This window comes from Embleya sp. L77 (assembly GCF_055557415.1).
Genome location: NZ_CM145709.1, coordinates 4,794,242 through 4,851,912, shown reverse-complemented (window position 1 = coordinate 4,851,912; position 57,671 = coordinate 4,794,242). Strand labels below are relative to the sequence as shown.

Sequence of the window (57,671 nt, the reverse complement as noted above, 5' to 3'; positions counted from 1 at the left end):
GTCTTCGGTGGTGCTTTCCGGTGTCTCGGCGTCGGGAGTCCCTACCACTCACGACCCGTCCGACGCTACCTCAACTCCCGCCCCCAGGCTCAGGAACCCTGCGGCTTCTTGGCATCGACGGTACTCAACTGCGGCCCTCGCGAGACCAGTTCGGACCACGCCCGCGGCAACGGCCGCACGTCCACGCCCTTGTACCCCAGGCGCTGCTTCGCCTCGCTGTCCCGGTTCGGGCCGGCCGGCGCGCCGCCGGCCTGCGCGTCCTCCGGCACGCTGTAGCGCAGTCCCGAGTCGGCCACCAGATACGTCGGGCCACCCTCGTCGGGCGTGCCGGTCACCTCGCGGTACAGCGCCCCCGCACCGGGCTTGACCCACACGCCGCCCATGCCGTCGACGAGTTGCTCCGGCGGCCGGGTCCCGGCGGACTGCGTGGTCACCGGCTGGATGCCGCGCCAATCGCCGGAGAACGTGTTGCACACCACGTTGCGCGGCAGTTCCAGGTCGTTGCGCGTCATCCGGTTCATCGGCGCCGGCGGGATCTCCGGCCAGCCCTTGTCCGCGGCGAACGTGCGGTCCTGCACCACGGCGCCGCCGAGCGTGCCGATGTTGACCGGGAACGCGGTGGGCGTGGTGTTCCCGTACGCCTCCCTCGCCCTGGGGTTAGTGGTCAGCAGCACGGCGGTCAGCTCGCTGACCGGCACCACGCCCTCCTTGGTGACCACATAGTTCTGCCGCTGGGCACTGCCCTCCGCGCGCAGCACGATGCCGACCCTGTTGTGGTCCCCGTCCAGGGGCAGCTGGGTCGGCTTGCCGTAGTCGGCCGGCAGCGGATGGTCGATGGTGCCCCCGTCGACCAGCGTCGCCAACCACGCGTCGCTGACCGGTTGCGCGGGTATGCCGACCAGGTTCAGCGCGCCGAGCACGGTGGGCGCCTCCACCATGAAGCGCTTGCCCTGGTAGACGAGGTACTTGTGCCGGTTGCGGTCCTGCACGAACAACGCCTCGCCCGGCCGCAGCGCGCCGTCCGCCGGAGCCGCGCCGATGAACACGCTGCGCTGCGGCTCGCCGGCCGGGTCGGGCTTGCCGTCCTTGCCCACGGCCGGACGCTCGCACACGGTCCAGGACTTGCGCTCCCTGACCTCCTTGGCCGTCGGCAGCCGGTCCGGTGCGTTCGGGATGCCCAGCGGCGCACCGTGGCTCACGCTGTTGAGCTGCTTCTCCGGGACCATGTTGACCTTGAAGTTGCCCGGGTCGAGCAGCAGTCGGCCGGAGGCGATGTTGAGCACCGGGTGCAACTTGCCGTCGAGATAGACGTATCGGCTCGCCGAGTCGCGGCCCACGATCAGGCTGCTCTTGTTCTTCCATCCGGGCGGCGTTCCCGGCTTGATCAGCCCGACCACCCCGAACCCGACCAGCACGAGCATCGCCACCACGATGCTCGGGGTGACCATGCGCATCGGCTTGGGCGCGTTCTCCTCGGTGCCACCGCCCGGAGCCGGTTGCAGGAACGCGGCCACCATGCGGCGGCGCGCGAAGATGTACGCCTCAAGTTGCTCGCGGCGCGATGCCATCGTTCTCCCCGTGATCGACCATGCGCTCCGGCTGAAGGTTCTATCACCGACGCGGCCACAGGGTCGCGGGCAAACCCCCGGCCCCGTACCGTACGGTGTGCCGCACTCGCCGTGACAGTCGGGCGACGGCAAACGGGGACAAGTCGTGAGCATGGGGGATCTACAAACGTGGCCGCACCCGCGCCGGTAGGCACGCATCGGCAGACCCGCCCGCCCACACCCGACGGGACGTCACCACCGGTACCGCAGCGCGCCGTTCTGCGCGTACACCCGCGCGCCGGCCGGATCGGCGGCGTCCTGGTGCAGCAGATCGTGCTCATCCAGCTCGGGGTCCTGCTGGTCGCGATCGGACTGGCCACGAATCCGGCGGTGTCGATCGGCCTCGGCGTCCTCGCGCTGCTGCTCGTGGTGCCCGCGCTGGTGCGGCTGCGCGGCCGCTGGCTGGTGCAGTGGTTGCCGATCCTGTTCGACTTTCGTCGCCGGCACCGGATGCCGGCCGTCCCGGACGACGCGGATCCGGTCCTGGTGCCGGTCCTGGAGTGTGCGCCGCATCTGGCGACGAGTTCGGTCACCGACCGCGATCGCCGCTCCATCGGGCTGATCGGCGACGGCACCTTCCTCACCGCCGTGCTGTTGGTCACCTCGCGCGACGAGCCGCTGCGCCCCTCGCGGGCGCAACGACCGTTGCCGCTGCCCACGATCGTGAGCACGCTGGAGGTCGACGACGTCACGCTGGCCTCGGTCCAGGTGGTCCAGCACACCCAGCCCGCGCCGGCCACCCACCTGCCCGAGGAGGCGTTGGCCACCCGGTCCTACCGCGAACTCGTCGAGCAGGGGCTGCACGACGTACCGGCGCTGCGGCTGACCTGGATCGCGCTGCGCTTCGAGCCGGAACTGTGCGCGGGCGCGGTCGCCGCCCGCGGCGGCGGCGAGGAGGGTGCCCAGCGGGCACTGCTGCGCGCGGTCAACCAGCTGGCCGGCAACCTGACCGGCGCCGGCTTCGAGGCCCGTGCGCTCGAGGAGGCCGAGCTGATCCAGGCGCTCGCCACCTCGTGCAGTGTGAACCGCACCACCCGCCAGTACGGGCGCGGCGGCCGGCGCACCACCGAGTCCAAGCGCGCCTGGCGCTGCGACGACCGGTGGCACACCACGTACTGGGCCAACCGCTGGCCGCAGCTGACCCAGGGCCGCACCTCCGACCTGGTGGGCGCGCTGACCGCGACGCCGGCCATCGCCACCACCTTCGCGCTGACCGCGACGCACGGCGTGGGTGGCACCACCGCGCTCACCACGCACGTCCGGATCGCCGCTCGTTCCGGTAGTGAACTCGCAGACGTGACAAGGCAATTGGAGCGCCGGGCCCGCGCCGAGAAGATCGGTCTGACCCGGCTCGACTGGGAGCAGCAGCCGGCCCTGCTGGCCACACTGCCGCTCGGCGGCCTGTCGTGACGAACCGTCACAGGTGCACACGTACGGGGAGGATCGACCAGTGAGCACGACCAACGCCGGCCGGGGCCGACGCCGGGCCTCGAACGGGCGTGGCAACACCCGCAATCCGAACCCGCCGCCCGCCCCCACGCCGAACCCCACGCCCGGCTCGGGGACTCCCGTGCCGCGGCCCTCGCGGCGCAGGGGCCTGGCCCGTCTGGTCGGCCCCAGGCACGAACGGCACGTACTGACCACCGCCCAGCTGCCCGCCCTCGGTCTGCCGGTGGGCGACGACGGCGTGGTGATCGGGGTCGACGCCGAGCGCAACCCGGCGGTGCTCGGCCTGTTCCGGCCCGAGCCGTTGGACGTGGCGTTCGTCGGCGGCGCCTATGTGGTGCAGATCATCGCGCTGCGGGCCGCGGCGATCGGCGCGCGGGTCGCGATCGAGTCCGGTCGTCCGCAGCTGTGGTCCGCGATGGCCCAGGCCGCGGGCGGCGCGCAGCCGTGCGTGACGGTGCATCAGGTGGGTCGGCTCGGCCCGCAGGGTCCCTCCGCCGGCAGCCCGGTCCTGGTCATTCGCGACTGCGGCGCCCGTCCTCCGCGCAATCGGCTCGCGCCGGCCGCGTGGCAGACCACCCTGACCCTGCTGCCGTTCCTGGACCCGGCGCAGGCCCGGCAGCGGATCGGGGTGGGGGCGGGACTGGTCGGCATCCAGCGGGTCTCCCCGATCGAGGCACAGGCCGCCTCGTCGGTACTGTCCCTACCCGGCGAGGACGAGGCCGCGCTGCCCATGCTCGCCGACGAACTGACCCTGTGGAGCACCAGGAAGTCGCGCAAGTACGTGCTGCTGACGCCCACTCGGGCCGAGGCCGGTCTGCTCGGGCCGCCGCGCCGGGTGGACTGACCGACAGCGGCTCTGCGCGAACAGGTGGACGGACCGGCGACGGGTGCCGACACCGCTGACTACGCTGTGAGGCTCGTGTAGGGGGCAGCCTCGACCCTGGGGTCGGGGTACGGCGGACGGCGCGGCGCCGTGTGATCCGAGCCGAGCCGCCTCCGGACGATCGGAAGGACCACACCGTGAGCAGCGAGCAGGACGGCGCACACATCGAGCCGGGGGCCGACGAGGAAGAGGAGTGGTCGGGACCCGACTTCACCATGCCCTCGTGGTACACGCACCAGGACGGCGGCGCGCCTGCGCCGCCACCGTCCGGAGTCGGTGCGCCCGCGCCCCCTCGGCAGGTGCCGGAGGCGCCCCGATACGGCAGCGAGGACGCGACGCTGGTGCCGCCCGCGCGAACGCCCGACCCGCACGCACCGCTGCCGTACGGGACCGGCCCGGGCCCGGACGGGCCGACCGGTGCCGCCCCGGGTGGGTACGGATCCGGCGCGGGCACGCCCGAACCGGCGTCCGCGCCGCCCGCGCGCCCGGCGGATGCGCCCGGCTACGACGGCGCCCCGGCGACCGAGCCGCCCGCCGGTCCCGGCGCGCCCCATGGCGTCGATCACGCCGCATCGCACCGGCCCGACCCGCGGCCTCCGTACGGCACCGGCGCCCCCGGGCAACCGAGCACCCCGCCCGCCGACGAGCCGCGCGGATTCGGCGCGCCCGCGGGCGACGCGACCACCGTCGTGCCGCCGCGGTACACCGCGCCCGAGCCCCCGGCCCCGCTCCCCTACGGCACGCCCTCGGCCGAACAACCCCCCACCGGGCCGCCGACCACGCCGGGCCCGACGTACACCCCCGGCGACCCGACCATGGTCATGCCGCTGTCCGTCGACCAGGACCGACCCACCGAGAGCCCGACCGGTCCGCCGCCCTTCGCCCCCGGCGAGCCGACCGTGGCCATGCCACCTGCGGCCCACCAGGACCGACCCGACACCCCCGCACCACCCTTCACCCCCGGCGACCCGACCGTGGTCGTGCCGCCGTCCGGCGACCAGGGCCGATCCGTCGCCGATCCGCGCGAGGTCGGTGCCGCCGACGCACCCACCGCGCCGACCGCCGAGTCGGACCACCGGGGCCCGGACCGGGCCGAGCAGGCCGATCAGGCTCCGCCCGCCTCCCGGCCGGACGACGCCGCGCCCGCCGAGCAGCCGCCGGCCGCTCCCGTGCCGCCGAACGACGCCGGCCCGACGCTCGACCCCGAGCCGACCGAGCCCACCGATCCTGCCGGTCCCACCGACCCTGGCGAGCCCGGCAATCCCGGCGACCCCGTCGATTCCACCGAGCCCGACTCCACCGAGCCCGATCCGGCCGACCGGCCGTCCGATCCGGTGCCCACGCCCGAGCGGGTCGACCGCGCGCACACGGACGCGCCGTTCGATCCGACCGACGTGCCCACCACACCCGCCGGCGGCACGCCGATCCCCGGCCTGTCCCCCGCCGGACCGGCCACCGAGGCGCCGCGTACGCAGCCCGCCGAAGCGTCCGCCGGCCCCGCGCCGCAGCACGCTCCCGAGCCGCCGCGCTACGACAACCACCCGCCGTACCCGCCGGCCGCCGACGCGCAGCCGACGCCCGAGCCGTACGACCCGGCCCACCGCCCGACCGGCGACCCGGCCGACCCGTCCGCCCGGCAGCCCGAGAGCCACACCGCCGAGCCGCAGCCGGCCGCCCAGGCCCCGTCGGCCGCTGCCCCGCAACCGCCCACCGACGCCCCGCAGCCGCCGCAGGGCCCGCCCGCCGCGGACCGGCAGCCGCCGCCCGCCGGCGGCTATCCGCCCTACGGGCAGCAGCCCGCCCCACCGCAGGGCGGCCCGGCACCGTACCCGCCGCAGCAGCCGGGCGGTACGCCCCCCGGCCCGGGGCAGCACCAACAGCAGCAGTACCCGGGCCCGATCCAGGGTGCTCCGCTGCCCGACCCGGCGACCCGGCTGATGGCGCCGATCACCGACGACATGGCCCCGCCACCGGGCATCCCGCAGCAGGCTCCGCCGCCCGGCGCCGGGCACCCCTCGGCGCCGACCGGTGCCCCGCCGCGTCCGACGACCCCGCCGCAGGGCTCGCCCATGCCGCCTCCGGGTTGGTCCGGCACGGCCCCCGGTCACGGCGAGGCATGGGGCACCGGCGCCCCGCCGCCGACCGGACAACCGCTGCCGCCGCCCGCCGGCGAGCCGGTCGCGCCCCCGCACCAGCCGCAACCGCCGCAGCAGCGCGACGAACGCTCCTGGATGCGGCGCGCGTTCGGCGGCAACAACGAACCGGCCAGCCCGCCGGAACAGCACGGCGGCCAGCCGCCGTACGCCCAGGCCCCCGGCCCGTACCAGCAGGCCCCGGACCCGTACCGGCAGGGCACCCCGCCGCACGGCGCCCCCGGCCCGCAGGCCCCCGCGCCCTACCCACAGCCCGACCCCCACCAGGCGCAGCATCCCTACGCTCAGGCCGCGCCTGCCGAGGGCCACCCGGGTCAGGCGCCGTACGGTCACGCCGGCCCGCAGGGCCAGGAGCCGCCGTACGGCCAGGGCGCCCCCTACGGACAGCCCGAAACCGGCCGTCCGCCGTACGCCCAGGGCACCCCGCCGCAGGGCGCACCGGCCCCGCAGCACAACCCGTACGGCCAACCGCCCGCCGGCCCCGAGCCGCAGTCGCCGTCGCCGTACCACCCGGGCACGCCCCCGCACGGCGCGCCCGGCCCGCACGCGCAGCCGGCCCCGCACCAGCAGACCCCGCCACACCAGGCCGCGCAGCATCAACCCGGGCAGCCCGCACCGGCGGAGCGCGGACCCGAGCCGCCCAACCCGTACGACCGCACGCCCGACGCCGCACAGCCCTACCCGCCAGGCGCCCCGGCACAGGGCGGCCCACCACCGCAGTCCTGGTCCCCCGACGGCGGCGGCGCCCCCGCCCGGACCGTCGGCGGCGCGCCGCTCGGCTACACCGCGGCCGTCGAACTGACCAGCGACCGACTGCTGCGCAAGCAACCGCAACCGCGCCGGCAGACCCCGCGCTTCCGGCTCGGCGGCAAGTCCGCCGACGCCCGCCGGGCCGAACGCCTGGAGCGGATCCGCACGCCCGTCCTGGGTTGCTACCGGATCGCGGTGATCAGCCTCAAGGGCGGCGTCGGCAAGACCACGACCACCACCGCGCTCGGCTCGACGCTGGCCACCGAGCGGCAGGACCGGGTGATCGCGATCGACGCCAACCCGGACGCCGGCACGCTCGGCCGCCGGGTCCGCCGGGAGACCGGCGCGACCATCCGCGACCTGGTCAACTCGATGGCGCACGTGCACAGTTACATGGACATCCGGCGGTTCACGTCGCAGTCCTCCAGCGGCCTGGAGATCCTGGCCAACGACGTGGACCCGGCGGTGTCGACCACGTTCAACGACGAGGACTACCGCTCGGTGATCGACCTGCTGGGCAAGCAGTATCCGATCATCCTGACCGACTCGGGCACCGGCCTGCTCTACAGCGCGATGCGCGGTGTGCTCGATCTGGCCCACCAGTTGATCGTGATCAGCACGCCCAGCGTGGACGGCGCGACCAGTGCGAGCACCACGCTCGACTGGCTGGTCGCGCACGGCTACGCCGATCTGGTCGCGAACAGCATCACGGTGATCTCGGGCGTCCGGGAGACCGGCAAGATGGTCAAGACCGAGGACATCGTGGCCCACTTCGAGACCCGCTGCCGCGCGGTCGTGGTCGTTCCGTTCGACGAACACCTGTCGGCGGGCGCGGAGTTGGACCTGGACATGATGCGGCCCAAGACCCGCGAGGCGTACTTCGAGCTGGCCGCGCTGGTCGCCGAGGACTTCCACCGCACCCAGCCGCCGGCCGATCAGCAGCAGTGGCAGCCGCAATACCGGCAACCACAGCAGCAACAGCCCTACTACGGTCAGCCGCAGCAGGCGCAGCCGTACCCGCAACAGCAGCCGTATCCCCAGCAACAACCGCAGCCGCAGCCGCAGCCGCACCCCCACCAACAGCCGCACCCACAGCAGCCGCAGCACCAGCCGCAGCAGCCGCAGTCGCAGCCGCAGCCGCAGCCGCAACAGCCGTACTACCAGCAACCCCCGCCCGGCGACTGGCAACCACCGCGTCAGGGCTGACATGCCGAAGGGCCGCCCCGGAAAAGATTCCGGGGCGGCCCTCGGCACATCCGTCGCGAAGCGACGGGCCGGGCGACAGCGAGGCGACGCCGCGAAGCGGTGCGGCGGCGGCGCCGGTTCAGCCCGTCGGGCCCAGGTCCGCCGCGTCGATCAGCTCACGTGCGCGCTTGACGTCGCGCGCCATGTGTTCCAGCAGGTCGTCGATCGAGTCGAAGCGCTCGGTCCCGCGCAGGTACTCCAGGAAGTCCACCGCGACGTGCATGCCGTACAGATCGAGGTCGGTCCGGTCCAGCGCGTACGCCTCGACCCGCCGCTCGGTGCCGTCGAAGGTCGGGTTGGTGCCGATCGAGATCGCCGCGGGCAGCCGCTCGCCCTCGATCACCAGCCAGCCCGCGTACACCCCGTCGGCCGGGATCGCCGTGTACGGGAGCACCTCCAGGTTGGCCGTCGGGTAGCCGAGCTCGCGCCCGCGCTGGTCGCCGCGCACCACCACGCCCTCGACCCGATGCGGCCGGCCGAGCAGCTCGGCCGCACCCGCGACGTCGCCCTCGGCGACCCGGGCCCGCACCACGGTGGAGGAGAAGGTCACCTCGCCCGAGACGAACAGCTCCGGCTCGACGACGGTGAAGTCGTTCGCCACGCCCAACTCCTCCAAGAGCGCGACGTTGCCCGTCGCCTTGTGGCCGAATCGGAAATTGCGCCCCTCGACCACCACGGCCGCGTGCAGCGTGTCCACCAGGACCTGCCGCACGAAGTCGGCCGCGCTCTGCCGAGAGAATTCGAGCGTGAACGGGAGCACCAGCACCGCGTCCACGCCCAGGTCCGCCATCAGCTGAGCGCGCCGGTGGTGCGGAGTGAGCAGCGGCGGGTGGCTTCCCGGGCGGACCACTTCGCTGGGGTGCGGGTCGAACGTGACCACGACCACCGGCAGTCCGCGCTCGCGACCGATCTCGACCGCCCGGCCGATCGTGCGCTGGTGCCCGCGATGCACACCGTCATAGGACCCGATCGTGACGACGGAGCGTCCCCAATCGCTGGGGACGTCCTCCAAGCCCCGCCAACGCTGCACCGTAACCGCTCCTCGTTCTTCGTGACGTGTCGCGGGTCCAGCTTCCCATGCAGGCGCCGTCCCTCGGTCCCGCCCCCGCCGTGGCAACCATCACCCCGAGCCCGGCCTCAGCCCACGAACACCGCGAGCGGTCGGGCCACACCCTCCCGGTTCTCCACCAGCGCGAGGAAGGTGCCGTCGGGGCCGAACACGCCCACCGGCCCCTCGCTCTCGTCGGCCGGCAGCCGGCCGCCGTGCGAGACGGCGCGCGCTTGGTCCTCGGTGACCTCCCGGCGCGGAAAGGCCGCCGTGGCCGCCTCGGCGATCGGCAGCACGCCGAACGACTCCTCCAGCTCCTCCAACGTGTGCGCCCGGTCCAGCGCGTACGGCCCCACCCGGGTGCGGCGCAGCGCGGTCAGATGGCCGCCGACCCCGAGCCCGGCGCCCAGGTCGCGGGCCAGCGCCCGGATGTAGGTGCCGGACGAGCAGGTCACCCGCACGTCCAGGTCGATCGTGACGCCCTCGCGCCGGGTGGCGAGCACCTCGAACGCGGACACGGTTATCGGGCGGGCGGCGAGTTCGAACTCCTCGCCGTCGCGCACCCGCGAGTACGAGCGCTTGCCGTCGATCTTGATCGCCGACACCTTGGAGGGCACCTGCAGGATCGGGCCGGTCAGCTCGGCGATGCCCGCCGCGATCGAGGCGTCGTCCACGTGCGCGGCCGGAATGGTCGCGGTGACCTCGCCCTCGGCATCGTCGGTGACCGTGCTCTGACCGAGCCGGATGGTCCCGACGTACTCCTTCTCGGTGAGCGCGAGGTGGCCGAGCAGGCGGGTGGCCTTCTCGATGCCGATCACCAGGACACCGGTGGCCATCGGGTCCAGCGTGCCCGCGTGCCCCACCCGGCGGGTGCCGGCGATCCGGCGCAGCCGGCCCACCACGTCGTGCGAGGTGAGCCCGGCCGGCTTGTCCACGATCACCAGACCGTCGGGCGGCGGGGGTCCTGCGTTGCGGCGCTTCACGCGTCGTCTCCCGGGGTTGCGTGCGCCGGAGCGACCGGCAGTAGTGCGTCGGCCAGGAGGTCCCGGAATCGGGCCACCACCTCGGCCGGTGGGTCGTATGCGGTGAACCCGGCGGCGAACGCGTGCCCGCCGCCGCCGAAGGCTCCGCAGACGCGTCCGAGGTCCACCGCGCCCTTGGAGCGCGCGGACGCGCGCAGCGCACCGTCGTCGTCCTCCTTGAGCACCAGCGCGACCTCGGCCTCGCCGCTCTTGCGGACCACGTCGATCACGCCTTCGATCTCGTCCAGGCGGACCCCGTGCGCGGCCCGTTCGGCGCGGGTGATCACGGTGGACACCAGGCCCAGACCGCCCGCCGCGCCCACGTCCAGCTCGGCCCCCGCGAGGGCGCCGGCGAGCACCTTGAGGTAGCCGAACCGGCAGGTGTCCCAGATCGCCCGCTGGATCAGGTCGTGCCGTATCCCGGTGGCCATCAACCGGGCCGCGAAGGTGTGCGTGTCGGGGGTGGTCCCCACGTACTTGAACGAGCCGGTGTCGGTGACCAGGCCGGTGTACAGCGCGGTGGCGATGTCGGCGGTCAGCGTCGCGCCGAGCCGGGTGATCAACTCGTCGGCGAGCACCGCGGTCGCGGGTGCCTGGATGTCGATCAGGTGATGCGTGCCGAAGCGTGTGTTGGAGGCGTGGTGGTCGACCACCAGCAGGGTGCCCGCCGCCTTGGCCTTGGCCTCCAGCAGGCCCAGCCGGGCCGAGCCCGCCGCGTCGAAGACGGCCACCAGCTCCGGCTCCTCGGGCACCTCGGTGTGCGGCACGAGCAGGTCCTGGCCGGGCAGGAACTCCAGCGAGGACGGCACCACGAGCGGGTCGTCACCGTAGGAGACCCGGACCGTGCGGCCCAGCTCGCGCAGCGCCAGCCCGACGGCGAGCGCCGAACCGAGCGCGTCGCCGTCGGGGCTGACGTGTGCCAGCAGGGTGATGTCGCGAGCCGTCAGGAGCAGGCGTACCGCCTCGTCCCATTCGGCCGCACCCGGCGCGGTCGGCGGCGCCGTCCTCGCGCCGGAGTCGTCGGTCCGCGGCCTCGCTCCCGCGGTCGGGCCGGGCTCCCGGTCCGCCGCCACGCCTGGTGTCAAGGTCGGTCGCCCTCCTGTGTATCCGCCTTGGTCTCCGCCTCCGACTCGTCGTCGGAGTCCTCGGAGTCGCCCACGGCCGGGGTCCGATAGGGATCCGCGTCACCGGCATAGCCGGCGCCCGCGGCGGTTGAGCGTACCGCCGCATCGGCCTGCTGTGCCCGGGCGAGGAGATCGTCGATGAGTTTGGCGTTGTCCGGAAGGGCGTCGGCGATGAACGTCAGCGACGGCGTGTGTCGTACGCCGGTCTGGCGGCCCACCTCACTGCGAAGCACGCCCTTGGCGCTCTCCAGTGCGGCGGCGGTCGCCGCGCGCTCGGTCTCGTCGCCGTAGACCGTGTAGAACACGGTCGCCTCACGGAGGTCACCGGTCACTCGTGCGGCGGTGATCGTCACGAACCCCAGACGCGGGTCCTTGATCCGGCGCTCCAAGGTCTCCGCGACCACAACCTGGATACGGTCCGCGAGTTTGCGCGCCCGCGCGGTGTCGGCCACTGATCCTCCTGCGATTGCTCGGCATTTCGGCGGGATCCCCGCGCCCGGGATCACCGGACGCGGGGGCCGCTCTCGTTGCTTGTTCTCTTCGGCTGCTCGCCCGACCGCGCGTTCGACGGCGGTCGGACGATGGTCAGTCGTCCTCTCCGTACACCCTGCGGCGTGTGGAGAGCAGTTCCAACTCGGGCCGGCCGGCGACCAGCCGCTCACAGCTGTCCAACACCTCGGCACATCGTTCGACACTCGCGGAGACCACCGCGATGCCGATCACGCTGCGCCGATGCAAATCCTGATGCTCCACCTCGGCGGCGGCAACGGCATTCTTGCGCTGAAGGTCCGCCAGGATGGGGCGGATCAGAGATCGTTTTTCCTTCAACGAGTGCACATCGCCGAACAGCAGATCGAGGCTGATGGTTCCCACAAACATAGGCGACGGGCCTGGCCGGCCCGGGAGGCCTCGGGTCGGGGCCGCTGGGGCCACCGACGAAAGAACCGGGCTCACACGTCGCGGCCCGGGTGTCACTGGTCACGCTGGTCTGCTCGTACTGCGACACGCCGGATCCGCCCGGTGCGTACCGGGCGGATCCGTCGTGTCGATCAGCGGTTCGATCGGTTCGACCTACCGGGTCAGCCTCGCGGCTTCTCCCGCATCTCGAACGTCTCGATGATGTCCTCGACCTTGATGTCGTTGAACGAACCGAGGTTGATACCGCACTCGAAGCCCTCGCGGACCTCGGTGACATCGTCCTTCTCGCGGCGCAGGCCCTCGACGTTGAGGTTGTCGGCGACGACCGCCCCCTGCCGGATGATCCGCGCCTTGGTGTTGCGCTTGATCGTCCCGCCGGTGACCATGCAGCCCGCGATGTTGCCGAGCTTGGAGGAGCGGAACACCGCGCGGATCTGCGCCGTGCCCAGCTGGACCTCTTCGTACTCGGGCTTGAGCATGCCCTTGAGCGCTGCTTCGATCTCCTCGATGGCCTGGTAGATCACCGAGTAGAAGCGAATGTCGACGCCCTCGCGGTCCGCCATCGTCCGCGCCCGGCCCTCCGGCCGGACGTTGAAGCCGATGATGATCGCGTCCGAGGCCATCGCCAGGTTGACGTTGGACTCGGTGATCGCACCGACACCCCGGTCGATGATCCGCAGCTCGACCTCGTCGCCGACATCCAGGTTGAGCAGCGCGTCTTCCAACGCCTCCACCGAACCGGAGCCGTCACCCTTGAGGATGAGGTTGAGCTGCTGCATCTCGCCGGCCTTGAGGGCCTTGTCCAGGTCCTCGAGCGAGACGCGCTTGGAGCGACGGGCCAGGGTCGCGTTGCGCTCCCGGGCCGCCCGCTTCTCGGCGATCTGACGCGCGGTGCGCTCTTCCTCGACCACGAGGAAGTTGTCACCGGCGCCCGGCACCGAGGTCAGACCCAGCACCATGACCGGACGGGACGGCGCGGCCTCGGTGAGGTTGTTGCCGTTCTCGTCGATCATCGCGCGGACCCGGCCGTACGCCTCGCCGACCACGATCGCGTCGCCGATGCGCAGCGTGCCGCGCTGGACCAGGACGGTCGCGACGGGGCCGCGGCCCTTGTCGAGGTGACCCTCGATCGCGATGCCCTGGGCTTCCTGGTGCGGGTTGGCGGTGAGCTCCAGAGCCGCGTCCGCGGTCAGCACGACCGCTTCCAGCAGCTCGTCGATGCCCAGGCCCTGCTTCGCCGAGATGTCGACGAACATCGTGTCGCCGCCGTACTCCTCGGCCACGAGCCCGTATTCGGTGAGCTGGCCACGAACCTTGGTCGGGTCCGCGCCTTCCTTGTCGATCTTGTTGACCGCGACGACGATCGGCACGCCGGCCGCCTGCGCGTGGTTGAGCGCCTCGATCGTCTGCGGCTTCACGCCGTCGTCCGCCGCGACCACGAGGATCGCGATGTCCGTCGACTTGGCACCGCGGGCACGCATGGCGGTGAACGCCTCGTGACCGGGGGTGTCGATCAGGGTGATCTTGCGGTCGACCTCGTTGACCGTGGTCGCGACCTGGTAGGCACCGATGTGCTGGGTGATGCCACCGGCCTCGCCCGCGATCACGTTCGTCTTGCGGATCGCGTCGAGCAGACGGGTCTTGCCGTGGTCGACGTGGCCCATGACGGTGACGACCGGCGGACGCGCCTCCAGGTCTTCCTCGTCGCCCTCGTCCTCGCCCCATTCGAGGTCGAAGGACTCGAGCAGCTCGCGGTCCTCCTCCTCCGGGGAGACGATCTGGATCACGAAGTCGAGCTCGGCCCCGAGGGTCTGCAGCTCGTCGTCGCTCACCGACTGTGTCGCGGTCAGCATCGAGCCCAGGTTGAACATGATCTGGACGAGTGCTGCCGGGTTCGCGTTGATCTTCTCCGCGAAGTCGGTGAGCGAGGCACCGCGCGACATCCGGACGACTCGCCCGTTGCCGCGAGGAGCCATCACGCCACCGGCGGACGGAGCCTGCATGTTGTCGAACTCTTGACGACGCTGACGCTTCGACTTGCGCGCGCGGCCCGGACGCCCACCGGGACGACCGAACGCACCCTGCGTGCCGCCACGGCCACCGGGGCCGCCACGACCGCCGCCGCCGGGACGACCGGCGAAGCCGCCGCCGCCACCGGGACGACCCGGAGCGCCGCCGCCACCACCGGGACGGGGACCGCCGAAGCCGCCACCGCCGCCGCCGGGACGACCGCCACCGCCGCCGGCACCGGGACCGCCGGGACGACCGCCGCCGCCACCGGGACCGCCGGGACGACCGGGCGCACCGCCGGGACGACCGGGACCACCCGGGCCACGAGCGGGCGCCGGACGGTTGGGCATCATGCCCGGGTTGGGACGCGGACCACCGGGACCTGCGCTACCACCGGGACGCGGACCCGCGGGGCCACCCGAGCCACCCGGACGCGGGCCACCGGCCGCAGGACCCTGCGGACGCGGCGGCATGCCACCGGGAGTGGGCCGACCGGCGCCGCCCGCGGCCTGCGGCCGCGGCATGCCGGTGCTGCCCGAGGTGAACGGGTTGTTGCCCGGACGCGGGCCGGCGGGGCGGGTGCCACCCGGACGGGGTGCACCACCCTGACCGGGACCCGACGGACGCGCGCCACCGGCGGACGGAGCGCCACCGGTACGCGGACCGGAGGGACGCTCGCCGCGCTCGGGACGATCGCCGCGCTCGGGACGGCCACCGGGGCCGCCCTGACCGGCACCGGCCGGACGCGGGCCCGGACGGTTGCCCGCACCGGGACCCGAGGAGGCCGCCGCCGGACGGTCCGAACGCGGACCGCGCTCGGCCGGACCGCGGTCGCTCTGGCCACGCTCGGCCGGACCACGATCGGCGGGACGCGCTGCCGGGCGCGGGCCCGGAGCCGGCGCGCCGGCCGGACGCGAACCCGACTGGGCCGCGGGACGCTCCGCCTGACGCGGGGCGGCCGGAGCCGCCTCGGCGGCCGGTACGGCCGGCACCACGGGCGGAGCGGTGCTGCCCTGGGGGGCCGGGCGCGGCGCCGGGCGCGGGCCCGGAGTCGGCGCACCCGCCGGGCGCGGGCCCGGAGCGGGGGCAGGACGCGCCGTGGCGCCCTGCGGGGAACTGGGGGTGGCGCCCTGCGGCGCGCCCGAGGGGGCGGGACGCTGGGGCCGGCGGGAGGGCCCGCCTTCCGTCTTGAGTGCTTCCGTCAGTTTGCGAACAACCGGCGCCTCGATCGTCGAGGACGCCGAACGAACGAACTCACCGAGTTCTTGGAGCTTGGCCATGACGACCTTGCTCTCGACTCCGAACTCCTTGGCGAGTTCGTATACCCGGACCTTTGCCACGTCGCTCCTTCTGGTCCGGGGTTGGTCGTCCGCCGGACCGTCACTACCGCATGTCTGTACTCATCGCGTACTCATCGAGTGCTCATCGCAATCTCGACCTACTTCCGACTCGCGAGGTACTGCTTCGCTGGACCTGTCCGACCGACCTCTGACAACCCATCACCGCTCAAATAAGCACGCAGTGGTGCCGAGTCCAGCGGCCCCGGCACGCGCAAAGCCCGAACGAACGCCTTGCGACGCTCCGCCTGGGCCAGGCACTCCGGATCGGGGTGCAGATGCGCGCCCCGTCCGAGCATTCGGCCGCGGGGGTCGGGGACACAACTGCCCTCCACCGCCACGACCCGCAATAGGTCGGCCTTGGCCGCACGCTGCCGACAACCTACGCACGTTCGGCACGGAGAGGCAGTGATTTCCTGCTTTTCCGACCTCGTACGAGGGCATGCTCGGGCACGCCTGCGACCAGACATGTTCAAGTCTACCGCTCCTCACCGCGACCTGGTTCGGTCGACCGTCCCCGGTCGTCCGATTCACCGGTCTCGGTGTCCGGCCGGATGTCGATGCGCCATCCGGTCAATCGCGCGGCAAGTCGGGCATTCTGCCCCTCCTTGCCGATCGCCAGCGAGAGCTGGTAGTCGGGCACGGTCACCCGGGCGGAACGCGCGGCGAGGTCCACGACCTCGACCTTGCTCACCCGCGCCGGGGACAGCGCATTGGCCACCATCCGGGCGGGGTCGTCCGACCAGTCGACGATGTCGATCTTCTCGCCGTTCAACTCGGCCATGACGGCACGCACGCGCGCCCCCATCGGCCCGATGCACGCGCCCTTGGGGTTGAGCCCGGCCCGCGTGGAGTAGACGGCGATCTTGGAGCGGTGGCCGGCCTCGCGGGCGATCGCGGCGATCTCGACGCTGCCGTCGGCGATCTCCGGGACCTCCAGCGCGAACAGCTTCCGCACCAGGTTGGGGTGGGTGCGCGAGAGCGTGATGGACGGCCCCTTGGGCCCACGCCGCACCTGTACGACATAGCAACGCAGGCGCATGCCGTGCGCGTACCGCTCGCCCGGTACCTGCTCCTGGGGCGGCAGGATCGCCTCGATGCGACCCAGGTCCACCAGGACGTTGCGATTGTCCTTGCCCTGCTGGACCACGCCCGCGACGATCTCGCCCTCACGGCCGGCGAACTCGCCGAACGTGATCTCCTCCTCGGCGTCGCGCAGCCGCTGCAGGATCACCTGCTTGGCGGTGGTCGCCGCGATCCGGCCGAAGTCGTCCGGGGTGTCGTCGAACTCGCGAACGCGCTGCCCGGCCTCGTCGGTCTCGGTCGCCCACACGGTGACGTGACCGGTGGAGCGGTCCAGCTCCACCCGCGCCTTGGGCAGGCTGCCCTCGGTGCGGTGGTACGCGATCAACAGGGCCGATTCGATGGCCTCGACCAGGAGGTCGAACTTGATCTCTTTTTCGCGCTCAAGCCCGCGCAGGGCGCTCATGTCGATGTCCACGTCCTACGCCTCCTCGTCCATGGTGTCGTCGTTGTCGGGGTCGATGTCCTCGACCTCGGTGTCCTCGTCGTCCTCGGCGGTGGCCGCCGGGTCCGCGCTCCTGCGGTTGAACTCGACCTGCACGACCGCCCTGGCCACCTCGTCGTACGCCAGCCGGCGCGGCTTGCCCTCGACGTCCAGCTCCACGCCCTCGGCGTCGCTCGCGCCGATCCGGCCGGTCACGGTGGCGCCGTCGTGCAGCTGGACCTGGACCAGCCGACCCGCCGCGCGGCGCCAGTGGCGCTCCAGCGTCAGCGGGCGGTCCACGCCCGGGGTGGTGACTTCCAACTGATAGGGCAGGCTGCCCAGTACGTCGCTCGGGTCCAGCACGTCCGAGACGGCCCGACTGACCTCGGCCACCTTGTCCAGGTCGACGCCGTCGTCGGCGGCCACCATCACGCGCAACACCCGGCGCTTGCCGGCGGGGGTGAGGGAGAGATCCTCCAGATCCACGCCCACCGCCGATACCACCGGCTCCAGCAACTCCCGCAGCCGGTCCAATGTGGTGGTGCTCATCCGGGTGACTCCTCGGCTGCGTGTGCTGTTGTCTCAGGTGCGTCGACCGCCGGGGCGGGTCGTGGAAGGACAACAGTATCCGGTCCGGAGCCCATCTCGCGCACGTCCGCCCGGCGTACGCCCGATGTGCGCAGCGGTTCGCACGCCCGCACATGCGGTAGCGTCCGACACGGCCAGGGGCCGGCAACGGACATCACGGACGAGGGTCAGGAGCGGGACGCATGCGCGACGCGGGGCCGACGCGACGGGCCGTCCTCGGCACCGTGGCCGCGGCGACGATCGCCGCCACGATCGCCGGTTGCGACGACGGCGGAGGAGGCTCGGACCAGGGACGGCGCAAAGCGGACGACGCGGCGCGCCAGCGGGCCCACGCGGCGACCGGGGCGCTGCTCGCGCGCTACGACGCGGTCGCCGCCCGACACGCCCCGCTGGCCGAACGCATCCGGCCGCTGTCGGTGGAGCTGCGCCAGCACCTGACCGCCTTCGCCGGGGGCGCCTCGCACTCCGCGCCGCCCGCCGGCAGCGCGCCGGAGGACCTCGCCGCCGCGAGCGCCGGGCTCGCCGACGGGGCGCAGCAGGCCTCCGACGAGCGGCTGACCGGACTGGACGCGGTCTCCCCCGAACTCGCCCGCACGCTGGCCGCCACCGCCGCGTGCCTGGCGGGTCAAGCCCAACTGCTTCGGAGCGCATCGTGAGCACGCCGCGGCCGACCCCGTCCGGGTCCGCCACCCCCGAGGTCAAGGCACTGCGCGACGCGCTGGACGCGGAGCACGCGGCCGTCTACGGCTACGGCGTGGCCGGCGGCCGATTGACCGGTGCCGCGCGCACCCAGGCCCGCACCGCGCTGGACGCGCACCGGGCCCGCCGGGACACGATCGCGCGGCTGATCGCCGACCGGGGCGCGGTGGCGCAACCGGCGGCGCCCGCGTACACAATCCCGTTCGCGGTGGCCACGCCCGCCGACGCGACTCGGCTGGCGGTGTACCTGGAGGACGGAGTCGCGCTGCATCTGGGCGAGTTGGTGGCCGCGGCCGGGGCCCCGTTGCGCGCCGAGGCGGCGGGCTGGTTGCGCGAGAGCGCCGTGTGGGCGGTGCGCTGGCGGGGCGCGAGCACCGCGTTCCCGGGGCTGCCCGTGCCCGCCGACCCGGCGGCGCCGACGACCGGGAGCCGCACGTGAGCGATCGGGTCGAGGTCCCGGAGCGCTTGACCCGAACCGCTCTGCGGTGGTGCGGCGAGGAGGTGGCCCGCCCGTGGCTGGCGGGGCTGCCGGACGCGGTCGCCGAGTACGCGCGGCGCTGGGACCTGACCGTGGAACGAGCCGTCATTCCCGGCGGCGCACTCAGCCTGACCCTCCTGGTCCGACGCCCGGACGGCACGCCGGCCACCCTCAAGCTCGGCCTGATCGACCGCTACACCGCGCACGAGGCGAGCGCGCTCGCGCTGTGGAACGGCGTCGGGGCGGTTCGCCTGCTCGACGCGGATCCCGAGCACGGCGCGCTGTTGCTGGAGCGGCTCCAGCCGGACGTGTCGCTGCGTTCGCTGGCCGAGGACCGGGCCATGCTGGAGGCCGCCGAGGTGATCCGCAGGTTGTGGGTGAGCCCGCCTGCGGACTGCGCGATCGAGCCGGTCGCCGATCGGGCCGAACACTGGGGCGAATCGATCCCGCGCCGGTACGCGGACCTGGCCGGCCCGTGTCCCGCGGCGCTGGTCGAGGAGGCGGTGACGCTGTGCCGCGAGTTGACCGCGTCGCAGCCCGAGGTCGTGGTCCTGCACACCGACCTCCACCACGGCAACGTGCTGGCCGCCGAGCGGGCGAAGTGGCTGGCCATCGACCCGCGGCCGATGCTCGGCGAACGGGCCTTCGATCTGGGTGCGCTGGTGCGGGACCGGATGGCCACGGTGGTCGCCGAGCCGCGCCCGCAGGCGCTGGTCCGGCGGCGGGTGACCTGGCTGGCGAACGCCTTGGACCTGGACGCCGAGCGGGTGCGCGGTTGGGCGCTGGTGCAGGCGCTGGCACTGGGCCTGTGGTGCATGTCAGTCGAGGATCCGGTGGGCGAGGACCTGCTGTCCGTCGCGGAGTGGCTGTCCTGATCCGCGACCGGGGTGGGTGGTCGGCGGGTCACTTGAACGGCAGGACCGCGCCCATCACCGCGTAGGGACGGGCATTGCCCGGGAACAGCACCGGGCGGGCCAGGTCCCGAAAGCCCAGGCCGTGGTACAGCCGGCGGGCCGGCGTCGGTTCGTCGATCGCGGACAGCAGGATGTGCGAGCGGTCCTGGCCCCGGCACAGCAGCGTGATCAGGGTGCGTCCGATGCCGTGCCCCTGCCAGCGCGGCAGCACGTGCAGTTCGCCGACCACGAACGACTCGTCCAGCCAGGCCCGGTGTCCGGCCCGGGCCAGGTGCGGTTCGATCACCAGGCTCCACCACTGATCGGTGAGGTTGGGATAGCCGTAACCGAATCCCACCAGCCGACCGGCGGCGTCGAACGCGCCCAGGGAGCGCACTCCGGCGAAGGTCGCATGTCGCCGCATTATCCGCTGCCGCACCGCGATCTCGTCGTCGGCCAGACCGAACGCGCCGGCCTGGACGTCGACCGCCTCGTCCGCGTACTCGGCGAGATCGACGACCCGGCACGTCCACTCCATCAGCACACGCACTCCCTGGGGTCGGATCGTCGCCGCTGTCCGGACAGCACGGACCGGATCAGAACAGCACGCTCATGAAGGCCCCGGTCTCGGCGAAGCCGACCCGCCGGTAGGCCGCGCGCGCGGGGCCGTTGTAGCTGTTCACATACAGGCTGGCGATCGGGGCCACCTCGCCGAGCGCGTGGCGCAGTACGGCCGCCATGCCGATCTCGGACAGGCCCTCGCCGCGCCGCTCGGGGGCCACCCACACACCCTGGATCTGGCACGCATGCCGGGTGACCGCGCCGATCTCCGCCTTGAACACCACCTTGCCGTCCTCGATCCGGGCGAACGCCCGCCCGCCCGCGATGAGTTCGGCCACCCGGGCGCGGTAGAGGGTACCGCCGTCGCCGATCAGCGGCGAGACGCCGACCTCCTCGGTGAACATCGCCACGCACGCGGGCATCACCAGATCCAGCTCGTCCGGGCGCACCCGGCGCACCAGCGGATCCGGGGCCACCTCGCGCGAGGGTTCCTCGGCGACCATGAGCGGCTGCACCGGCCGGACCTCGCGGGCGGGTCCCCACACGGGTTCGAGCAGGCGCCACAGGCCGGCGGCCGCCTCGGCCGGGCCGACGATCGACGAGCAGCGCCGGCCCTGGCGGCGGGCCCGCTCGGCGAACGAGCGTATGGCGTCCGGTCCGGCCTCGACCGGGACCAGGTTCGCGCCCGCGTAGCACAGCGACGTCAGCCGCCCGCCCTCGTAGTAGCCCCACAGTTCGCCGCCGAGCCGCCACGGGTCGACGCCGGCGAGTCGGACCCGGGACGCGACGAAGACGTTCGTGACGGGGTCACGGTCGAGCAGCGCCTGGACGGCGGACAGGTCGGTCCCGTCCAGGACTTTGGTGGAAACCGAGCTCAGCACGTGCCTCACCATGCCATCAGGCGGACCTTGGGGAAATGCCAGTCTTGCGGCACCACCCTATGCAGGTCCGGGCCGCCTGTGCCGCCCGGGAGGCGGCGGATTCGGCGGCCGGGGCCGGCGGGCCCCCGACGGGCGGGTCAGCGGTGCGGGTGCACGACCGCCGATCGGCGCGGGTCGGGGTCGCTCGGAGCCGGGTCGGCGCACTCGACGTCGGTCGCGGGCAGGGCGCCGTCGACCAGGTAGGCGGTGCCCCGGTCGTCGACGCACGGACCGTCGACGAGGTAGTGCCCGTGGTTGCCGTTGCCGCGCACGGTGAGCAGCCGCGACGAGGGCAGCGCCGCGTGCATGCGCAGGGCCCCGTCGTAGGGCGTCGCCGGGTCGCCGACGGATTGCACGAGCAGCACACCGGGCAGGCCGGCGCCGTCGATCCGGGTCGGCGGCGCGGTGTTGCTCTGGATGTACAGGCACGCGCCGGGGGAGGCGATGGCGGCGCCCAGCGCGCCGTGCCGGGCCCGGAGCACGGCCATGTCGCGTTCGAACACCGACTCGTCGGCCGGGGCGGGCGCGTCCGCGCAGGTGACCGTCTGCATGACCGACTCGAAGTTGACCTCGTCCCGGGTCGCCGGTTTGCGCCCGGCGATCAGCGCGGCCGGATCGCCCGACGCGTAGTCCGCGAGTGCACCGGACATACTCGCCCAGTCCCGGTCGGTGTACAGCTTGCCGAGCGTGTACTGGTCGAGTTCGACGCCACCGAACACGCCGCCCGCCGGGTGTGCGGCGAGTTCGCCGCGCAGCCGGTCCCAGGTCGCCAGCACCGCCGTGGTGGTGTCGCCCAGGTGGAAGCGGTCCGCTCGGGCGGCGGTCCACGCGGCCCAGTCGTGCCGGCGCGCGTCGAACCCGCGGGCCTGCAGGAAACCGGTCCCGTACCAGACCTCGGTGGGGTCGACCAGGCTGTCGAGCAGCATCCGGTACACCCGGTTCGGGAAGAGTTGCCCGTAGACCGCGCCCAGGTAGCTGCCGTAGGAGTAGCCCAGGATCGAGAGCCGTTCGGCGCCGAACGCGGCCCGGACCAGGTCGAGGTCGCGGGCGATGTCCCGGGTGGTCAGGTGCGGCAGCAGGTCGCCGGCGGACCTGCGGCAACCGTCGGCGAACGCGCGGGTCGCGGCCAGGTGCGCCGCCCGGCTGCCGGGCATCGCCGGGTCGGGCCGGGGCGCACGACCGAAGGTCTCCGGGTCGGTGCACTCCACGCGCGTACTGGTGCCGCGCCCGCGCAGATCGAAGCCGATCAGGTCGTAGGCCCGGCGCAGCCGCTCGGGCAGGCCGCCGGCGAGCGCCGCCATCGAGCCGACGGCGGCGGCGCCCGGACCGCCGAAGTTGACCGCCAGCATGCCCCGGTATTCCGCCTTCGTCCCGGTGGCCGCGACCTTCGAGACGCCGACCCGGATCCGCGGGCCGGCCGGTCGTGCGTGGTCCAGCGGCGCGCCGATGGTGCCGCAGCGCTCCCCCGTCGCGGTGCCCGGCGGGCAGTCGCCCCACACGATCGGCTCGGTGTCCGCCCGGGCCGGGCCGGCGGCGCTGAGCACGGCGGCGGTCAACGCGCCCGCCACCAGGACGCGGACGGGGCGGGTCACGATGCCTCACAGGTGGTGTCGCGGCCCGGCGGGAGCGTGCCGTCGGTCAGATAGGCCGAGGCGGCCCGCAGGACGCAGGGATCGGGTTGGAACGCGAGGATCCCGTGGTCGCCCTCGTCGAGCACGGTGATCAGGTGCGAGGAGGGCAGCGCCCGGTGCAGCGCGGTCGCCCCGGCGGGTGGGGTGGCCGGATCGCGGGTGCCCTGGACGAGCAACACCGGCGGCAGGTCGTGCCCGTCGATCGTCGGCGGCGTGCGGGCAGGCACCGGCCAGAACGCGCAGGGTGCGTTCAGCCACGTGTTGGACCAGGTCACCAGGGGTGCGGTCCGGTCCACGGCGCGGGCGTCGCGGTCCCACACCGACCAGTCCCGGGGCCACGGGCCGTCGTGGCATTCGACCGCGGTGTAGATCGCGGTGCCGTTGGCGTCCTGCGCCGTGGGCGGGGCGTACAGCGCGGCCAGCGGCGCCGGGTCGCCCCGGTCGTGGGCGCGCAGCGCCTTGGCGAAATCCGGCCAGGCCTGCGAGTTGTACAGGACCCGGGTGGCGATGTCGCGCAGTTCGGCGGGGCCCACGGTGCCGCCCGCGGGCTCGGCCCGGACGACGGCGAGGGTGCGGGCGAGCACGTCGTCCAGGTCGGCGCCCTCGGCCGCGACGAGGTCGCGCCAGCGGCCCTGGAAGGCGACGTCCTGACGCAGGTTGGACCCGTACCAGACCTGGTCCGGGCGGGGGTCTACGACGCTGTCCAGAATCATCCGGTCGACCCGCTCGGGGAACAGGTGTCCGTAGACCGCGCCGAGGTAGGTGCCGTAGGACCAGCCGATGAAGGAGATCCGGGGTTCGCCGAGCGCGGCGCGGAGCAGGTCGAGGTCGCGCGCGTTCTCCAGGGTGCCCAGGTGCGGCAGCAGGTCGCCGGCCCGCTCGGCGCAGCCGCGCGCGTAGCTGCGGGCGCGCTCGATCAGCCGCTGCTCGTCCTGCGGTGTGGCGGGCACCGGATCCGGCTTCGGGGCCCGGTCGAAGCTCGCGTCGACACAGGAGATCGGGTCGCTGTGGTGGTTGCCGCGCGGGTCGACGCCGACGATGTCGTAGCTCTGCCGCACCCGTTCCGGCAGCGCGTGCCGCACCAGGTCGGCCAGCCACATGCCGCCGCCGCCCGGGCCGCCGGGGTTGACCACGATCGTGCCGCGCCGGGGCCGGCCGCCCGTGGCCGGTGCGAGCGAGACGCCCAGCGTGGTGGTGGGCCCGTCGGCGCGCGCGTGGTCGACCGGCACGGCCAGCGTTCCGCAGCGCAGTCCGGGTGCGGCGACGTCGGCCGGGCAGCCGCCCCAGGCGATGCCGGGCGCCGACCGGGCGGCCGGCCGATCGCCGGGATCGGGCCCGCTCGCGGGCACCGCCGCGGTGCCCATGATCATGCCGGCGACGGCCAGTCCGGTCGCGATGATGCGTCCCACGCACGACGCCCCTCCCCCGGGGGCGGCGCCCCGATCATGTGTCTCGATGATCGGGGGCGATTACCGAAGGTAGGGGCGCATCAACGATATGTCACTCGGGTGGGCGAGTGGATTGATCCGGTCGGGCGGCGGTCCGGGCACGTCGGCGGGGATCACGCGGGGTGGATCGGCCGAGTCGGCCCGGACCGAGGGGGCCGGGAGAGCGGGCCGGACCGAGCGGGCCGGCCGGGGCTCGGCTCAGGCGATGTCGACGATCGGTTCGCCGCTGATCACGCCGTCCGCCTGCATCTGCTCGGCGAGCTTGAGCGCCTCGTCGATCAGGGTCTCCACGATCTTCGACTCGGGCACGGTCTTGATCACCTCGCCCTTGACGAAGATCTGGCCCTTGCCGTTGCCGGACGCCACGCCCAGGTCCGCCTCGCGGGCCTCGCCGGGGCCGTTGACGACGCAGCCCATCACGGCCACCCGCAGCGGCACCTTGAGCCCGTCCAGGCCCGCGGTGACCTCCTCGGCGAGCTTGTACACGTCGACCTGGGCGCGGCCACAGGACGGGCAGGAGACGATCTCCAGGCCGCGCTGCCGCAGCCCCAGCGACTCCAGGATCTGGTTGCCGACCTTGATCTCCTCGACCGGAGGAGCGGAGAGAGAGACCCGGATGGTGTCGCCGATGCCCTGCGCGAGCAGCGCGCCGAACGCGACCGCGGACTTGATCGTGCCCTGGAACGCGGGGCCGGCCTCGGTGACGCCCAGGTGCAGCGGATAGTCGCAGCGCTCGGCGAGCAGCCGGTATGCCTCGATCATCACGACCGGGTCGTTGTGCTTGACCGAGATCTTGATGTCCCGGAAGTCGTGCTCCTCGAACAGCGAGCACTCCCACAGCGCGGATTCGACCAGCGCCTCCGGGGTGGCCTTGCCGTGCTTGGCCAGCAGCCGCTTGTCCAGCGACCCGGCGTTGACGCCGATCCGGATCGGGGTGCCGGCGGCGGACGCGGCCTTGGCGATCTCGGCGATCTTGTCGTCGAACTGCTTGATGTTGCCCGGGTTCACCCGCACCGCGGCGCAGCCGGCGTCGATCGCGGCGAACACGTACTTCGGCTGGAAGTGGATGTCCGCGATCACCGGGATCTGCGACTTGCGGGCGATCGCGGGCAGCGCGTCGGCGTCGTCCTGCGAGGGCACCGCGACCCGGACGATCTGGCAGCCGGAGGCGGTCAGCTCGGCGATCTGCTGAAGCGTGGCGTTGACGTCGGAGGTCAGGGTGGTCGTCATGGACTGCACCGACACCGGGGCGTCTCCGCCGACGGCCACGTTGCCGACCATGATCTGCCGTGACTTGCGGCGCGGCGTGAGGGGCCGGGCAGGTACGGACGGCATTCCGAGCTGGATCGCGGTCATCTTCGCTTTAGTCCCGTGGGTTCGGCGGCGTGGGTCGACTCAACGCTACGCCACCGCACACCGGTGCGGAGGCGCCCGTACCCCCGTGCCGACCCACCTGTTGCCTGATCGACACAAGGGGGGCCGGCGGGACGTCCTGTCGGGTGCTCTCCCGAGCGCTACGTCACCTTCACCGGGTTGATCAGGTCGGCGATCAACACCAGCACGGTGAAGGCGATGAAGATCGAGGCCACGACGTAGGCGACCGGCATCAGCCTGGCCACGTCGAACGGGCCCGGGTCCGGCCGCTTGCGCAGGCTCGCGATCCGGCGACGGATCGACTCCCACCACGCGCCGACCACGTGACCGCCGTCGAGCGGGAGCAGCGGCAGCATGTTGAACAGGAACAACGACACGTTGAAGCCCGCGATGATGAAGATCATCAGGCCGACGCGCTGGGACGCGGGCACGTCCAACGCGGCCACCTCGCCGCCCACCCGGGCCGCGCCGACCACGCCGACCGGGGAGTCCTGGTCACGTTCGTCGCCCTGGAAGGCCGCGCCCCACAGCGCGGGCACCTTCTGTGGGATGCGCAGCAGGCTGTGGAACGCGCTCTTGACCAGATCGCCCGTGTACTCGACGGACTCGGCGGCGCTCTGGCGCTGGATCCCTCGCGCCGGACTGATGCCCAGGAAGCCGGTGGTGACGTACTGGTCGGCCACCGGGCGTCCGTCGCCGTCGAGCTTGATCATCTTGTTCTGTTCGAGCACGGGCTTGAGGGTGAGGAGTTCGCCCTTGCGGTCGACCACGAGGGTGACCTCGCCGGACGACTTGCGGATCAGGCCCTGGAGCTTGTCGTAGTCGCCGATCTTTTGACCGTTGAACGACACGATGCGGTCGCCCGGCAGCAGACCGGCCGCCTTGCCGGGAGCCGCCTTGGCGCCCTCGGGGCACTTGTCGGTCTTCGCGTCGGCGCTGACCACGCACTCCGAGACGGTGCTGACCGTCGAGGTGGTCTCGGGGATCCCGAAGCCCATCAGGTACACCGCGAGCAGCCCGATGGCCAGGATCAGGTTCATGAACGGCCCGGCCAGCATGATGATCGTGCGCTGCCACGGCTTGCGCTGATAGAACATCCGGTCCTCGTCGCCGGGACCGACCTCCTCGTAGGACGCCTCGCGGGCCTCCTCGATCATGCTGCGCCACGGTGAGGTGCTGCGGGCCTGCACCTTGCCCGACGCGTCGGGCGGGAACATGCCGATCAGCCGGCAGTAGCCGCCCGCCGGGATCGCCTTGAGCCCGTACTCGGTCTCACCGATCTTCTTCGACCACAACGTCTTGCCGAAGCCGACCATGTACTGCGGCACCCGCACACCGAACATCTTGCCGGTGATCAGGTGGCCCGCCTCGTGCCAGGCGATGGAGAACAGCAGGCCCACGACAAAGACGACGATGCCGAGGATCGTCATGAACAGGGTCAACGGGGTTCTCCTCCGTGGGCGATGATCTCGCGTGCCCGTCGGCGCGCCCAGTCCTCCGCGTCGAGGACGTCCTCCAGCGTCAGCCGGTTGCCGTCCCCACGTACATCATGCTCGCTCACGACGGCGGCGACCGTGTCGGTGATGCCGTTGAACTTCAGGTGTCCCGCGATGAACGCGTCCACGCACTCCTCGTTGGCCGCGTTGAACACGGCCGGCGCGGTGCCGCCGGCGCGCCCCGCGGCGCACGCCAGCTCGACCGCCGGGAACGCCTCGTGGTCGAGCGGGAAGAACTCCCACGTGGCCGCCTTGGTCCAGTCGCAGCCCGCCGCGACGTTCGGCACCCGGTCGGGCCAGGACAGGCCGAGCGCGATCGGCAGCCGCATGTCCGGCGGCGACGCCTGCGCCAGGGTCGAGCCGTCCACGAACTCGACCATCGAGTGCACGATCGACTGCGGGTGCACGACGACGTCGATCCGGTCGAACGGGATGTCGTAGAGAAGGTGCGCCTCGATCACTTCGAGCCCCTTGTTGACCAGGGTCGCCGAGTTGATCGTGATCACCGGGCCCATGTCCCAGGTGGGGTGGGCCGCGGCCTCCTCGGGCGTGACGTCGACCAGGTCGGCGCGGCTGCGACCGCGGAACGGGCCGCCGCTGGCGGTCACCACGAGCCGCTTGACCTGGTCGGCGCGACCGCCGCGCAGGGCCTGGATCAGCGCCGAGTGCTCCGAGTCGACCGGGACGATCTGGCCGGGCTTGGCGATCGCCTTGACCAGCGGGCCGCCGACGATCAGCGACTCCTTGTTGGCCAGTGCGAGGGTGCGGCCCGCGGTCAGCGCGGCGAGGGTGGGGGCCAGGCCGATCGAACCGGTGATCCCGTTCAGGACCACGTCGCACGGGTGCGCGGCGAGCTCGGTGGCGGCGGTGGGGCCGGCCAGGATGCGCGGCAGCTTGTACCGCCCCTTGGCGTAGCCGCGGCGCTGCGCCTCGGCGTAGAAGGCCAGCTGCAGGTCCTGCGCGGCGGACGCCTTGGCCACCGCGACCACCTCAACCTCCAGTTCGAGCGCCTGTCGGGCCAGCTCGTCCACCCGGCCGCCGCCGGCGGACAGGCCGACGATCCGGAACAACTCGGGGTGGGCGCGCACCACGTCGATCGTCTGGGTCCCGATCGACCCGGTGGAGCCGAGCAGGACGATGTCCCGCCGGGTGGTCGACTGGTCGGGGGCGGCGAAGGGCGCGTAGGGATCGGCCAGGGAGTCCATCCGACCATTGTGGCCCGCGCCGGCCCGGCGCCGAGCGCAGGTCGGTCGATTGCCCGCGTGGGCCGGTTCGCGAACGGTGCGGGTCGGCGCATGCGGCCGGCGGGAGGCTCCCGCCGGCCGCGTGCGGATCAGCAGACGGGTCGGTGCACGTTGTCGACCCTGGTGGGGCCGGGCGTCGCGTCGGCGATCCAGGGGCCCTCGGTGGACGGGTCGAGCACGCCCTCCTCCAGCCACAGATGCCGGCCCGCGAGCACGCCCTCGACCGCCTTGACGTCCAACGCGTCGGTGTTGGTCCACAACCGGCCGAACAACTCGTCCACCCGGATCTGCGCCTGCCGGCAGAACAGGTCGGCGAGTTCGTATGCGGCCCGGCCCTGTTCGAGGTCGCGCCGGCGCAACATGTCGGCCCGCACGCACACCGCGCTCATCGCGAACAGTTCGGCGCCGATGTCCACGATCCGGCCGAGGAAGCCCTGCTTGCGCTCCATCGCGCCCTGCCAGCGGGCCATGCCGTAGAAGGTGGAACGGGCCAGCCGACGCGAGGAACGCTCGACGAAGCGCAGGTGCGCGGCCAGGCTCGGCGCGCCGACCGGGGCGAACTCGCGGTAGGAGGTGGGCACCTGGCCCTTGCCGGTGACCAGCTTGGGCAGCCACTTGGCGTAGAAGACGCCCGCGTCGGCGGCGGCCTTGCCCTTGGCCTTCAGGTCCGCCTCGGGGTCGATGATGTCGCCGGCCACGGCCAGGTGCGCGTCCACCGCCTCGCGCGCGATCAGCAGGTGCATGATCTCGGTCGAGCCCTCGAAGATCCGGTTGATCCGCATGTCCCGCAACATCTGCTCGGCCGGGACGCCGCGTTCGCCGCGAGCGCGCAACGAGGCGGCCGTCTCGTAGCCGCGACCGCCTCGGATCTGCACGAGTTCGTCGCTGACCGTCCAGCCCACCTCGGATGCGTACAGCTTCGCCAGTGCCGCCTCGATCCGGATGTCGCGGCGGTCCTCGTCGGCCATCCGGGCGGTCAGCTCCAGCACCGCCTCCAGCGCGAAGGCACTGGCCGCGATGTAGGCGATCTTGCCCGCGACCGCCTCGTGGCCGGCGATCGGCCGACCCCACTGCTCGCGCTCGCCCGCCCATTCGCGGGCCACCTTGAGCGACCACTTGGCGGCACCGGCGCACATCGCGGGCAGCGAGAGTCGGCCGGTGTTGAGGGTGGTCAGCGCGATCTTCAGGCCCGCGCCCTCGGCGCCGATCCGGTTCGCGGCGGGCACCCGGACGTTGTGGAAGCGGGTCACCCCGTTCTCGATGCCGCGCAGGCCCATGAAGGAGTTGCGGTTCTCCACGGTGATGCCGGGGCTGTCCGCGTCCACGACGAACGCGGTGATGCCGCCGCGCCGGCCCTCCGCCTTGGGCACCCGGGCCATCACCACGAGCAGTCCGGCGACCACGCCGTTGGTGGTCCACAACTTCACGCCGTCCAGGACGTACGCCTCGCCGTCCTCGGTGGGCACCGCGGCGGTGGCCAGTCGGGCCGGGTCCGAGCCGACGTCGGGTTCGGTGAGCAGGAACGCGCTGACCTCGCGCACGCAGCGCGGCAGGAACTCGCGCTTTTGCGCGTCGGTGCCGAACATCTTGACCGGCTGCGGCACCCCGATCGACTGGTGCGCGGACAACAGCGCGCCGAGCGCGGCGTTGACCGAGCCGACCAGGACCAGCGCCTTGTTGTAGTAGAGCTGGCTCAGGCCCAGGCCGCCGTACTCGGGGTCGATCTTCATGCCCAGCGCGCCGATCTCGGCCAGGCCCTTGATCACCTCGTCCGGGATCCGCGCGTCGCGCTCGATCACCGTGGGGTCCACCCGGGTGGAGAGGAACTCGCGCAGCACCGCGAGGAATTCCTCCCCCCGACGGATCTCCTCCGGATCGGCCTCGGGATGCGGGTGGACGAGGTCGAGCCGAAAACGCCCGAGGAAGAGCTCCTTGGCGAAACTGGGCTTGTCCCAGTCCTGCTGCCGGGCTTCCTCGGCAACCTTGCGGGCTTCGCGTTCGCTGACAGGGGGCATGGCGGACTCCTCGCGGACTCGCAGCGGAACCGACGTTGTTACCGACCGGTGTTACCTGCCCGTGCACGTCCACTGAATGCCGAGTGACATCCATTTGTCCAGAGGAGACTGCTCCGTACGTGCGAAAGGGCCCGGCGACACCACCCCAGGTGGCCGGGCCCTTGTCCATGGGGTGTCTACAGGGCCAGGCCCGTGAGCACCATGACACGCTCGTACGTGAAGTCGGTCATCGCGTACGTGACGCCCTCGCGGCCGACGCCGGAGTTCTTCGCGCCGCCGTAGGGCATCTGGTCGGCGCGGTAGGAGGGGGCGTCGCCGATGATCACGCCGCCCACCTCCAGTTCGCGCTGGGCCCGGAAGGCGGTCTGGATCTCGTGGGTGAACACCCCGGCCTGGAGGCCGAATTCGGAGTCGTTGACCGCGGCGAACGCGGCGTCCGTGCCGTCCACCCGGGTCAGCGTGAGCACCGGGCCGAAGACCTCCTCGCAGGCGATGGTGACGCCGGCCGGGACCTCGCTGAGCACCGTCGGCGCGTAGGAGGCGCCGTCGCGGGTGCCGCCGGTGAGCACCTTGGCGCCGGCCTGCACGGCCTCGTCCACCCATGCCTGGACCCGCTCGGCGGCGGCGACGCTGACCAGCGGGCCGACGTCGACCGTGTCGTCCTCGGGGTCGCCGGTGACCTGCGCGGCCACCTTCGCCACGATCTTCTCCACGAGGCGGTCGTAGATGCTCGCGTCGGCGATCACCCGCTGCACCGAGATGCAGGACTGGCCGCCCTGGTAGTTGGAGAAGGTCGCGATCCGCTGTGCGGCCCACTCCAGGTCGGCCTCGGAGGACCAGTCGGCGAGCACGACGGCGGCGGCATTGCCGCCCAGCTCCAGCGTGACGTGCTTGCGCGGCACCGAGTCCATGATGCTCCAGCCCACCGGGCCCGAGCCGGTGAACGAGACGACCGGCAGCCGCTCGTCCTTCACCAGCGCCGGCATCCGGTCGTTGGGCACCGGCAGCACGCTCCACGAACCGGCGGGCAGGTCGGTCTCGGCCAGGATCTCGCCGAGCACGAGTGCGGACAGCGGGGTGGCCGGCGCGGGCTTGAGGATGATCGGTGCGCCGACCGCGATCGCCGGGGCGACCTTGTGCGCGACCAGGTTGAGCGGGAAGTTGAACGGCGCGATGCCCAGCACCACGCCCTTGGGGATCCGACGGACCAGCGCGTAGCGACCGGTGCCACCCGCGTCGGTGTCCAGGCGCATGCCCTCGCCGTTGAACCGGCGGGCCTCCTCGGCCGCCCAGCGGAACACCGACACCGCGCGGCCGACCTCGCCGCGCGCCCACTTGATCGGCTTGCCGTTCTCGGCGGTGATCAGTCGGGCGATCTCCTCGGCGCGCTCGCCGAGCCGCTTGGCCACGTGGTCCAGGGCCGCGGCGCGCCGGAAGGCGGGCAGCGCGGCGAACTCGTGCGCGACGGCGTGCGCCGCGGCGACGGCCTCCTCGATCTGCGCGTCGGTGGGCTCAAAGACCCGGCCGACGAGCCGGCCGTCGTACGAGTTGGTGACGTCGAAGGTCGTCTCGCCGAAGGCCTGTCGGCCGGCCGACCAGAACGCGTGGGTGGTGGTCACTACTGCTCCTTCTCCGTCAACGGGCGCCGATGATCCCGGTGACCCAACGGTAGGCCGATGCTGCGCACGCGTTTTTGTCCATCTCGGCGAATCGGGTTTCGCCGGTACTACGACTTGTCCTCACGGTCCCGGCTCGGGTCGCGAAGCGCGAACCACAGTTCGGCGCGGGTGTCCGGATCGTCCAGAGTACGGCCGAGGATCTCCTCGGCCCGGCGGATGCGATAGCGCAGCGTGTGCCGGTGCACGCCCAGGTCGCCGGCCGCCGCGTCCCACTGCCCGTGCCGGGCCAGCCACGCGCGCAGCGAGCCGATCAGATCGCCCCGGCCGCCCGCGTCGTGCGCACGCAACGGGGCGAGCAGTTGCTCGGCCCACGCATGCACGGCGTCCCCGTCCAGCAGCGGCAACAACCCGCCGGCATCGCGGCCGTGCACGGTCAGCGCCTTCTCCGAGCGCAGGCCCACCGCGTGCGCGCCCAGGGCCTGCCGATAGCCGTCCGCGGCGGCGTCCGGCTCCACCGGACCGGACACGCCCGCGATCAGCCCGGGCAGGTCCGTCGGCTCCACCGGCTCGACCGACTCCGGCAACACCAGCACCGTCGCCCCGCCCAACTCGCCGGTGAGCGCGGGTGTGCCGGCCCGGACCGCCCGCGTGCACAGCCGTTCCGCGAACGCCGCCACCACCTGCTCGGGCCCGGTGGCCACCAGCACCCGCCACGGGCCCGGCGGCAGGTCGGCCGCGATGTCGCGGGCCAGGTCGGCGGGCGTCGCCCGCTCGCCGGTGAGCAGCAGCCGCAGCAGCGCGGTGCGCATCCGGGCGCCCGCGTCGGCACTGGCTCGGGACTGTTCCAGGGCCAGCGTCAGCAGCGAGGCCGCGGTGCCCAGGGTCTGCCGGTCGGCGGTGCGCGGCGGCCGGTCGGTGCCCACCGCCAGGAAGCCGCTGATCCGCCGCTCCGCACCCAGCGACTGCACCACCACGCGCCCGTCGCCCCCGATCCCCGGCAACGACGCGGAGGACGGCGCGGGCATCCCGCGCAACTTCTCGATGTCGGCGCGCAGGCCGTCGGTACGGGCCCGGGCCGCGGCGGGCGCGACCTGGCGCAGGGTGCCGTCCGCGTCGTACAGCGCGGCCCAGCCGTCCAGCCGGGCCGCGAGCCGGCGGATCAGCGTCGCGGGGCCCTCGCGTCCGGCGGCGGCCCGGGTCAGTTCCTGCTGGACCGCGAAGCCGGTGGTGACGGTCTCGTACTGCTCGGCCGCCAGCGCCGACGAGACCACCTTGCTGATCGCGATGAACGGCGTCGGACGCGGCACCTCGAACACCGGGAAGCCGTACGCCTCGGCGACCTCGACGATCACCGCGGGCACCCGGTCCAGGGTCAGGCCCACCCCGATCCCGAGCCCGGCCACCTCGGCCGCCGCGAGCCGCTCGACGTAGGCGCGCCGCTCGGCGTTGTTGCGGCCGAGCTTCATCCCGGTGGTGAGCAGCAGTTCGCCGCCCTCCAGATAGGGCGTGGGATCGGCGAGTTCGCTCGTGTGCACCCACCGCACCTCGCGCTCCAGCCCACCCTTGCCCGCGAGCACCCGCAGGTCGAGGGCGGGGGCACGGACCAGGGAGGCGAGGGTGGGCGGCATGTCGTTTTGTCCAAACCGGAGTGGGAGAGGCTTCCAGTCTGACTCAGCGGCCGAGATCGATCAGCACGGGAGGGGTTCGCTCGCCCTTTCGGGTGGTCAGGCTGACGACCGCGTGCCGGGTCGGCAGGTCGCCGGTGATCTCGCTCGGGGACCAGCGATAGCGCTCGACGGTGCGGGTGGTCACCCGCTCGGACCGCCCACTGGCCTTCTCGCCGAACAGCGCGCCCAGCACCGAGTAGCGGATCCGCTTGACCAGGCCGCCCTCGGGCGTGCCCATGGTGATCGACTTCTCCTGCTCCTTGGTCATCCCCCAGTACTCGGCGAACAACTCGGCGTCGGTGCGGGACGCGCCCGGTACCACCGCCTTGCAGCCGGCCGCGGCGAACACGGTGTGCCGCAACGCGGGGACGAGGTCGTCGAGCGAGCGCACCGACAGGACCAGGCCGGCCCGGCGGTTGCGGGCCCATTGCAGGCCCTTGGCCGCGTACTCGTCCACCAGCCGCCCCGCGTCGTCGGCGACCAGGCACGCGAACACCTTGCGCGGCCCGCGCTCGCGCCGGGGTGTGGCCATCGCCTGGACGAACTGGGACAGCACGAGCCGGCCGATCAGCCGGGCCGCCTCGGGGTGCGCGGCCTCGTTCAGCGCGATCCGCACCCGCAGCGGCCGGTCGATGTCGCCCGCCGCGAAGCGCTGCCGATCGGGGTGGAACAACTCCGCGACGCCGGGTCGCTCCAGCACCGCCAGGCGCTGCACCAGCATCCGCGCGTCGTCGTCGCCACGCGCCATCGCGCGCAGCGCCCGCTCGTGCTCGGCATACCGGCCGGCGGCCCGCAGCGCGCGCTCCAGTGCGGCGAGCGCGGCCTCGGTGCCGTCCAGCAGGTCGAGCAGCGTGCCCACCTCGGGATAGCGGCCGTGCCCGGCCACGTACGCGCCGAGCACCTGGCGCAGCGCGTTGCCCGCGGCGTCGCCGAGCCCGATCATGTTCGGCGGCAGCGCGGCGGCGGCGAGCCGGTCGGCGGCGTCCTCGGGCGAGGCCGCGCCGCCGTACAGGTCCAGGCCCGAGGGCGAGTCCGGGTCGCCGACGATCACTTCGAGGTCGTAGCCGCCCGGGCGGTCGAACTCGTCGCCCTTGGCGTCGATCACCACCAACGACGCGGAGCCGGTCAGCGCGCGCAGGCTCATCGTCTCGACCACCGGCTCCAGCAGCCGGGCCGGCTCGCCGGCCCGGGCCGCACCGACCACGAGCATCGAGGCGCCGAGCACGTCCGGATCGAGGGCGAAGGGGGTGTCCCGGTACAGCGGCGGGTTCTTCGGGTGGTCGGTGCCCACGCCGACCCGCACCTGGCCGGCGAACAGGTCGTGTTCGGCCCGCCGGGGCCGCAGGTCGCGCTGCCCGGAGCCGTGCCGACAGGCGGCGGCGCCGTGGTCGACGACCTCCTCGGCCACGTCCGCGAGGTATTCGGGGTCCGCCGCGCCGGCCTGGATCACCCGGCGCAGCCGCAGGTAGTCCACGTCCCGCACTCGGCCCGCGGCCACCTCGTGGTCGAGCACGTCGGCGGCCTCGTGTTGTCCCGCGTCGCGCAACTCCGGCCACAACTCCGCGTCGGCGATCTGCGCCTCCTCGGTTTCGGGCGCGATCTGCTCGCCGGGAGTGCGCAGGTACGGCCCGAGCACCACCTCCCAGCGGCCCAGCACCGCGGCCGCGTACAGGAAGCCGCCGTTGTAGAGGAGCCGGACCAGCCACTGCCCGTCGTGCAGCAGCCCGCGCGGGAAGATCAGCAACAACAGCGCCACGAACGGGCGCATCAGCGCGATCCAGGCGACGAAGCCCAGGACCAGGAACAGCGCGGCGCGGCGCCACTGTTCGGGGCGCGGGCGTCCGTTCAGCTCGGCTCGGCGGTCCAACCGCTGCCACCACGGGCGCAGGAACGGCCAGGCGATCTCATGCCATCGGCCGAGGTAGCCGAACAGCACGAAGAGCACCACGTAGAGCAGGTTGTTGAACAGCAGCGGCCACATGAAGGTCGGGATGATCTTCCGGACCAGCCAGACATAGGCGACTATCACCCAGTTCAGGCTGAGCACCGCGATCACCAGCCACAACACCGCGCGCCGGACCAACGACGCCTCCGGCCGGGTGCGTGCGTCGCGCTCGGCCGCCCGCAACCTGATCTCCCGCTCGTCCCGGCCGTAGCCGTACACGCCGGGGGCCTCCCGGTGCCGTGGGCCGCGCAGCCAGCCGCGCAGGTCGAAGCCGTCGGGATCGACGTCGCGCTCGGCCGCGGCCGGGGCCGGCACCCGTGCTCGGGCGGCCCGCGCGCGGCGGATCGCAGGGGCATCCGGGCCCGTCGGGTCGGCCCCGAACACCTCGGCCTCGACAGCCGGCGACGCCGGGGAATCCGGCCGTTCCACGTCCACGTCTCGCCCTCCCGGAACCACACCCTGACCGGAACTCAATCTAGGCGCCGCACCCACCGTCGTGATGATCATTCCGGCGCGAGTCCGCGACGAGTTCGTGAGTTGTTCTGCCCGATCGGCATTTGTCCATCCCGGACACAAGCAACCGGGTGATTAACCGATGCGGCGCATGCGACAAGCGCGGCCCGGCGCCTAGCCTGCCGATAGGACCGCGGTGCCACCGCGAACCCCCCGCCTCGACCCACAGGAGACCAGCATGGGCGCTTCGCAGCCCGGCGGGCCCTCGCTCCCGCAGGAGCGCCGGCTCGTCACCGCCATCCCCGGCCCGAAGTCGACCGAGCTGATGACGCGTCGCAACGCGGCGGTCGCGCGCGGCGTCAGCACCACCCTGCCGGTCTTCGTGACCCAGGCGGGCGGCGGCGTGGTCGTCGACGTGGACGGCAACTCGCTGATCGACTTCGGCTCCGGCATCGCGGTGACCAGCGTCGGCAACTCGGCCGAGGGTGTCGTGCGCCGCGCGTCCGAGCAGCTTCAGCGGTTCACCCACACGTGCTTCATGGTGACCCCGTACGAGTCGTACGTGGCGGTCGCCGAGCAGCTCAACGAGCTGACCCCGGGCGACCACGACAAGCGCACCGCGCTGTTCAACTCGGGCGCCGAGGCGGTGGAGAACGCGGTCAAGATCGCACGTGCCCACACCAAGCGCCCCGCGGTGGTCGTGTTCGACCACGGCTATCACGGTCGCACCAACCTGACCATGGCGCTGACCGCGAAGAACATGCCGTACAAGGAGTCGTTCGGCCCCTTCGCCCCCGAGGTCTACCGGGTCCCGGTCGCCTACCCCTACCGCTGGCTGACCGGCGCGGAGAACTGCGCCGAGGAGGCCGCCGCGCAGGCGATCGACATGATCACCAAGCAGATCGGCGCGCACAACGTGGCCGCCGTGGTGATCGAACCCGTGCTGGGCGAGGGCGGCTTCATCGAGCCGGCCAAGGGCTTCCTGCCCAGGATCGTCGAGTTCTGCAAGGCGAACGGCATCGTGTTCGTCGCGGACGAGATCCAAACCGGCTTCTGCCGTACCGGCCAGTGGTTCGCGTGCGACGACGAGGGCATCGTGCCGGACCTGATCACCACCGCCAAGGGCATCGCGGGCGGCCTGCCGCTGGCCGCCGTGACCGGGCGCGCCGAGATCATGGATTCCGCCCATGCGGGTGGCCTCGGTGGCACGTACGGCGGCAACCCGGTCGCCTGCGCCGCGGCGCTCGGCGCGATCGAGACGATGCGCGGCCTCGACCTCAACGGCGCGGCCCGCCGGATCGGCGAGATCATGCTCGGCCGACTGGGCACGATGAGCGAGAAGTTCGCCGAGATCGGCGAGGTTCGCGGTCGCGGCGCGATGATCGCGATCGAACTGGTCAAGCCCGGCTCCAAGGAGCCGAACGCAGAGCTGGCCGGCGCGGTCGCCAAGGCGTGCCACGCGCAGGGTCTGCTGGTGCTGACCGCCGGCACCTACGGCAACGTGCTGCGTTTCCTGCCGCCGCTGGTGATCCCCGAGCACCTGCTCGTCGAGGGCCTGGACGTGCTCGAGGAGGCGTTTGCCGCCTCGGTCTGAGCCGGCCGCGACAGCACGAACCCCCGTCCGCCGGAATGCTTTGGCGGACGGGGGTTCGGTGTCTCGGACGGGGGTTCACGGCGTCCGCCGCGGACCGGCCGACCGCAGTGCCGCGGTGCCGCGAGCGGGAAGTGCTCAGAGCCGCGGTCGGCGCGGCGCCGGGGCGATCCGCTCGACCATGCTCAGGCCCGGGACCGCGTCCCAGCCGCACAGCGCGAGCACCCGCAACATCTGCCGGCTCGCGCCGATCAGGATCATGTGTCCGCCGCGCCGGGACAGCGCGCCGGCCTGGTCGACGAACACCCGCAGGCCCGCGACGTCGATGAAGGCGAGCTTGCCGACGTCCACCCGGACGTCGCCGCCGTCGCGGGATGCGGCGGTCAGGACGCGGCGCACCACGTCCACGTTCGCGAGGTCGATCTCGCCTTCGAGTCGCAGGCCGCGCGGCCGTGTCGTGCGCACGACGCGCAGCTGACGGTCGCTGGTCAGGACCACACCCATCGCACCCGCGCCCCGACCCGGTCGGGGTTCCACCGAGGAATCGAACACGGCACCGCCCGCCTTGACGCCCTTGGACACCACCGGAACCTCGGTCCGGCGGACGCGCCCGCTCCCCGCAGGGGCCGGGATGCACGGCACGCGGTATGTCGAGTAATCGGACTCTTCAACCACCTGGCCAACCCTACCTTTGCGTGCTGACAGCAGAGGGGCGATCGACGACATTGCGTCAATGCCACGTCACTCGAGTCACCGTCGATTTGCCCTGCTTACGGATGTTCTCCGCGTACTTGGACTCTCCCGGGTGGTCGGACTCACGCGACACGCGCTGTGACGCCGCTCACACCCTTCATTGCTCCAACGTACAGCGTGTATGTCCCGCCTTCCAGACCGTGGAGAACGTGTGCAGGCTTTGTGTGAAGGCCGCGCGTCGGGAACCTGCCGACCTGTTCTCCGCGTATCTTCGAGTGAGATGCACAGACCTTCCACCGACGCCGGCCCTGAGCAAGCCGGCGGCCGCCCCGGGACAACGCCCCCCGTTCCGGGGCGGTGGTCTGTTCACTCACAGTACACGCGCGGCCTCGCACTGCCGCTGATTCTCCTTCTCGCGCTCGTCGCGCTCACCGTCCAGGTAGTGGCCGAAAGCGGACCCTCGCTCGACCTGGACCACACCGTGCGAAACGCGATCCGCGATCTCGCGGGCGCGAGCGGGGCGGCCCGGCTCGACGGACCGATGCACGTCCTGGCCGACCTGGGCGGGCCGCTGCCCGCCGGGATCGCCATCGCCGCCGCGACGCTGTTCGCGACCGTACGCAGGCGCAGCGCGTACCCGATCGCCATCGCGGCGGGCGGCGTGCTCGTGGTGACGATCGCGGTCATCGCCGGCAAGGACCTGATCGCACGGCCGGGGCCGAGCGAATCCCCGGTGCCCGCCGACGGGTGGGGCTTCTTCCCGTCCGGGCACACCGCGACCTCGACGGTCTGCTACGGGATCGCCGCACTGCTGCTCGGGCGTGTCGGCTCGGCGCGGGCGGGCCGACACTGGGCCCGGGGTGCGGTCGTGCTGTGCGTCCTGATCGGGTTCGCGCTGCTGTGGTGCGATTACCACTGGCTCGCGGACGTGCTGGCCTCGTGGGCGCTGTGCGGGATCGTGTTGTGGGCGGCGGCGCGGGTGGCCGACGCCGGCGGGCTCAGAGCTCGCCCGCCCGCCGCACCGCCGTCGCCATCACCGCGTGGAACCCCGCCATCGTCCGCGCGTTGACCGTGGCCGGTGGCCATCTCGACAGGTGAACGGTGGGGAAACTTTTCCCGCAGTTGAATCTGCGGATTACGTACCATCAGATGCCAGCTTGAAGCGATATTCGATGAAATCTGGGCGTACTCCCTACGGAATCAGTTGCCAACGGGATCTTGACGGGTGATCAAACGGGCGTTTGTATTACGCCGCACCGTTCGGAAGGCACGAACGGCTCATATCCGTCCCGGAGGCGATATCCGCACCCCGCTGTCCCGCAGAGGTAGCGCACATGGCTGTTGAAACAACCCCACCGCCGTCCGGGACCCTGACTCCAGTCACCCTCGACGCCGATGGCACCCCCGCCCCGCTCAAGCGCTCCATCGGAGTCGTCGGCGGCACCCTGCTCACGCTCTCCTGTCTGACCCCCGCGTCCTCGCTGTTCGTGATCGTTCCGGGGATGTTCGAGACGCTCGGCTCCGGCACCGCGTTGGCCCTGGTCGTGGCCGCCGTCCTGTGTGTCGGCGTCGCGTTCTGTTACTCCGAGCTGGGCACCCTGATCCCCAGCGCCGGCGGCGAGTACGCCATGGTCGGCACCCTGATGGGCCGCTTCATGGGCTGGCTGGTCTTCATCATCGCCACCATCGTGGTGATGATCGTGCCGCCGATCATCGCCCTGGGCACCGCCGAGTATCTGACCTCGATCGCGACGTTCGACACGATGTGGGCCGGCGCCGCGGTGATGATCCTGGCCACCATCATGGGGCTGCTCGACCTGCGTGCGAACGCGTGGGTGACCGGCGTCTTCCTGGCCCTGGAGGTGATCGCCGCCGCGATCGTGGCCTTCCTCGGCTTCGCCAACGTGAACCAGGCCACCTCGACGCTGATCAAGCCCGAGGTCGTCGTGGACGCCGCGAGCAACACGACGGACCCGCTGAAGATGGGTGTGCTGATCGCGGGCATGGCCGGCGCGCTGTTCGCCCTCCAGGGCTTCTCCACCGCGGTCTACCTGGCCGAGGAGATGGAGAACCCGCGGCGCACGGTCTCCCGCACGGTGTTGTGGACCCTGGGCCTGGGCGGCGTGATCCTGATCGTGCCCACCGTCGCGATCTCGCTGGGCGCGCCGGACCAGGCGACCCTGGCGGGCGGCGACATCCTCGGCCTGGTCGAGGGCTGGTCCAACCACGGCATGGCCACCTTCATCGGCCTGTGCATCGCGCTGGCGATCATCAACGCGGGCGTGGTCATGGTGATCCAGAACTCCCGCGTGGTCTACGCCTCCGCCCGTGACCGGGCCTGGCCCGAGCCGATCAACCGGGCCTTCGGCAAGGTGAACCGGTTCGGTTCGCCGTGGGTCTCCACGCTGGTGGTCGGGGTGCCCGGCGCCCTCCTGTGCTTCGTGAACCTGGAGATCCTCGGTGAGGTCACCGGCGTCGCGGTCGCCGCCCTCTACCTGGTGGTGGCGCTCGCCGTGCTGGTCGCCCGCAAGGGCGCGCACAAGAGCACCCAGGCCTGGCGCATGCCGCTGTGGCCGGCGATCCCGGTGCTCCTGATCGCGTCGATGATCTACGTGCTGACCGAACAGCCGACCCGCGCCCTGCTGATCACCGGCGGAGTGCTGCTCCTGGCCGCGCTGTACTGGGTGGTCTACCTGCGTCCGCGCCAGGAAACCCGCTGGAACATCAAGCTGATGGCCGACGACTCCTGATCCTCCGCGTCCCGCGGCAACCGTCGTACGCCGTACCGACCCGAGGGCGGTGCCTCCTCCTGTGGGCACCGTCCTCGGGCGCGTCCGGATCCGGCTCAGTCCTCCAGCAGCATCGCCCGCAGGCGGTCCAGCCGCTCCGCGTCCAGGCCCAGACCCTGCTCCAGGTAGGCGTCGAAGCCGCCCCAGTGGGTGTCCATCACCTCCAGCGCGCCGCGCAGGTATTCCTCGCGCACCTCCAGGAACGGCTGGAAGAGTTCCAGCAGACCCGGCCGCATCGCGAGCTTGTCGCTGTTGGGCTCGTAGCGATTGCCCGGGTCGTTGCTGATCAGGTAGTTCGCCACCGCGTCGTCGGCGGAGACCCCGACGATGCGCTGCACCAGAGCCGCCGCGATCCCGGCGCGGTCCTTGCCGGCCGAACAGTGCACCACGACCGGCAGGCCGTCCGCGTCGAGCATCGCGCGCAACATCTGCGCGTGCCGGTCGACCCGACTCACCACCTGGTCGCGGTAGTCCGCCGCGATCGACTTCTCCGCGCGCCCGTTGCCCAGCCGCTCGCGCAGCACGCTCAGGTCGGCGCTGCGCAGGTCCTTCCAGAAGTCCGAGTGGCGGGCCGGATCGGACATCGGCAGGTTCAGCCACCGGGCACCGTCGGGCAGCACGTCGGCGCCGTCCAGTTCGATGTCGGCCGGGCTGCGCAGGTCCACCACGAGCCGGATGCCCAGGTCGGCCAGGACGGCGCGGTCCGCCTCCGTGGGCTTGGCCAGGTGGCCGCTGCGGAAGTAGCGACCGGCCCGCACCCGCCGGCCGTCGGCGGTGGGCAGTCCGCCGATGTCGCGGAAGTTGCGGACCCCTTCGAGGGCGAGTCCGGCGTCCGCCTGATGCTGTGTCACGTGTCTCCTCGTGCTGGTCGGGCCGTGGTCGTGGCCGTGCGGGGGATCGGGCTCAGGCGCCGCGAACCGGACGGGGCTCGCCGAACCTGGCCTCGAACTGCTCGTCGCTCATCTCGCGCATCTGCTCGATGGTCACCACGCCCAGCATGAGATCGGTGAGAAAGCGCGGTGCGGGTTTGCCGCGCATCGTGTCCGTGATCGGACCGGGCGCGGTGTGCGCGGCGGATTCGACCCGGCCGTCCGGATGCAAGGTGAAGGTGCGGTAGCCGGGGCCGTCGAAGTGTTTGCCGGCGTAGTCGATGCTGTACGTGGTCGAGGGCGCCACGAACACCGGTACACCGGCGAACTCGCCCTCCAGCGCGCCGTGCAGGTGACCGCCGGAGATGGCCCGGATGTGCCCGAAGTCGCGGAGCAGCGCGCCGAGTCGGCCGGAGGGGTCCAGGTTCGGGCAGATGTCGGCGAGCGGCGGCTGGTGCACGAACAGCAGCACGTGCTCGGCGTCCGAACCGGCCAGGATCTCCCGGATCCGGGCGGCCTCGGGCGCACTCAGTTCCGGCCCGTCGGCCCGGGTCATCCGGTCGTCGAGGTCGCGGTACACCCCCTCGCCCACGTGCTCGCGGCCGAGCGCGTTGGTGTCCACCATGAGCAGCAGCCAGGACCCGATCCGCACCGCGGGTTCCAGGTGCACGCCGGTGCGCGGCAGTCCCGCGATGTAGGCGTCGTGGTTGTCGTGGTTGCCGGGCAGGCAGTACACGGGCACCGGGAGTTCCTGGAGCACATCCCCCAGCCGCCGGTAGGCACCGGGCTCGCCGGTGTCCGCCAGGTCGCCGGAGGCCACCAGCACATCGGCGGCGGCAAGCGCGTCGGCGGCGTCCGCGAGGGTCGCGGCCAGCCCGGCGTCCGGGTCGTGTTGCACGAACCCGTGGGTGCCCGGAGCGTCCCGATAGTGCACGTCGGAAATCTGGATCAAACGGATGGCGGTATCGCCGGCCGGACCGTCTTCGATGGGCATGCGCCATTCCCCTGTCACGTCCGTGAACGGTCGCCGACTGATCATCTGACGACCCGTCACGCATGCTGCCAGGGAAGGCGTGCGGAGGAAATGGCGAAGCGGCCCGCGGTCGGTGCGGACCGCGGACGACGAAGCCCGCCCGACCACGTCATTGGGGTCGGGCGGGCTGGACACGGCCCGGGAGCGCGGGCTCGCCGAGGCGGGCGAGCGTCAGTCGTTGGTGGGGAAGCCCAGGTTGATGCCGCCGTGGCTGGGGTCGAGCCAGCGCTGGGTGACGACCTTGCCGCGGGTGAAGAACTGCACGCCGTCGGCGCCGTACGCGTGCAGGTCGCCGAACAGCGAGTTCTTCCAGCCGCCGAACGAGTAGTAGGCGACCGGGACCGGGATCGGCACGTTGATGCCGATCATGCCCACCTCGACCTCGTTCTGGAACCTGCGGGCGGCGCCGCCGTCGTTGGTGAAGATCGCGGTGCCGTTGCCGTACGGGTTGGCGTTGATCAGCGCCAGGCCCTCGTCGTAGGACTCGACCCGCACGACCGACAACACCGGGCCGAAGATCTCGTCGGTGTAGATCGACATCTCGGGGGTGACGTTGTCGAACAGGGTCGGGCCGACCCAGTAGCCGTCGGCGGTGTCGGTGCCGTTGATCGGGTGCTCGCGGCCGTCCACCACGAGCGTCGCGCCCTGGTCCTCGCCGGCCTGCACGTACGACAGCACCTTGTCCGCGTGCTGGCGGGTGACCAGCGGGCCCATCTCGGAGGCGGCGTCGTTGCCCGCGCCGACCCGGAGCTTGGTCATCCGCTCCTTGATCCGGGCGATCAGCTCGTCGGCGATCGGCTCGACCGCGACCAGGGCCGAGATCGCCATGCAGCGCTCGCCGGCCGCACCGAAGCCGGCGTTGACCGCTGCGTCGGCGACCAGGTCCAGGTCGGCGTCCGGGAGCACCAGCATGTGGTTCTTGGCACCGCCGAGGGCCTGCACGCGCTTCCCGTAGCGGGTGCCGTTCTCGTACACGTACTTGGCGATCGGGGTCGAGCCGACGAACGAGACGGACTTGATGTCCGGGTGCTCCAGGATGCGGTCCACGGCGACCTTGTCGCCGTGCACGACGTTGAACACGCCGTCCGGCAGACCGGCCTGCTTCCACAGGTCGGCGAGGAAGTTCGCGGTGGACGGGTCCTTCTCGCTCGGCTTGAGGATCACCGTGTTGCCGGTGGCGATCGCGATCGGGAAGAACCACATCGGGACCATCGCCGGGAAGTTGAACGGCGAGATGATCGCGACCGGGCCCAGCGGCTGGCGGATCGAGTAGACGTCGATGCCGGTCGACGCCTGCTCGGAGTGCCCACCCTTCTGCAAGTGCGGGATGCCGCACGCGAGTTCCACGACCTCCTGGCCGCGGGCGATCTCGCCGAGCGCGTCCGAGTGCACCTTGCCGTGCTCGGCCACGATGATCGCGGCGAGTTCGTCCTTCTTGGCGTTGAGCAGCTCACGGAAGTTGAAGAGCACCGAGGAGCGCTTCGCGAGCGAGGCGTTCCTCCAGCCCGCGAAGGCGCGGACGGCGACCGAGACGGCCTCGTCGACCTCGGCCACGGAGGCGTAGTCGACCGTGCCGGTGACCTTGCCGGTGGCGGGGTTGTGGATGTCGCCCCGACGCTCGGAGACGCCGGTCCACTCCGCGTTGGCAATCCAGTGGGTTACGTGGTTCGTCACGGTCCGACCTTCCGGGGGATGCGGGTTTGGCGAGGGGCCGCACAAGCCCCGTACGGTTTGCCAGTCTGCTGGCCGGGTGGGAGTGGCTCAAGCTTCAGAGTGTCGGCGGTTGGGTCGTCCGCCTTACAGACCGTCTCGGTCGGCGTGGATGATGCCCACCCGCACCACCGGTTACGTTTCGGACGATGCTGCGGATCTACCGCGAAGGGGCGGACGAATCAGGCCCCGCAGCCTCCGCCGGATCTCGCGAATGACGCGCCGGAAGCCGGGTGAGGTGCATGCTCACCCGGCTGCCCGACGGCGCGTCAGCGCCCACGACTTGATCGCGTGCGGTGATCGACGAGCGCGCGAGGAGAGCGGCCGGAGGCCGCCGGTGGCGCAGCCGCCGCTGCGCGCAGCGCGGTTCGTCCTGAGCGGCCGGAGGCCGCCGGTGGCGCAGCCGCCGCCGCGCGCAGCGCGGTTTCAGCTATCGAAGCCCATGCCGACCTTGTCGAGCGCCTTGAGCCACAGGTTGCGCTTGCCGGCGTTCTTGTCGGCGCGGTCCATCGACCACTTGGTCATCGTCACGCCCGCCCACTTGATCGGTTCCGGCGGGAACGGCAGGGGCTTGGTGCGGACCATTTCGAGTTCGGTGCGCTCGGTCGGGCGACCGTCGAGTTTGTCCAGCATCACCTCGGCGCCGAAGCGGGTGGCGCCCACGCCCAGGCCGGTGAAGCCCAGCGCGTACGCGACCTTGCCCTTGTACGCCGTCCCGAAGAACGCCGAGAAGCGGCTGCACGTGTCGATCGCGCCGCCCCACGTGTGGCTGAAGCGCAGACCCTCCAACTGCGGGAAGGTCTCGAAGAAGTGCTGCGCGAGCTTCGCGAACGTCTCCGGGCGCTGGTCCAGGTCCGAGGAGAGCTTGGAGCCGTAGTGGTAGACGGCGTCGTAACCGCCCCACAGGATCCGGTTGTCCGCGCTGAGCCGGTAGTAGTGGAACTGGTTGTTCGTGTCGCCGATGCCCTGCCGGTTGTGCCAGCCGATCGCCGCGAGCTGCCCGTCGCTCAGCGGCTCGGTCATCATCGCGTAGTCGTAGACCGGCACCACGAACGGCCGCAGCCGCTTGACCAGCGACGGGAAGACGTTGGTGCCCAGCGCCACATTGCCCGCGAAGACCCGACCGTACGCGGTCTTGAGCACCATCCCCGAGCCGTGCTCGGCCAGTTCGGTCACCTTGGTGCGCTCGTGGATCCGCACGCCCAGCGACTCGCACGCGGCCTTGAGGCCCCAGGCCAGTCGGGCCGGGTCGATGATCGCGCAGCCGGTCCGGTCCCAGACGCCGGCGAGGTAGGTGGGTGAGTCGACCTCCGCCCGCACCTCGTCCCGGTCCAGGAAGGTCAGTTCGGTGCCGTACCGGCGGGCGAGGTCGATCTCCTCGCGCAGTTCCTCGACCTGGTGCGGCTGGGTCGCGACGCTGAGTTCGCCGGTGCGACGGAAGTCGCAGTCGATGCCGTAGCGCTTGATCGCCGCCTCGATCTCGTCGAGGTTGTGCTCGCCGAGCCGCTCCAGCCGGGCGAGTTCGCCCTCCCAGCGATCCAGCCCGTTGTAGAAGCCGTGGGTCAGGCTCGCGGCGCAGAATCCGCCGTTGCGGCCCGAGGCCGCCCAGCCGATCTCGTGCGCCTCGACCAGCACCACATCGCGCGAGGGGTTGCGTTCCTTCGCGATCAGCGCGGTCCACAGACCCGAGTAGCCGCCGCCGACGATCGCGAGATCGCAGTGGTCGTCGCCGACCAGGGCCGCGCACGGCTCCGGACGGTCGCTTTGGTCGAGCCAGAAGGGGGTGGGCGCGGCGTCCGCGAGCGAGCGGATCGCCTCGACCGAGGGAGCAGGATCCGACGTGTTCCGGGGACCCATGGGGTTTCACCACTTTCGCAGTGCCCGCCGGGGCCGCCTTGTCGGGCCCCGGCGGTTTCACCGCATAGCTACAGATCTGGGATGGACCATCATCCAACAGGCGAAACTACGCCCGCTGTTTGGCTCGCCGCGAGGCACGGATCTGCCCGATCATCACGATCAGCACGGCGATCACGAACATCGCCGAGCCGATCACGTTGATCTGCGGCGGCGTGCCGCGCTGCGCCGCGCCGTACACGAACATCGGGAAGGTGACCGTGTTGCCCGAGGTGAAGTTCGTGATCACGAAGTCGTCGAAGCTCAGCGCGAAGGCGAGCATCGCGCCGGCCCCGATGCCGGGTGCGGCGAGCGGCAGGGTCACCCGCAGGAACACCTGGGTGGGTGAGGCGTACAGGTCCTGTGCGGCCTCTTCGAGCTTGGGGTCCATGCCCAGGACACGGGCCTTGACCGCGACCACGACGAAGCTCAGGCAGAACATGATGTGCGCGATCAGGATCGTCACGAAGCCGGTGTTGATCCGCATGTTCAGGAACAGCGTGCCGAGCGAGGCGCCCATCACCACCTCGGGCATGGACATCGGCAGGAACAGCAGCGTGTTGATCGCGCCGCGGGCCCGGAACCGGTAGCGGCCGAGCGCGAACGCGATCGCGGTGCCGAGCGCCGTGGCGACCAGGGTGGACAGGACCGCGATCTTCATGCTGATCGCGACCGAGTCACAGATGCCGGCGACCCCGCACGGCTCCTCCCACGCGTCGAGCGTGAAGCCGTTCCAGGTGTAGTTGAAGCGCCCGTTCGGGTCGTTGAACGAGAACATCAGCACGACGATGTTGGGCAGCGTCATGTAGCCGAGCGCGAGCAGACCGAACAGCACGATGACGTTGCGACGCAACCAGTTGACGACGGCCATCAGACCAGGTCCTCCGTCCCCGCCTTGCGGATGTACGCCGTCACCATGAGCACGATCGACAACATCAGGATGAACGACAGGGCGGCCGCGGTCGGGTAGTCCAGCACCCGCAGGAACTGGGTCTGGATCACGTTGCCCGCCATGCCGGTGTCCGGCGAGCCGAGCCACTGCGCGTTGACGTAGTCGCCGGACGCCGGGATGAAGGTGAGCAGCGTGCCGGAGACCACGCCCGGCAGCGACAGCGGGAAGGTGACCTTGGCGAAGGTGGTCCGCGGCGACGCGTACAGGTCGCCCGCGGCCTCGTGCAGGCGCGGATCGATCCGCTCCAGGCACGCGTACAGCGGCAGCACCATGAACGGCAGGAAGTTGTAGGTCAGACCGCAGATCACCGCGAGCGGCGTGGCCAGCACCCGGTCGTCCTGGGTCAGGCCGAGGAACGCCGTGACGTTGGTGAAGTGCAGCTTGTTGAGCACGTCGACGACGATCCCGTTGTCCGCCAGGATCGTCTTCCAGGCCAGCGTGCGGACCAGGAAGCTGGTGAAGAACGGGGCGATCACCAGCACCAGCCACATGCCGCGCCACCTGCCGGCCTTGAACGCGATCGCGTAGGCGAGCGGGTAGCCGATCACCAGGCACATCACGGTCGCCGCGGCCGCGTACCCGAACGAGCGCAGGAACTGCGGGTAGTACTGGTCGAGCGCATCCCCATAGGTGGCCCAGTGCCAGGTGAGGTCGTAGCCCTTGGTCAGGTTGCCGGTCTGCAGCGACGTCGAGCCCTGCACCACCATCGGGATCGCGAAGAAGACCACCAGCCACAGCAGGCCGGGCGCGAGCAGCGCGTACGGTACCCACCTGCCGCGCCGCCTGAGTTCCGTGGTCTTGGTGTCCGCACCTCCCGTCGTGCCCGCGCCGAGGGTGCCGAGCGCGCTCACGCGGCGTCCTCGCTCGCCTCGGCGATGCCCGCGGTCAGGTCGCCCGACTCCAGGCCGAAGCCGTGCTCCGGGTTCCAGTGCAGGGCCACCGTCGCGCCGGGCACCAGGCGCGGGTCGCGCTCCATGTTCTGTTCGAACACGGTGAACTCCTGGTCCCACGGCATCCGCACCACGTACTGCGTGGAGACGCCGATGAACGCGGCGTCCACGATCACGCCGCCGTCGAGGCGGTTGCGGTTGTCCGCGACCTTCGCGTCCGCCGCGTAGGAGATGGTGATCTTCTCCGGTCGGATGCCCATCACCAGGTGGTCGCCGTCGGCGGCCGAGCGGGCGGCGGGCAGCGCCAGCCGGTTGCCCTGCGCGTCCAACAGCAGATCGCCGTCGGCGCGCCCGGTCACCTTGGCCTCGACCAGATTGGACTGGCCCAGGAAGTTGGCCACGAACGTGGTGCGCGGCGCCTCGTACAGCTCGACCGGGGAGCCGAGTTGCTCTATTCGGCCGCCGTTCATCACGGCGATCGTGTCGGCCATCGTCATGGCCTCTTCCTGGTCGTGCGTCACGTGCACGAACGTGATGCCCACGTCGGTCTGGATGCGCTTGAGTTCGAGCTGCATCTGCCGGCGCAGCTTGAGGTCGAGCGCGCCCAGCGGTTCGTCCAGGAGCAGCACCTGCGGCGTGTTGATCAGCGCCCGGGCCACCGCGACCCGCTGCTGCTGGCCGCCGGAGAGTTGGGTCGGCTTGCGCTTGGCCAGGTGCCCGAGCTCGACCAGGTCGAGCATGTCCTCGACCTGCTTCCGGGTGTCCTTGATGCCGCGCCGCTTGAGGCCGAAGCCGACGTTGTCGGCCACGCTCAGGTGCGGGAAGAGCGCATAGTTCTGGAACACCGTGTTCACCGGGCGCTTGTACGGCGGAAGCGCCGTGACGTCGCGGTCGCCGATGCTGACGCTGCCGGTCGAGGGCTGCTCCAGTCCGGCGATCATCCGCAGCGTCGTGGTCTTGCCGCAGCCCGAGGCACCGAGGAGGGCGAAGAACGATCCCGCGGGGATCGTCAGGTCCATGGGTCGGACGGCCGTGAAGTCACCGTAGTGCTTGCTCAGGCCCGCCAAGGAGACGTCGCCGGAGGCGCCGGCCCGCTGCTGCTCAGTCATGATTCCTCTCGCCGCGCCGCGGGCCCCGAACCCGCTCGCCGGCCGCAAGGGCGGCCGAGGACTCGCGTCCTCGGCCGCCCGTTCGATGGGGTGGTTACCGGGCTCCGAAGATCGTCCGGTGCCAGTCCTTGCGGGCGATTCCCGTGCCGTCGTACATCACGTGCTTGACCTGGGTGTACTCGTCGAAGGAGTACTGCGACATGTCCTTGCCGAAGCCGGATGCCTTGTAACCGCCGTGCGGCATGTCGCTGATGATCGGGATGTGGTCGTTGACCCACACGCAGCCGGCCTGGATCTCCCGGGTCGCGCGCAGCGAGCGGAAGATGTCGCGCGTCCAGGCGGAGGCCGCCAGGCCGTACGGGGTGTCGTTGGCGAGCCGGATGCCCTCCTCGTCGCTGTCGAACGGCAGCACGACCAGGACCGGGCCGAAGATCTCGTCCTGCACGATCTCGCTGTCCTGGGCCACACCGGTGACCAGCGTCGGGCGGTAGAACGCGCCCCTGGCCAGTTCGCCGCCGGGGATCTCACCGCCGGTCACGATGGTCGCGCCGTAGCCGCGGGCGCGCTCGACGAAGCCGGCCACCGACTCCTGCTGGCGGCGCGAGACGAGCGGGCCGAGGTCGGTCGCGGGGTCCATCGTGTCGCCCAGGCGCACGCCGTCGTACAACTCCGCGACGCCCGCCACGAACGCGTCGTAGAGCGGGCGTTGCACGTACGCGCGGGTCGCGGCGGTGCAGTCCTGGCCCGAGTTGATCAGCGATGCGGCGACCGCGCCGTTGATCGCCGCGTCGAGGTCGGCGTCGTCGAAGACCACGAACGGGGCCTTGCCGCCGAGTTCGAGGTGCAGGCGCTTGACGGTCTGCAGTGCCACCTCGCCGACCCGCTTGCCGACCCCGGTGGAGCCGGTGAACGAGACCATCGACACGTCGGCGTGACCCATCAGGTATTCGCCGACGGTGCGGCCCTTGCCGGTGATCACGTTGACCACGCCGTCCGGGATGCCCGCGTCGGCGCACGCCTGGGCGAACATCAGCGAGGTCAGCGGGGTGATCTCGGCCGGCTTGAGCACGATCGTGTTGCCCGCGGCGATCGCCGGCAGGATCTTCCACGCGGCCATCTGGAGCGGATAGTTCCACGGCGCGATCGAGCCGACCACGCCGATCGCCTCGCGGCGCACCATCGAGGTGGAGCCGGCCGCGTACTCGCCGGCCGCCTTGCCCTCCAGGTTGCGGGCCGCGCCCGCGAAGAACGCGGTGTTGTCGATCGTGCCCGGCACGTCGAACTCGGTGCTGAGCCGGATCGGCTTTCCCGCCTGCGCGGTCTCGACCCGGGCGAACTCCTCGGCCCGCTCCTCGAGCAGCACCGACAGCCGGTTCAGCGCGGTCGCCCGCTCGCCCGGGGTGGCCTGCGACCACTGCGGGAAGGCGCCCTTGGCGGCGGCTACCGCCGCGTCCACGTCCGAGGTGTCCGCGAGGGTGACCGTCTCGACCGTCTCGCCGGTGGCCGGGTCGACGACGTCGAAGGTCTCTCCGGACGAGCCCTGCCGCAGCTGTCCCCCGACGTACTGATGACCTTTGCCGAAGTCCTGCACAGGCATGAGAGCCCTCCAAGGGGATTTTCGATGAGCAGACGGGCGCTGCGTGCGGTGGGTATGCGCGTGAGCCGCGTCAGCGTAGGACGATGCCGTTTCGACACGGGGTGCCGCAACAGGCACATCGACAGGTAGGGCGGCGTGGGCTTTACAGGTCGCCAATCGCCCGCCCGAACCCAGGGGTCCGGGGTCGAACCGGGCACCGACCTGTCACCATGGAAGCGTCGCCCGCCGAGCCGTTTACAGATTGCTCGCGAATTCCCGCTTCCTTCGGGAACCAACCGCTGTCGCGGTCGGGCCGTTGTCAGCTCGCGGAGGTTTTCGAATGTTCCCCACGGTCGCCGACGTATTGGCCCTCGACATCGTCCAGCGCGGCCGCCCGCAGGTGGTCGCGGGTGAACGCGGCCTGGCCCGGCCGGTGCGCTGGGTGCACATCAGCGAGCTGCCGGACGTCACCCGGCTGCTCAAGGGTGGCGAACTGGTGATGGCCACCGGCATCGCGCTCCCCGAGGAGCGCGAGGGCCTGCAACGCTACATCCGCGATCTCGCCGAGGTGGACGCGGCCGGACTCGTGGTCGAGCTGGGCCGGCGCTACACCGATCAGCTGCCGCGGGCGCTGGTCGCGGCGGCCGAGCAGGTCGGCCTGCCGGTGATCACCCTGCGCAACGAGACCCGGTTCATCGGCATCACCGAGGCCGTGCACGGGCTGATCATCGACGCCCAGCTGGCCGAGTTGCAGGCCTCCGAGGCGGTGCACCAGGCGTTCAACGAGCTCGCGGTCGAGGGCGCGGAACCCGCCGAGATCGTCCGGCAGGCGTCCCGGATGGCCGGGCGCCCGGTGATCCTGGAGAACCTGGCGCACCAGGTGCTCGCCTACGACGCGGCCGGCATAGTCGCGGAGACCCTGCTGGAGAACTGGGAGGACCGCTCCCGGCAGTTGCGCCTGACCGCCCGGACCGCGTTCGACGAGCGCACCGGGTGGCTGGTGACCACGGTCGGCGCGCGCGGCCACGACTGGGGCCGGCTGGTGCTGGTCGGCGACGGCACACCGCCGCCGGCGCAGCAGACCATGCTCCTGGAGCGGGCCGCGTCCACCCTCGCGCTGAACCGGCTGGTGGTGCGCGACCGGGAGAGCCTGGAGCGGCAGACCCACCGCACCCTGCTGTCCGGGATCCTGACCCACTCCTACACGGTGGCCGAGGTGACCCTGCGGGCCCGCGCGCTGGGTGTCCCGCTGGAGGGCCGGCGCCTGGTCGGCGTGGTGCTGCGGCTGCGTCGCAGCGTGACCCCGGCCGCGCTGGAATCGCAGGCCCGGCTGCGCGACTTCACCGAGATCGCCGCCGCGGCGGTGCGCGAGCGCCGGCTGGCCGCCCTGGTCGGCGGCCTGGACGACGAGAACGTCGGGCTGCTCGTCGCGCTCGCCTCGCAGGACACCGAGGACGGCGCGCTGGAGGGCTTCTCCGCCGCCATCCGCCGGCTCGCCCCGGACCTCGCGGACGACATCGTGGTCGCGGTCGGCTCCTCGGTGGGCGCGGTGCGCGACGCGCGCCGCTCGCTCCTGGAGGCCACCCAGGTCGCGGACGCCGCCCTGCACCAGGGCGGCAAGGCCGCCTTCTACCGGCTGCCCGACGTGCGCCTGCGCGGGCTGCTGCACCTGCTGCGCGACGACGCCCGGTTGCAGACCTACGTCGAGCGCGAACTCGGTCCGCTGCTCGCCTACGACGCGCAGCAGGGCACCCAGTTGATCGCGATGCTCCAGGTCTATCTGGACCACGGCCGGAACAAGTCCGCGGCAGCCGACGCCGCGCACCTGTCCCGCCCGTCCTTCTACGAGCGGCTGCACCGGATCGAGCGGATCCTGGGCGTCGACCTGGACCAGGTGGAGAGTTGTCTGTCGCTGCACGTGGCGCTGCTCGGCCTGGAGGCCCTCCGCCGCTGAGCGCGGCGCCCCTCGCGGGCGCGGTCCTCAGGCGGCGGGGCGGCTGCCCGCCAGGGTGAACGCGGTCACCGCGACCGCGTGCAGGGCCGCATCGCGCGTCCATTGCCGCTCGGTACTGAACACGTCGACCTCGATGTAGATGCCATTCACGATCACCGCGGCCAACATCGCGTGCCGGGCCACTCCGGACTCGGTCCAGGTGTATTCCCAGATCACGCCCTTTCGGCCCTGAATGGCGCGCTCCTCGAAGACCACTTTTCGATAGTCGCGGAAAACCCTCGGTGCGTTCTGTTCGTCGTCGCGCCACTGCTCCAACAAATCCGTGGTCTGTTGGAACGCGGTACGCCCGGTCAGCACGCTCGCGCCGGCCGGGTCGGTGTAGACCACGCTCTGGTCCTGCTCCTTGCGGTTCCACCCCTGCGGGATCTGCCAGGTGAAGGTGCTCTCGTCCGCCGTGCGGACCGGGATCGGCGGGGTGGCCACGGGCCCGCTCGGGTAGGGCGCGAGACCCGCGACCGGGTTCGCCGCGGGCGCGCCGCCCGTCCCGGAGGTCCTCGGCGGGATCGGGCTCGACCTGCTGTCGTCCTTCCCCTCGTCCCCGCCGGACTTGCCGCCGCCGTTCGCGAGCAGCAGCGCCGCCACGACTGCGCCGGCCACCAGGAGCGTGACGAGCGGCATCAGCACGGCCAGGAGGCGGCGGCGCGAGCGGGGCGGCCGGCGGGTACGGGTCGGCATCGGGAAGGTCGGCGTGTGCGCGGGGCCGGCCGGGGTGTTCGGCCGTTGCTCCGGCGAGGGCGCGGCGGGCACCCGCGGGAACGGGTCGAGCGGGGTGCCGTCGTCGGGGGCGACCCGGGCGGGCGGGAGCAGGTCGCGCAGCGGCGGCCGCGGGTGCACGGTCGGCACCAGCGTCACGTCGTCGTTCGCCTCGTCCGGCCCGAATTCGTTCGGCCCACGCTCGATCTGCCCACGCTCCTCGCGCCCGTACTCGGCCGGCCCGCGCTCGATCACCCGGCCGAGCGTGGTGGGCGGGATCGGTCGGGTCACGTCGCCCGCATGCCGGCGGCCCTCGGCGGCGAGCAGTGCGTTCAGGCGTGCCTCCACCTCGGCCGAGTCCGGGCGCCGCGCCGGGTCGCGTCGGAACAGGTCGCGCACGAGGGGCTCCAGCGGGCCGATCTCCTCGGGCACCTCGGGCTCGGCGATCACGATCGCATGCATCGTGGCCACCGGCGTCGCGCGGCGGAACGGCGACGCGCCGGTGACCGCCGCGCACAGCGTGACGCCCAGCGACCACAGGTCGGACGCCGGCCCGGGGTGCTCGCTCTCGATCCGCTCGGGGGCCATGAACTCGGGCGAACCCAGGATCGCCCCGGTGCCGGTCAGCCCGCTCACGCCCTCCAGCGCGGCGATGCCGAAGTCGGTCAGCACGGCGTGTCCGTCCCGGGCGATCAGCACGTTGCCCGGCTTGACGTCGCGATGGATGATGCCGTGCGCATGCACGACGCCGAGCGCGCGGGCGATCTGCACGGCCACCGCCGCGGCGGCGTGCGGGGTGAGCGGCCCGTCCTCTTCCAGGATGGCGTCCAGCGAGCGGGCGTCGAGCAACTCCATCACGATCCACAACCGGTCGTCGTCCTCGACGTAGTCGTAGACGCGGACGACGTTGGGGTGATTGATCCGCGCGGTCGCCTGCGCCTCGCGCAGGCTGCGTTCGCGGAAGGACCGGGACGCGTTGCGGCCCCATCCGGTGGTGATCACCTTCGCCGCCACGGGACGCTCCAGCACTCGATCCCGGGCCCGCCACACGGTGCCCATGCCACCGCTGCCGAGCACGCTCACCAGTTCGTAGCGGGCTCCGACCACGAAGCCCGCCCAATCCTCTCCCGGCCCGCCCGACATCGGCTTTCCCCCAGGTCCCGCCGCTTTTCAAGATCAGACCATTGCCACTTTCGTGGGATTACCTGTTAAAGGCCCTGCGAAAGCTTAGGACGGACATGGTAGAACGAATCGTCACGCATAGCGGGAGGGGGATACCGCATGTTCACCCCGAAAAAGTTTCGATCAGAAAACGTCAAGCGAGCGGCGTTGATAATTTCTGTTCCGGTCGGAATAGGAATGATTCTGAACGCCGGCCTGGCCGTCGCGGATACCGAGGGGAACGGGCCCGCGCATCGATCGGGCGGCGGGCACACCTACACACACGCACCGACCCGCACACACGGCCCCACGGGCACGCACGGTCCGACGGGCGAGGTCACCACGAAGCCGCCGGCCACCACGTCGCGGCCCACGACGCACGGGCCCGGCAGCACGCCACCGCCGACCACGTCCCGGCCCTCGACGACCCGGCCCGGGACGACGCCGCCGCCGACCACGACGCGGCCGAGCACCCCGCCGCCCACCACGGTCCCGCCGAGCACGTCCGCGTCGCCGACCGTGCCACCCACGGCCAGGCCGTTCGCGGTGACCACGTCCACCCAGATCACCTTCGACGCCGACGGTCGGGGTTCGATCGAGTTCACCGTCACCAACAACACCGACCGGGCCCAGCCGGCCCGCGACGTGTACGCCCGCAGTACCGGCGCCCTCCGGATCCGCTCGGTGCCCGGTTGTTCGGCCGCACCCGCGCTCAGGGCACCGGGACCGGCCTGGACGACCACCTTCAAGTGCACGCCGGGTCCGCTCGGGCCGCACGAGACCAAACGCTGGTCGGCGGCGGTGGAATATCCGCCGGCCGCGCAGCAGCCGCGCGCGGCTCGGGCCGAGGCGCGACTCCCGCTCGCACCGGAGGCGGACATCTCCACGTTCTGCGTGCTCGTGGTGCCCGCGGGCGCCACGGACACGTCCGTGGTGCTGGGTGTGGCCGGACCGTTGACGCTGATCAACCGGGCCAACAACAACGACCCGTCGTTCATCGGCTACACCGTCAACACGCCGGTACCCGGCGGCACCACCGGCGGCGGCTCGACGGGCGGGGGAACCACCGGCGGCTCCACGACCGGCGGCGGCTCGACGGGTGGCGGCTCGACAGGTGAGGGCAGCACGGGAGGCGGCGGCACAAGCGGCGGGAACGACACGGGCGGCACCACCGACGGCGGCACCGACCGGACCACGCCACCCACCTCGCTGCCCAAGACCGGCCCCGAGGACGACACGCTGCCGCTCGCGGGCGGCGCGCTCGGCCTGATGCTGGTGGGCAACGCGCTCTTCCAGGGCGCGCGGCTGCGCCGGATCCGCTCGGCCGAGGGCGACGACGAGCCGGACCGGGACTGAGTCCGGCGCACGACCAGCGCCGGCCCGTCGGCGAGCCGCGAGCGCACCGAGCCCGAGCACACCGGACCGTGCACACAGCGGCCCGTAAGCGGATCGGTCGGTGCGCACGACCGAACCGGACGGCCCCGGACCCGGGCACGACGGGCCCGGGGCCGTCCGATGTCGTCAGTGGCCGGTCAACGCCAGCACCCGCCGGGCTGCGGGCCGCTCCAGCAGATCGGCGAACGTGGTCCGCCCCTGGACCACCTTGCGGAACACCCGCCAGCCCTGCGGCAGCGTGCTCACCGCATGGTGCAACATCCCGGGATGCCGCTCGAACACGCCGAGCAGGAGCCGTCCGGCGCGCATCTCACGACCCAGCACCGCGTCGATGTCCGCGTGATAGCCGGCGCCGATCTTCTCCACCTCGGCGTCGGTACCCGCCTCGGCCACCAGCGCGGCCCGCTCCCCCGCCAGCCGGCCCGAGCGCAGCGCGTACGAGATGCCCTCGCGCGTCCACGGCTCCAGCAGCCCGGCGGCGTCGCCGGCGACCAGGACCCGGCCGCGCGAGAGCGGCGCGCTCTCCTTGCGGCATCGGGTCAGGTGGCCCGACTCGACCGCCGGCCGGAACCCGGCCAGGCCGAGCCGGGCGATGAAGTCGCGCAGGTAGGCGCGGGTGGCCTCGCCCTCGCCCCGGGCGCAGATCACACCGACCGTCAACGTGTCGCCCTTGGGAAAGACCCAGCCGTACGAGCCGGGCAACGGCCCCCAGTCGAGCAGGATCCGGCCGCGCCAGTGCGCGGCGACCTCCGGCGGCACCGGAATCTCCGCCTCCAGGCCCAGGTCGACCTGTTCGAAGGTGACCCCGACGTAGGCCGAGCTGCGTCCCGCGCTGCCGTCCGCGCCGACCACCGCGTGCGCCCGCAGCAGTTCGCCACCGGCCAGGGTCAGCGTCACCACGCCGTCCCGCTCGGCGATCCGGGAGACCGCGACGCCCTCGCGCAGCACCGCGCCCGCGGCCACCGCCGCCCGGGTCAGCGCCTCGTCGAAGCGGGCCCGGTCGACCAGGCCGATCAGCGTGGTCCGCGCCGAGCGCACCCGCCGGCGGCGGCCGCGCAGGGTGAATTCCACCTCGTGCACCAGGTCCTCGACCGGCGGCTCGAACCCGGGCGGAAGGGCGCTCTTGGCGGGGCCGATGATGCCGCCGCCGCAGGTCTTGTAGCGCGGCAGTTCGGCCCGGTCCACGACCAGCACCCGGCGTCCCGCGCGCGCCGCGGCC

At 72.2% G+C, this 57,671-nt stretch carries 44 protein-coding genes (1 of these 44 cut by a window edge); 11 read left to right on the top strand and 33 right to left on the bottom strand.

Going from position 1 to position 57,671, the window contains the following annotated elements; genetic code table 11:
* Nucleotides 1-89 precede the first annotated feature (89 nt).
* A complete protein-coding gene (gene eccB / locus ACZOOI_RS20820; RefSeq protein WP_465277257.1) occupies nucleotides 90-1,568 on the bottom strand; it encodes a type VII secretion protein EccB in 1,479 nt (492 codons plus the stop codon).
* Between the two features lie 168 nt (nucleotides 1,569-1,736).
* Here eccB and eccE point away from each other — a divergent pair, with 168 nt between their 5' ends.
* The 3 genes from eccE (at nucleotide 1,737) to ACZOOI_RS20805 (ending at nucleotide 8,048) form a co-directional block, all read left to right on the top strand.
* Nucleotides 1,737-3,017 (top strand): type VII secretion protein EccE, encoded by a 1,281-nt coding sequence (gene eccE / locus ACZOOI_RS20815; protein ID WP_465277256.1) that lies wholly within the window; start codon nucleotides 1,737-1,739, stop codon nucleotides 3,015-3,017.
* 40 nt (nucleotides 3,018-3,057) lie between these two features.
* Entirely contained in the window at nucleotides 3,058-3,900 is an 843-nt protein-coding gene (locus ACZOOI_RS20810) for a hypothetical protein (protein WP_465277255.1), read from the top strand.
* Between the two features lie 176 nt (nucleotides 3,901-4,076).
* The gene (locus ACZOOI_RS20805) at nucleotides 4,077-8,048 is read left to right on the top strand and encodes a MinD/ParA family ATP-binding protein (protein WP_465277254.1); all 3,972 of its coding nucleotides are present in this window, start codon (nucleotides 4,077-4,079) and stop codon (nucleotides 8,046-8,048) included.
* Nucleotides 8,049-8,166: 118 nt separating this feature from the next.
* On the opposite strand, the gene ACZOOI_RS20800 is transcribed toward ACZOOI_RS20805, so the two are convergent.
* The 9 genes from ACZOOI_RS20800 to rimP form a co-directional block, all read right to left on the bottom strand.
* Nucleotides 8,167-9,117: a bifunctional riboflavin kinase/FAD synthetase gene (locus ACZOOI_RS20800; RefSeq protein ID WP_465277253.1), complete on the bottom strand. Its 951-nt coding sequence runs from the start codon at nucleotides 9,115-9,117 to the stop codon at nucleotides 8,167-8,169.
* A gap of 107 nt (nucleotides 9,118-9,224) precedes the next feature.
* Nucleotides 9,225-10,118, bottom strand: coding sequence for a tRNA pseudouridine(55) synthase TruB (truB, locus tag ACZOOI_RS20795; RefSeq protein WP_465277252.1), 894 nt, complete (start codon nucleotides 10,116-10,118; stop codon nucleotides 9,225-9,227).
* Nucleotides 10,115-11,242 carry a DHH family phosphoesterase gene (locus ACZOOI_RS20790; RefSeq protein ID WP_465277251.1) on the bottom strand — a complete coding sequence of 376 codons (1,128 nt, stop codon included), beginning with the start codon at nucleotides 11,240-11,242 and terminating at the stop codon, nucleotides 10,115-10,117. Before ACZOOI_RS20790 ends, truB begins: the two co-directional genes overlap by 4 nt.
* Entirely contained in the window at nucleotides 11,239-11,733 is a 495-nt protein-coding gene (rbfA, locus tag ACZOOI_RS20785; RefSeq protein WP_396005480.1) for a 30S ribosome-binding factor RbfA, read from the bottom strand. The genes ACZOOI_RS20790 and rbfA overlap by 4 nt, the downstream gene beginning before the upstream one ends.
* A gap of 133 nt (nucleotides 11,734-11,866) precedes the next feature.
* Nucleotides 11,867-12,160 carry a DUF503 domain-containing protein gene (locus ACZOOI_RS20780; RefSeq protein ID WP_465277250.1) on the bottom strand — a complete coding sequence of 98 codons (294 nt, stop codon included), beginning with the start codon at nucleotides 12,158-12,160 and terminating at the stop codon, nucleotides 11,867-11,869.
* Between the two features lie 200 nt (nucleotides 12,161-12,360).
* Nucleotides 12,361-15,549: a translation initiation factor IF-2 gene (infB, locus tag ACZOOI_RS20775; RefSeq protein ID WP_465277249.1), complete on the bottom strand. Its 3,189-nt coding sequence runs from the start codon at nucleotides 15,547-15,549 to the stop codon at nucleotides 12,361-12,363.
* Nucleotides 15,550-15,647: 98 nt separating this feature from the next.
* Complete coding sequence (locus ACZOOI_RS20770) at nucleotides 15,648-16,016, bottom strand: YlxR family protein (protein WP_079026705.1); 369 nt, start codon at nucleotides 16,014-16,016, stop codon at nucleotides 15,648-15,650.
* Between the two features lie 8 nt (nucleotides 16,017-16,024).
* Nucleotides 16,025-17,047, bottom strand: coding sequence for a transcription termination factor NusA (gene nusA / locus ACZOOI_RS20765; protein ID WP_465277248.1), 1,023 nt, complete (start codon nucleotides 17,045-17,047; stop codon nucleotides 16,025-16,027).
* A gap of 3 nt (nucleotides 17,048-17,050) precedes the next feature.
* Entirely contained in the window at nucleotides 17,051-17,602 is a 552-nt protein-coding gene (gene rimP / locus ACZOOI_RS20760; RefSeq protein WP_465277247.1) for a ribosome maturation factor RimP, read from the bottom strand.
* Between the two features lie 221 nt (nucleotides 17,603-17,823).
* Here rimP and ACZOOI_RS20755 point away from each other — a divergent pair, with 221 nt between their 5' ends.
* The 3 genes from ACZOOI_RS20755 to ACZOOI_RS20745 are packed head-to-tail and all read left to right on the top strand — an operon-like array spanning nucleotide 17,824 to nucleotide 19,693.
* Complete coding sequence (locus tag ACZOOI_RS20755; RefSeq protein ID WP_465277246.1) at nucleotides 17,824-18,297, top strand: hypothetical protein; 474 nt, start codon at nucleotides 17,824-17,826, stop codon at nucleotides 18,295-18,297.
* A complete protein-coding gene (locus ACZOOI_RS20750; RefSeq protein WP_465277245.1) occupies nucleotides 18,294-18,779 on the top strand; it encodes a ferritin-like domain-containing protein in 486 nt (161 codons plus the stop codon). Before ACZOOI_RS20755 ends, ACZOOI_RS20750 begins: the two co-directional genes overlap by 4 nt.
* Nucleotides 18,776-19,693, top strand: coding sequence for an aminoglycoside phosphotransferase family protein (locus ACZOOI_RS20745; RefSeq protein ID WP_465277244.1), 918 nt, complete (start codon nucleotides 18,776-18,778; stop codon nucleotides 19,691-19,693). The genes ACZOOI_RS20750 and ACZOOI_RS20745 overlap by 4 nt, the downstream gene beginning before the upstream one ends.
* Nucleotides 19,694-19,721: 28 nt before the next feature.
* Here the strand turns inward: ACZOOI_RS20745 and ACZOOI_RS20740 are convergent, their stop codons facing one another.
* The 11 genes from ACZOOI_RS20740 to ACZOOI_RS20690 all read right to left on the bottom strand — a co-directional run bounded on the left by ACZOOI_RS20740 (nucleotide 19,722) and on the right by ACZOOI_RS20690 (nucleotide 36,066).
* Nucleotides 19,722-20,249 carry a GNAT family N-acetyltransferase gene (locus ACZOOI_RS20740; protein ID WP_465277243.1) on the bottom strand — a complete coding sequence of 176 codons (528 nt, stop codon included), beginning with the start codon at nucleotides 20,247-20,249 and terminating at the stop codon, nucleotides 19,722-19,724.
* A gap of 58 nt (nucleotides 20,250-20,307) precedes the next feature.
* The gene (locus ACZOOI_RS20735) at nucleotides 20,308-21,165 is read right to left on the bottom strand and encodes a GNAT family N-acetyltransferase (protein WP_391582788.1); all 858 of its coding nucleotides are present in this window, start codon (nucleotides 21,163-21,165) and stop codon (nucleotides 20,308-20,310) included.
* Between the two features lie 125 nt (nucleotides 21,166-21,290).
* Nucleotides 21,291-22,784: an alpha/beta hydrolase gene (locus ACZOOI_RS20730; RefSeq protein ID WP_465277242.1), complete on the bottom strand. Its 1,494-nt coding sequence runs from the start codon at nucleotides 22,782-22,784 to the stop codon at nucleotides 21,291-21,293.
* Nucleotides 22,781-24,232, bottom strand: coding sequence for an alpha/beta hydrolase (locus ACZOOI_RS20725; RefSeq protein ID WP_465277241.1), 1,452 nt, complete (start codon nucleotides 24,230-24,232; stop codon nucleotides 22,781-22,783). The genes ACZOOI_RS20730 and ACZOOI_RS20725 overlap by 4 nt, the downstream gene beginning before the upstream one ends.
* A 237-nt stretch (nucleotides 24,233-24,469) precedes the next feature.
* Nucleotides 24,470-25,627, bottom strand: a complete 1,158-nt coding sequence (gene ispG / locus ACZOOI_RS20720; protein ID WP_465277240.1) for a flavodoxin-dependent (E)-4-hydroxy-3-methylbut-2-enyl-diphosphate synthase — start codon at nucleotides 25,625-25,627, stop codon at nucleotides 24,470-24,472.
* A 158-nt stretch (nucleotides 25,628-25,785) separates the two neighbouring features.
* The gene (locus tag ACZOOI_RS20715) at nucleotides 25,786-27,087 is read right to left on the bottom strand and encodes a M50 family metallopeptidase (protein ID WP_465277239.1); all 1,302 of its coding nucleotides are present in this window, start codon (nucleotides 27,085-27,087) and stop codon (nucleotides 25,786-25,788) included.
* Entirely contained in the window at nucleotides 27,084-28,346 is a 1,263-nt protein-coding gene (dxr, locus tag ACZOOI_RS20710) for a 1-deoxy-D-xylulose-5-phosphate reductoisomerase (RefSeq protein WP_465277238.1), read from the bottom strand. The genes ACZOOI_RS20715 and dxr overlap by 4 nt, the downstream gene beginning before the upstream one ends.
* A 128-nt stretch (nucleotides 28,347-28,474) precedes the next feature.
* Nucleotides 28,475-30,400: an acyl-CoA dehydrogenase family protein gene (locus ACZOOI_RS20705; protein ID WP_465277237.1), complete on the bottom strand. Its 1,926-nt coding sequence runs from the start codon at nucleotides 30,398-30,400 to the stop codon at nucleotides 28,475-28,477.
* A 176-nt stretch (nucleotides 30,401-30,576) separates the two neighbouring features.
* A complete protein-coding gene (locus ACZOOI_RS20700; protein WP_465277236.1) occupies nucleotides 30,577-32,019 on the bottom strand; it encodes an aldehyde dehydrogenase family protein in 1,443 nt (480 codons plus the stop codon).
* Nucleotides 32,020-32,126: 107 nt separating this feature from the next.
* Entirely contained in the window at nucleotides 32,127-33,647 is a 1,521-nt protein-coding gene (locus tag ACZOOI_RS20695; RefSeq protein WP_465277235.1) for a PucR family transcriptional regulator, read from the bottom strand.
* A 43-nt stretch (nucleotides 33,648-33,690) separates the two neighbouring features.
* Nucleotides 33,691-36,066, bottom strand: coding sequence for a type IV secretory system conjugative DNA transfer family protein (locus ACZOOI_RS20690; protein ID WP_465277234.1), 2,376 nt, complete (start codon nucleotides 36,064-36,066; stop codon nucleotides 33,691-33,693).
* Between the two features lie 256 nt (nucleotides 36,067-36,322).
* Between ACZOOI_RS20690 and gabT the strand changes: the two genes are divergently transcribed.
* Nucleotides 36,323-37,678, top strand: coding sequence for a 4-aminobutyrate--2-oxoglutarate transaminase (gene gabT, locus ACZOOI_RS20685; protein ID WP_465277233.1), 1,356 nt, complete (start codon nucleotides 36,323-36,325; stop codon nucleotides 37,676-37,678).
* A gap of 135 nt (nucleotides 37,679-37,813) precedes the next feature.
* On the opposite strand, the gene ACZOOI_RS20680 is transcribed toward gabT, so the two are convergent.
* Nucleotides 37,814-38,257, bottom strand: a complete 444-nt coding sequence (locus ACZOOI_RS20680) for an anti-sigma factor antagonist (protein ID WP_465277232.1) — start codon at nucleotides 38,255-38,257, stop codon at nucleotides 37,814-37,816.
* 553 nt (nucleotides 38,258-38,810) lie between these two features.
* On the opposite strand from ACZOOI_RS20680, the gene ACZOOI_RS20675 reads away from it, so the two are divergent.
* Together ACZOOI_RS20675 and ACZOOI_RS20670 are read left to right on the top strand one after the other, a co-directional pair.
* A complete protein-coding gene (locus ACZOOI_RS20675) occupies nucleotides 38,811-39,437 on the top strand; it encodes a phosphatase PAP2 family protein (protein WP_465277231.1) in 627 nt (208 codons plus the stop codon).
* A 265-nt stretch (nucleotides 39,438-39,702) separates the two neighbouring features.
* Nucleotides 39,703-41,118, top strand: coding sequence for an APC family permease (locus ACZOOI_RS20670; RefSeq protein WP_465277230.1), 1,416 nt, complete (start codon nucleotides 39,703-39,705; stop codon nucleotides 41,116-41,118).
* Nucleotides 41,119-41,213: 95 nt separating this feature from the next.
* On the opposite strand, the gene ACZOOI_RS20665 is transcribed toward ACZOOI_RS20670, so the two are convergent.
* From ACZOOI_RS20665 to ACZOOI_RS20630, 8 genes are all read right to left on the bottom strand, one after another.
* A complete protein-coding gene (locus ACZOOI_RS20665) occupies nucleotides 41,214-42,008 on the bottom strand; it encodes a tyrosine-protein phosphatase (RefSeq protein ID WP_396005458.1) in 795 nt (264 codons plus the stop codon).
* Nucleotides 42,009-42,060: 52 nt separating this feature from the next.
* Nucleotides 42,061-43,020 carry a metallophosphoesterase gene (locus ACZOOI_RS20660; RefSeq protein WP_465277229.1) on the bottom strand — a complete coding sequence of 320 codons (960 nt, stop codon included), beginning with the start codon at nucleotides 43,018-43,020 and terminating at the stop codon, nucleotides 42,061-42,063.
* 210 nt (nucleotides 43,021-43,230) lie between these two features.
* On the bottom strand, nucleotides 43,231-44,733 hold the full coding sequence (locus ACZOOI_RS20655; RefSeq protein ID WP_465277228.1) for a CoA-acylating methylmalonate-semialdehyde dehydrogenase: 1,503 nt from the start codon (nucleotides 44,731-44,733) through the stop codon (nucleotides 43,231-43,233).
* A 462-nt stretch (nucleotides 44,734-45,195) separates the two neighbouring features.
* Nucleotides 45,196-46,626 (bottom strand): NAD(P)/FAD-dependent oxidoreductase, encoded by a 1,431-nt coding sequence (locus ACZOOI_RS20650; RefSeq protein WP_465277227.1) that lies wholly within the window; start codon nucleotides 46,624-46,626, stop codon nucleotides 45,196-45,198.
* Nucleotides 46,627-46,732: 106 nt separating this feature from the next.
* Nucleotides 46,733-47,533, bottom strand: coding sequence for an ABC transporter permease (locus tag ACZOOI_RS20645; RefSeq protein WP_465277226.1), 801 nt, complete (start codon nucleotides 47,531-47,533; stop codon nucleotides 46,733-46,735).
* Complete coding sequence (locus ACZOOI_RS20640) at nucleotides 47,533-48,465, bottom strand: ABC transporter permease (protein WP_465277225.1); 933 nt, start codon at nucleotides 48,463-48,465, stop codon at nucleotides 47,533-47,535. Before ACZOOI_RS20640 ends, ACZOOI_RS20645 begins: the two co-directional genes overlap by 1 nt.
* A complete protein-coding gene (locus ACZOOI_RS20635) occupies nucleotides 48,462-49,613 on the bottom strand; it encodes an ABC transporter ATP-binding protein (RefSeq protein ID WP_465277224.1) in 1,152 nt (383 codons plus the stop codon). Before ACZOOI_RS20635 ends, ACZOOI_RS20640 begins: the two co-directional genes overlap by 4 nt.
* A gap of 94 nt (nucleotides 49,614-49,707) precedes the next feature.
* A complete protein-coding gene (locus ACZOOI_RS20630) occupies nucleotides 49,708-51,210 on the bottom strand; it encodes a gamma-aminobutyraldehyde dehydrogenase (RefSeq protein ID WP_465277223.1) in 1,503 nt (500 codons plus the stop codon).
* Nucleotides 51,211-51,529: 319 nt separating this feature from the next.
* On the opposite strand from ACZOOI_RS20630, the gene ACZOOI_RS20625 reads away from it, so the two are divergent.
* A complete protein-coding gene (locus ACZOOI_RS20625; protein ID WP_465277222.1) occupies nucleotides 51,530-53,143 on the top strand; it encodes a PucR family transcriptional regulator in 1,614 nt (537 codons plus the stop codon).
* Between the two features lie 27 nt (nucleotides 53,144-53,170).
* Here ACZOOI_RS20625 and ACZOOI_RS20620 read toward each other — a convergent pair whose 3' ends face one another.
* Complete coding sequence (locus ACZOOI_RS20620) at nucleotides 53,171-55,039, bottom strand: serine/threonine-protein kinase (RefSeq protein ID WP_465277221.1); 1,869 nt, start codon at nucleotides 55,037-55,039, stop codon at nucleotides 53,171-53,173.
* A 293-nt stretch (nucleotides 55,040-55,332) separates the two neighbouring features.
* Nucleotides 55,333-55,617: a hypothetical protein gene (locus tag ACZOOI_RS20615; protein WP_465277220.1), complete on the bottom strand. Its 285-nt coding sequence runs from the start codon at nucleotides 55,615-55,617 to the stop codon at nucleotides 55,333-55,335.
* On the opposite strand from ACZOOI_RS20615, the gene ACZOOI_RS20610 reads away from it, so the two are divergent.
* Nucleotides 55,604-56,413 carry a hypothetical protein gene (locus tag ACZOOI_RS20610; protein WP_465277219.1) on the top strand — a complete coding sequence of 270 codons (810 nt, stop codon included), beginning with the start codon at nucleotides 55,604-55,606 and terminating at the stop codon, nucleotides 56,411-56,413. The genes ACZOOI_RS20615 and ACZOOI_RS20610 overlap by 14 nt on opposite strands.
* Before the next feature lie 165 nt (nucleotides 56,414-56,578).
* On the opposite strand, the gene ACZOOI_RS20605 is transcribed toward ACZOOI_RS20610, so the two are convergent.
* Nucleotides 56,579-57,671: the 3' portion of a geranylgeranyl reductase family protein gene (locus ACZOOI_RS20605; protein ID WP_465277218.1), read on the bottom strand. It continues 140 nt past the right edge of the window; the window shows 1,093 of its 1,233 coding nt (coding positions 141-1,233); the start codon falls outside the window, past its right edge; the stop codon is at nucleotides 56,579-56,581.

Coding starts and splice junctions, on each gene's coding strand:
- eccB (WP_465277257.1), bottom strand. CDS start 1,568: ATGGCATCGCGCCGCGAGCAACTTGAGGCGTACATCTTCGCGCGCCGC.
- ACZOOI_RS20780 (WP_465277250.1), bottom strand. CDS start 12,160: ATGTTTGTGGGAACCATCAGCCTCGATCTGCTGTTCGGCGATGTGCAC.
- ACZOOI_RS20770 (WP_079026705.1), bottom strand. CDS start 16,016: ATGTCTGGTCGCAGGCGTGCCCGAGCATGCCCTCGTACGAGGTCGGAA.
- rimP (WP_465277247.1), bottom strand. CDS start 17,602: ATGAGCACCACCACATTGGACCGGCTGCGGGAGTTGCTGGAGCCGGTG.
- ACZOOI_RS20755 (WP_465277246.1), top strand. CDS start 17,824: ATGCGCGACGCGGGGCCGACGCGACGGGCCGTCCTCGGCACCGTGGCC.
- ACZOOI_RS20740 (WP_465277243.1), bottom strand. CDS start 20,249: ATGGAGTGGACGTGCCGGGTCGTCGATCTCGCCGAGTACGCGGACGAG.
- ACZOOI_RS20735 (WP_391582788.1), bottom strand. CDS start 21,165: ATGGTGAGGCACGTGCTGAGCTCGGTTTCCACCAAAGTCCTGGACGGG.
- ispG (WP_465277240.1), bottom strand. CDS start 25,627: ATGACCGCGATCCAGCTCGGAATGCCGTCCGTACCTGCCCGGCCCCTC.
- dxr (WP_465277238.1), bottom strand. CDS start 28,346: ATGGACTCCCTGGCCGATCCCTACGCGCCCTTCGCCGCCCCCGACCAG.
- ACZOOI_RS20705 (WP_465277237.1), bottom strand. CDS start 30,400: ATGCCCCCTGTCAGCGAACGCGAAGCCCGCAAGGTTGCCGAGGAAGCC.
- ACZOOI_RS20695 (WP_465277235.1), bottom strand. CDS start 33,647: ATGCCGCCCACCCTCGCCTCCCTGGTCCGTGCCCCCGCCCTCGACCTG.
- gabT (WP_465277233.1), top strand. CDS start 36,323: ATGGGCGCTTCGCAGCCCGGCGGGCCCTCGCTCCCGCAGGAGCGCCGG.
- ACZOOI_RS20670 (WP_465277230.1), top strand. CDS start 39,703: ATGGCTGTTGAAACAACCCCACCGCCGTCCGGGACCCTGACTCCAGTC.
- ACZOOI_RS20660 (WP_465277229.1), bottom strand. CDS start 43,020: ATGCCCATCGAAGACGGTCCGGCCGGCGATACCGCCATCCGTTTGATC.
- ACZOOI_RS20650 (WP_465277227.1), bottom strand. CDS start 46,626: ATGGGTCCCCGGAACACGTCGGATCCTGCTCCCTCGGTCGAGGCGATC.
- ACZOOI_RS20645 (WP_465277226.1), bottom strand. CDS start 47,533: ATGGCCGTCGTCAACTGGTTGCGTCGCAACGTCATCGTGCTGTTCGGT.
- ACZOOI_RS20635 (WP_465277224.1), bottom strand. CDS start 49,613: ATGACTGAGCAGCAGCGGGCCGGCGCCTCCGGCGACGTCTCCTTGGCG.
- ACZOOI_RS20630 (WP_465277223.1), bottom strand. CDS start 51,210: ATGCCTGTGCAGGACTTCGGCAAAGGTCATCAGTACGTCGGGGGACAG.
- ACZOOI_RS20625 (WP_465277222.1), top strand. CDS start 51,530: ATGTTCCCCACGGTCGCCGACGTATTGGCCCTCGACATCGTCCAGCGC.
- ACZOOI_RS20620 (WP_465277221.1), bottom strand. CDS start 55,039: ATGTCGGGCGGGCCGGGAGAGGATTGGGCGGGCTTCGTGGTCGGAGCC.